Source organism: Flavobacterium sp. S87F.05.LMB.W.Kidney.N (assembly GCF_004366435.1).
Taxonomy (GTDB): Bacteria; Bacteroidota; Bacteroidia; order Flavobacteriales; family Flavobacteriaceae; genus Flavobacterium.
Window position 1 is genome coordinate 288,357 of sequence record NZ_SODX01000005.1, and the last position, 57,671, is coordinate 346,027.

A 57,671-nucleotide genomic window follows, 5' to 3' on the forward strand; every position below is an offset into this window, starting at 1 on the left:
CTAATTCAAATAAAAACTTCGGAAGTGCAAATGCTAATAACAATATTGCTGGCTGGAACTATTTTGCAAATTTAAATAATGGTTCACATCAAGTTACTGATGATAATACATTCAATGTAAATGCTTCATTAAATTATAAAGTAGCTGCAGTTAAAGGATTATCTTTTAAGGTAACTTATTCAAGAAATCAAAGTTCATCATATACAGAACAAATTCAATTGCCATATGATTTAGTTAGAATTAGAGATTATCAACTTCAAGACAGACACTTAGCAAGTGCAGCTAATCCTAGTTTTTATAATGGAACAACTAATCCAGCAGGTAGTTATATTCTGGAAACTAATCTAAGAAACTCAAGAGTTTATTATAATAATACAGACGGAAAAAGTACTCAGGGAGATTTCATGATTAACTATGACAGAACTTTTGGAGATCATCAGATTGGCGCAATGGTAGGAGGTGAAGCTTCAGAAGTATATAATACATTTACTCGTTTAGCTTATGAGAACACAGGAAAAGATTACTTAGGTGATTATCGTACTGCGGGAACATTAAGCACTTCTAATAGCCAGGCTACAAAAGTTGAAGGAGGAACTTTATCTTATTTTGGCCGTTTCAATTATAGTTTCAAACAAAAATATTTGTTCCAGTTTATTCTTCGTAGTGATGCATCCACAAAATTTGCACCAGAAAACTATTGGGGGACTTTCCCATCTGTTCAAGTGGGTTGGGTAATGTCTAAAGAAAGCTGGTTCGAAAAAAGTGTACCGTGGGTTGATTTCTTTAAAATTCGCTACTCTATTGGTAAAACAGGTAAAGATAATATTCAACCATGGAGATGGGAGCAGTATTACGACCTTATTGTAGATAAAGGTTTTCAATTCGGTCCTGGTACACCTACCAGTGGAGGTGGATATAATGGAAATGGTTTAACTCCTAGAGTAAATCCTAATAGAGATGTAACCTGGGACACAACTATAAAAAACAACATTGGAGTTGATATTAATTTGTTGAAAAATAGATTAAGCTTAACTTATGATTTCTACTACGATAAGAATAAAGATATGCTAACAGATATGAGCAGTGCTGTAGGTGTGCCAATTTCTGTAGGAGGAGCTTATGCTGAACAAAACTATGGTCAAATTGATGCATGGGGACATGAAGTTGCTATTAACTGGAGTGATAAAATAAAAAGTAATTTGAGTTACAATATTGGGATCAACTTTAGTTACAATAACAATGAAATCAAAAAATTCCCTGATCAAGGAAATGTGCTTCCGTCTAGTAATACTTCGCGAGTGGGATATTCATCATTTAATCCAGTATGGGGATTTGCAGTTTGGAAAGGAACATCAACAGGAGACGGTATTTTGCGTACAGATGAAGATATTGCAAATTATTGGGCTTACTTAACTGAGCGCGCTACTGCAGTTGGAGGAGTACCAAGATATTTTGATATCAATTCTGCTGCAGGAATGAGAAAAGGATCTTTGGCTTATCAAGATGTTGCAGGTCAGCTTAATCCTGATGGAACTTTAGCACCAGCAGATGGGCAAATTATGAAAGAGAATGATTATGTGAAATTAGCAAACAGCAGTAGAACTTATGGTTTTACAACAAACTTAGGTTTTAAATATGAAGGATTCTCTTTGAGAGCCCAAATTGCAACATCTTGGGGAGGAGCTACTTTTGTAGACTTAGTAAATCAAGGTACATCATCTGCAAACAATATGTGGTCTCGTGAGAGTTTCTGGAGAGATATGTATGGTGATGACAATCCAAATGGTAAATATCCGAATGTAGCACAATGGACGTATATGTCTAGTCCATCAGACTTCTGGCAGCTAAATACTTTCCGTTGTTTTGTTAGAAACTTAAGTGTTAATTACGATATACCAAAGAAGGTTTTTGCAGACACGAAAATTGCAGCTATAACATTGGGTATAACAGGTAATAATCTTTGGGATTTATACAATCCTTATCCAGATCATTATAGAAATATGTATGATAATTCTTCAGTAAATTATCCTACACTTAGAACTTGGTCGCTTAATTTTAACGTATCATTCTAATCAAAATTAAAAAGAAACTATGAAAACACCATTTAAATATATAACACTATCATTATTACTTGCTGCAAGTGCGGTTTCTTGTAGTGATGATTTTCTAAAAGATAAGAAAGGTTATGGCTTTTATGATGATACGTTCTACCAAACTCAAGAGCGTGCACAAGCCTATGTAGATAATCAATATTATGATTTTTACAATGCTTATAAATCACCAACTTCTACAATTATTGGTTCTTATACAGATGCCAACTCAAGATTGACAGAGGAACTAGGAGGTACACAAGATTTTATTAATCCTAATAAAACCCTTGTAAACTCCGCTGATGGAAGTGGCTATTACGGAGCAAAATTAACAACAAGCATTAATAACCATCCTTATAATAGAATTAGAGAATGCAACGCTTTTATAGAAGAAGTTGATGTAAAAGGTTCAAATTTGGATAAAACATTTCGTGATCAGGCAAAAGGACAAATGTACTATATGCGTGCGATGCAGTATTTTGATTTAATGCGCGTATATGGTGGTGTACCAATTGTTACGACTGTTCAGGAAGCAGCAGCTGATGATCCATCGATTCAGCTTCCGAGAGCAAAAGTTTCTGAAGTTGTAGCTCAAATCGTAAAAGATTTAGATATGGCAGCAAGTTTATTACCTGGGAATTGGGCATCAGGTGCTTATGGACGCTTTACAAGAGGAGCAGCTATGGCACAAAAAGCAAGAGTATTGTTAACATTTGCGAGTCCTCTGTTTAATAAAAATTGGGATGGTTCAAATGAGCGTTGGGAAGCAGCTTTAAAAGCTGGATTAGAAGCAGAAGCTCAATTGACTGCAGACGGTTACGGATTATACGGAAGTAATGCAAAACAATGGGAACAAATGTTTTTAATTGACAATGCTTTTTGCTCAGAAGCAATTACAGTGCAGCTTTGCGGAACTGGTAATCTTTCTCAAGCCATTAATAATTCATGGGAAAAAGGAATTCGTTTATTGAGTTTAGGCGGTACAGGAGGAGGAGTTGCTGCTCCAAAAGAAATGATAGATTTATTTCCGATGGCAGATGGTAGTAGGCCAACTGCAGCAAACGGTTATAACGATTTTACTTTCTTCCTGAACAGAGATCCAAGATTTTACAGAACTTTTGCTTTCTCTGGTTCAAAATGGGGAAGTAAAGAAACTCCTAACAGCGTTCTTTGGGCTTACCGTTGGGTAGATGGTTCAAATAAAGCAGGTTTTTCAGATGGAAACACTGCAATCTCTAGTCCAGCTTTCGTTAGAAAAATGACTAATATTAATGCTAGTAAAGAAACCAACTTCCAATATTCGGGAACGGATATTTTTGAATATCGTTATGCAGAGCTATTATTGAATATTGCAGAATGTTATGCAGCTTTAGGACAGACTAATAGTACTTTAACTTATTTAGGAAGAATTAGAAATCGTGTTGGTATTCCTTCTGCAAACAATTATGGTATTGGAACATTATCTGATAAGTATCAGGCAATTGAAGCTGTTTTATATGAAAGAAGAGTAGAATTGGCGTACGAAGGAAAACGTTTCTGGGATGTTCAAAGATGGATGTTATATGATAATGAAGCTCTGCCAGGAGTTACAGGAGGTACAGTGAGTAAATTAGGTTTGACTCCAATTAACGGAACTAAACGTACGGGTAACTTTTTGCAGTACAGAGTTGCAACAACTTCTGCAACTACAGATCCTTTAGCTGCTGCTCGTGCAAGTGTAGTAGCAGATCCAGATGCGGCAAATTTTGGAGCACAATTAACAACTTTAGCAGCATTTTACAATGCAAACTTTATCCGCACGCCACTAATTACGCCGATGGATAATTTTAATGGGGCAGCTGTTAATATTAAATTTAATCCAAATTATTATATTAATGGTCTTAATACAACAGCTCTAACTTCAAACCCTTGGTTGTTACAAACGATTGGTTGGAACGATAATTTTGGAGGACAAGGAACATATAATTACCAAGAATAAATTATAATATCAAAAAAGAATTATCATATAAAACTTTTCACCTGTATTCGTCAAAAGATACAGGTGATTTGTTTAAAAAGAATTACCACAACAAGAAATTAACATGAAAAATTCCGCATTATTTATCGCATCATCGCTGCTTTTTTTAGGAAGTGCAAAATGTTTTGCTCAATATCCGAAGATAAGTCCAGAAGTTCAGGCGCAGGAAAAAGCAATTAAAGAAGAAGCTCAAAGACTTTCTGATGAAGCTTGGGAAAAAGCTTTAGTTATTATTGAAGAAGAAGCAAAACATGGTAAACCGTATATTCCGTGGGCAGCAAGACCAACAGATTTACCTCAGGCAGAAATTCCTGCTTTCCCAGGTGCTGAGGGTGGTGGAATGTATACGTTTGGAGGACGTGGCGGAAATGTTTATACGGTAACAAGTTTAGAAGACCGCGGACCAGGAACTTTACGTGAAGCCTGCGAAAAAGGTGGAGCAAGAATAGTGGTATTTAATGTTGCCGGAATTATCAGACTTAAAAGTCCATTAATTATTCGTGCACCATACATTACAATTGCAGGGCAGACAGCTCCAGGAGATGGTATTTGTATCGCTGGAGAATCTACTTGGATTGATACGCATGATGTAATTATCAGACACGTACGTTTTCGTCGTGGAGAAACTTTTGTAGGCCGTCGTGATGATGCCATCGGAGGAAATCCTGTTGGAAACATCATGATTGACCACGTTTCTGCAACTTGGGGATTAGACGAAAATATGTCAATCTATAGACACATGTACAATCCAGGGCCAGGTTACCCAGACATTAAAGTTGGAACTGTAAATATTACGATCCAAAACAGTTTATTCGGAGAAGCATTAGATACTTACAATCATGCTTTCGGAAGTACTTTAGGTGGAGAAAACTGTTCTTTCATGAGAAATATGTGGGCTAACAACGCAGGAAGAAACCCTTCTATCGGTTGGAACGGAATTTTCAATTTTGTAAATAACGTAGTTTTCAACTGGTACAACAGATCTACAGATGGTGGAGATTATACAGCAAATTACAACATCATCAACAACTTCTACAAACCAGGTCCGGTTACCGATTTAACACAGCCAATCAGCTACAGAATCTTAAAACCAGAATCAGGAAGAAGTAAATTGCCTTATATGGTTTTTGGTAGAGCTTATGTAAACGGAAACGTGGTTAACAACAACGAAAAAGTAACTAAAGACAACTGGGATGGCGGAATTCAGTTGGAGAACAAAAAAGGTGAATTGATGACGTATGATGAATCAAAAGAATACTTCTCTAAAATGAAAGTTGACAAACCTTTTCCAATGCCTTGGTTCAATAAATTCATGACTGCAGAAGAGTCTTATGAATTCGTTCTTAAAAATGTTGGTGCAACTTTACCAATTAGAGATAAAGTAGACGAAAGAATCGTAAGAACTGTAAAAACTGGAGTTCCAGAATATGCAAAAGGATTAGAGAAAAAAGAATTCTATCAATTCGAACACAGACGTTTACCAATGGATTCTTATAAAAAAGGAATCATTACAGATATTTCTCAAGTTGGTGGATATCCAGAATACAAAGGAAAACCTTACGTAGATACTGATAAAGATGGTATGCCAGATGCATGGGAGAAAAAATACGGTTTAAATCCGAATGATCCATCTGATGCAAAAGGTGATTTAAACGGAGATGGATATTCTAATATCGAAGACTACATCAACGGAGTGAATCCAGCTATAAAAGTAAACTGGAAAGATCTGGCTAATAACAAAGAAACATTAGTTAGACCTTTATTAGATTTAAAATAAGGAATAATTTTTGAAAACATTCTTGTTTAGTAATGAGCAAGAATGTTTTTAAATAACTAAAAAATAAAATCATGGCACTAAATAAAATAAATGCTGGTTTATTATCGCTGGTTTTTGCCTTTTCAACTTTAAATGCACAACAGCATTTAGATCCTGAATACGTTAAAGTTACAAACGAAAGAGCTGCGAAAATTGTAACTAAATTAGATTTGAAAAACGAAGCAAAAGAAAAAGCAGTTTCAAACATCATTGCTCAGCAATTCAGAGATTTAACTGAAATTCAGGATGGAAGAGATGCTGAAATCAAAAAAGTAAAAGAAGATACAAGTTTAGCAAAAGAAAAACAAAATGAGAAAATTGATAAACTGAAATCAAAAGCAGATGAATCAATTGCAAAACTGCACAAATCGTACATCAAAAAATTAGGTAAAGAATTATCAGAAGACAAAATTACTGAAGTTAAAGACGGAATGACCTATGGCGTGCTTCCTATAACAGTTGCAGGTTACAATGACATGTTGCCAAATTTAACAGCAGAACAAAAAGATTATATCTACAAAGCTTTAGTTGAAGCCAGAGAACATGCAATGGACGCGGGTTCATCTAAGGAAAAACACGGATGGTTTGGTAAATATAAAGGAAGAATCAACAACTATTTATCAAAACAAGGTTACGATCTAAATAAAGAAAGTGCAGACTGGCACAAACGTATTGAAGAAAGAGAAAAGAATAAAGTAAAAGATTCGACTTCAAAAGAATAATTTTTTCTATCAAATTTTCTATCACAACTATTAACTACAACCACACACAATTCAATGTACACTATTTTTCCCAACCGTACTTTAAAAAGGACATTTATGGCGTTGTCATTTTGTTCGCTTGTTTCATCGGCATATGCCCAATATCCTGTAATTCCAAAACCTGTTCAGGAAAAAGCAGATGCTATTTTAGCTGACGAAGAAAAAAGACTGAGCGAAATCTGGAATGCTAATCTTCATATAATCAAAGAAGAAGCAAAACAAGGAAAACCGTATTTACCTTGGGCTTCATATCCTAAAGATTTTGTTTTTGCAGATATTCCTGCTTTTCCAGGTGCAGAAGGCGGGGGAGCATTTACACAAGGCGGACGTGGCGGAAAAATATTTGTAGTTACCAGTTTAGAAGACAGCGGAAAAGGAACTTTCCGTGAAGCTTGTGAAGCAGTTGGAGCAAGAACAATTGTTTTCAATGTTTCGGGAATTATTCAATTGAAAAAGAGAATCAGCATGCGTGCGCCTTACGTGACCATTGCTGGGCAGACTGCTCCTGGTGACGGAATTTGTATTGCGGGAGAAACTTTAGAAATTGATACTCATGACGTTATTGTCAGACACATGCGTTTTAGACGTGGTGCAACCGAAGTAACAAGAAGAGACGATGCATTGGGAGGAAATCCGATGGGAAATATTATCGTAGACCACTGCTCAGTGAGCTGGGGATTAGACGAAAATATTTCTCTTTACAGACATCAATTCGCAGCAAATGCAAAATCAAAACTGGAGAAATTACCAGCTTGTAATATTACGATTCAAAACACGATTTCATCAGAAGGTTTAGATACGTATAATCACGCTTTTGGAAGTACAATAGGCGGATTAAACAGTACGTTTATGCGCAATTTATGGGCAGATAACATTTCAAGAAATGCTTCTATAGGAATGTATGGCGATTTTAATTTTGTGAATAATGTAGTATTCAATTGGTGGAATCGCACCCTTGACGGAGGCGATTATCGTTCGATGCTGAATATCATCAATAACTATTTCAAACCAGGACCAATAACACCAGCAGATCAGCCAATTGCACATAGAATCGTAAAACCTGAATCTGGTTATATTGAACCAAAACAATACGGAAGAGCTTATGTTTCAGGTAATTTTATCGTAGGTTCTCCAGAAGTTACAGCAGATAACTGGAATGGCGGTGTACAATTAGAAGATCTTCCAGAAGCTCAAACAAAAGAGTTTTTAGCAGCAATCAAACAGCCAAAACCTTTCTCTATGCCAAAATTTAATATCATGTCGGCAGAAGAGGCTTATGATTTTGTTTTGACGAATGTGGGAGCAACCATTCCGAAAAGAGATGCAGTTGACGAAAGAATTATCAAACAAGTCCGCACTGGAAAAATCGAAGTAAAAGACGGTTTAGAAAACTCAATCGGAAAAGAATTTATTAAAAGAAGATTACCTGCAGATTCTTATAAAAAAGGAATTATAACACATCCTGACCAAGTTGGAGGTTATCCAACATACAAAGGAAAAGCATACAAAGATTCTGATAATGACGGAATTCCAGATGCATGGGAGAAAAAATTTGGGTTAAACCCGAACGATGCTTCAGATGCTAATAAAGATGCAAACGGAGACGGATATACCAACATCGAGAAATATTTCAACGGAATCGATCCAAACAATAAAATTGACTGGACAAAAACCGAAAATAACACGGATACATTGGCTAAATTAAAGGGATTATTACAATAAAGTCTTAAATTTAGTCACAAGAATTAAATTAAACCTATCAGGTTTAATTAACATAAAGATTAAACACAAAGTTTGTCATTTCGACGGAGGAGAAATCACACTAGAAAATCCACAAAGTATGTGATCAATCTTGGCTATATGCGAGTGCGATTTCTCCTTCGTCGAAATGACAAGATTGTGGAGAAAGACAAACCTAAAAATTATATGAGCTTATATTACTCATATGGTTTAATTTTAAAGTCTAAAAAAAATAATAAGGTGAATTTTATCCAGTTAAAAAATACAATCTCCCTTCAAAAAGATAAAATAATTTTATCGACTTTCGTGATGCTTTTCAGCATTAGCATTACAACAGCACAAACCAATTTCCCCGATATTATCAAAACCAAAGAAGGAAAACTTTCTTTCACAACAGATAATAAAGGAAATCAAATTCCTGATTTTTCTTATGCAGGATACATGGCATCAGAAAAAGCAATTCCGAATGTCGAGAATAAAATTTTTGTTCCAAAACAAGAAGAAGATGCGACTCAAAGAATTCAGGCTGCTATTGATTATGTAAGTAATTTAAAACCAAACAAATCAGGTTTTCGCGGAGCAGTTCTTTTAGACAAAGGGACTTTTAAAATAAACGGAAGTTTATTCATCAGAAAATCAGGTGTTATTTTACGCGGAAGCGGCAATAATGATAACGGAACTATTCTTTTAGGAACCGGATTAAAAAGAGAAGCTGTAATTAGGGTTTTAGGAATTGATGATAAAAAACTCGGTGAAACTTTTGAATTCAATACCAATTATACGCCGCTTGGAACCAAAACAATTCAATTAAAAAATGCTTCAAAATTAAAACCATCAGATGAAATTATCATTACAAAACCTTTAACCGATAATTGGATTAAAGAGTTAAAAATGGACGATTTTGGCGCAGAAACAGGCTGGGTGGGCTGGAAAAAAAATGACTGGGATATTACCTGGAACAGAGTCGTAACCAAAATCAACGGCAATGAAGTGACATTAAACGCTCCATTAACAATGGCTTTAGATGATGTTTACGGAACTGCAAAAGTAAACACGTATTCCTGGTCGGGAAGAATCGAGCAAATCGGAATTGAAAATATTTTATTGAAATCAGCTTACGATACTTCAAAACCAAAAAACGAAGAACACAGATGGTTTGGAATTAGCATTGAAAACACAAGAAATGCATGGGTAAAACACGTTAGTTTTAAACATTTTGCTGGTGGAGCCGTTTCGGTATTAAAATCGGCGCAACAAATTACAGTTGAAGACTGTATTGCTACCGAGCCCGTTTCTGAAATTGCAGGTTTTAGACGTCATACTTTTTATACAGAAGGACAGCAGACCTTATTTCAACGTTGTTATTCAGAGTACGGTTACCACGATTTTGCAGTTGGCGGATTTGGAACAACAGGACCAAATGTATTTATTCAATGCGAATCATTTTTACCATTCAATAACAGCGGTGCTATCGGAAGCTGGGCAACAGGCGTATTATTTGAGGTTTCTTATATAGACGGCCACGCTTTAAGTTACAATAACAGAGAACAAAACGGAAGAGGCGCAGGTTGGACTGCTGCCAATAGTGTGATTTGGGAAACATCAGCATCAAAAATCGAATGTTACAATCCGCCAACAGCGCAAAACTGGGCTTTTGGAACTTGGGGAGGTATTATGGCTGGAGACGGGCATTGGAAAGACGTAAACAACCATATTTCGCCAAGAAGTTTATTTTATGCACAACTAGAAAACAGACTGGAAAAACTTCCTGTAAATCCGCACATTTATGATTTAGGTTCAGAACCTTCTTCAAGTCCTACAATGGAAGTTGCCGCCGAATTAACTAAAAATTCTGTCGCTCCAAAACAAAGTTTAGTAGAATGGATTGCAGAAGTTTCAAAAGCAAATCCAATTAATACAAATAATTCAGGACTTAAAAATGCGAATGATTTAAAAATAAATGCAGCGCAAAATACAATTTCAGATAAAAAAATAACCACAAAAAATGGATGGCTTACTTATGACAATAAAGTAATCGCCGGAAACAGATTAAGCGTGCCGTGGTGGAGAGGAAGTCTGAGAGACAGTGATATTTCTAAGTCAGTTCCCGATGTTACAAGATTCGTTCCTGGAAGAACTGGAACCGGATTTACAGATAATATCAATGAAGTATCAGATTATTTGAGTACCAATAATATGGTTGCTCTAGAGCACAATTATGGTTTATGGTACGAAAGAAGAATGGACGATCACGAAAGAGTTCGCCGTTTTGACGCCGATGTTTGGCCGCCGTTTTACGAACAGCCATTTGCCAGAAGCGGTCAGGATTTGGCTTGGGATCAATTAAGCAAATACGATTTAACAAAATTCAATGATTGGTACTGGGATCGTTTATCGCTTTTTGCGAATGTCGCAGAAGCGAAAGGACAGTTGTTAGTTAATCAGCAATATTTTCAGCACAATATTATCGAAGCCGGAGCACATTGGTCAAGTTCACCGTGGCGTTCGGCAAACAATATAAACAGCACTGGTTTTCCAGAACCGCCGCCTTACGCAGGAGACAAACGTATTTTTATGGCAGAGCAGTTTTACGATGTTACGAATCCTGCAAGAAGAAAATTGCACCAAGGTTTCATCAGAAAATCGTTGGATAATTTTGCAGAAAACAGCAACGTAATTCAGTTAACAAGTGCCGAATATACAGGTCCGCTGCACTTTATGGAATTCTGGCTGGACGAAGTTCAAAAATGGAAAGACGAAACGGGTAAAAAAGCAATCATCGGTTTAAGTGCTACAAAAGATGTTCAGGATGCTATTTTAAATGATGCCAAAAGAGCCAAAACAGTAGATGCCATTGATATTCGTTATTGGTATTACAAAGAAGACGGATCGGCTTATGCACCAGAAGGCGGTAAAAATTTAGCACCAAGACAACACGCCAGAAAATTAAAAACTGGAAAAGAAACGGATAATCAGGTGTATCGTGCCGTGCGTGAAAACCGAGAAAAATATCCTGAAAAAGTAATTTTATATTCAACCGACGGTTCACCAAGATTTGGATGGCCGGCTTTAATGGCGGGCGCTTCATTGGCAAATATTCCGAAAATCGAGCTTCCAGAGTTTTATGCCGCTTTAAGCGAAATGAAATTAGTAGAAGGAAATACGTTTTCAGACAATCTATGGAAGCTCGAAAACAAAGGAAAAAGTTATCTTTTTTATCTGAAAACCGACCGGGATATTACAATCGATTTATCAAACGAAAAAGGAACTTTTGAAGTATACACAATAAACGCAGCAACAGGAACTTTCAACAAAAAAACCAATATAAGCGGAGGAAAACAAATAACAATTCCACAAGCTGAAATAAAAGAAAAAGTACTTTTTGTTTTTAAAAAGAATTAAAAATTAAAGATTAAAAATTAAAATGAAATCTGCTCAATCTGCAAAATCTGCGTGAAATAAAAACATAAGGCAGGTAAGATTAGAATAATTCGTGAATTCGTGGCAAACAAACCAAAAAACACACATTAAAAATACAATCAAAATGAATCTGAAAATTAAATATTTATACGCCCTAAGTGCAAGCTTTTTATTGACAGCACAAAGCGGATTTTCGCAGGCTGCCAAAAAAAAAGAAGCATTGCCAGAAATCAAAATTTCTAAAAATCAGCATTATTTTGTTACCGGAGATGAAAAACCATTTTTCTGGCTTGGCGACACAGGCTGGCTGGCATTCGGAAAATTAGACAGAGCAGGAGTAGACAAATATTTTAAAGACAGAAAAGACAAAGGATTCAACGTTGTTCAGGTGATGGTTTTGCACAACATCAATGCCGTTAACGTATATGGCGATGCAGCTTTAATCAACGAAGACGTATCAAAACCATTGCTTACAGCAGGGAATGATTTTAAAGATGCAAAACAATACGATTATTGGGATCACGTAGATTATACATTAGAAGTCGCTCGCAAAAACGGAATTTATTTAGCCATGGTTCCAGTTTGGGGCACCAACGTTTCAAAAGGAAATAAAGTAAGCAAAGAACAGGCAATAGAATATGCAGCGTTTTTGGCAAATCGATATAAAAACAAAACCAACGTAATTTGGTTAAACGGAGGAGACACGCACGGAAATGAATTTCAGGATATCTGGAACGCCATTGGGAATACTTTAAAAACAAATAATCCAAACCAATTAGTGACTTTTCACCCGTTTGGAAGAACAGATTCATCAGAGAATTTTCACAACGCAAAATGGCTGGATTTCAACATGTTTCAGTCAGGCCACAGAAGATACGATCAGGATTCCATAAAAACGAATTTCAAAGAGGACAACTACAAATTTGTGCTAAGAGATTTCGAATTAAAACCAACAAAACCTACGCTTGACGGAGAACCATCATATGAAGCAATTCCACACGGTTTACACGACACTTTACAGCCAAAATGGACAGCAAATGATGTTCGCCGTTACGGATATTGGTCAGTTCTATCAGGCGCAGCAGGTTATACGTACGGACACAACGCTGTAATGCAAATGTTCAGAAAAGGCGACAAACCAGCATACGGAAACAAAGAATTATGGACATCGGCCATTAATGCACCAGGAGCAAAACAGATGGTTTATATTAAAAAACTAATGGAAGAATTTCCATTTTTAGAAGGAACTCCAGATGTTTCATTAGTAGTTAACCAAGGAGAAAAATACGATTACATTCCTGCGATAAGAGGAGAAAAATACGCTTTGTTTTACACTTACAACGGAAGAATAATTGAAGCTAAACTAGGAAAAATTTCCGGGGATAAATTCGAAGCAACTTGGTACAATCCAAGAAATGGCAAGAAAACTAAAATCGGAACTTTTGATAATAAAGGAACTCAAAATTTTCAACCAGCAGGAAAAAAAGAAGACGGTAATGACTGGGTTTTGATTTTACGTTCTATTTAGTAATTAGTGAAAAGTAAAAAGTAATTAGTGAAATGCAATTCTTGAAATAAGTAATCACAGATTATCCACAATATTGTCATTCCGAGGAACGAGGGATCACACTCGAGAATCGACAACGATTGGCGAATTACTATATGGAATTTCTAGTGAGATTCCTCGTTCCTCGGAATGACAAACAGTTCGATTATCCAAAAACATAAACAATGAAAAACATACTAATAATTCTTTTCTTCATCACAGGACTTAACACCGCTTTCGCAAACGACGGTTGGTTAAACATCCTAAACGAAGGAGGAAACAACAAAGGAATAAAATGCACCCAAGCCATTCAAAACGCCATTGAAAAAGCATCTAAAAATGGCGGAGGAACGATCTTTTTCCCTGCTGGGGAATATCTTACTGGAGCATTAACTCTAAAAAGCAACATCACGATTCATTTAGATTCAGGCGCACTTTTAAAATTTTCAGAAAATTTTGATGATTATCTTCCTTATGTAGAAATGCGTTACGAAGGAATTGTAATGAAAAGTTTCCAGCCGTTATTTTATGCTAAAGATGTAGAGAACATCACCATAAAAGGAAGAGGCGTAATCGACGGACAAGGAAAAGCGTGGTGGAATGAAGTGTACCGAATCGAAACGGCCAAAGAACCGCTTCCTCCAACCAAATACCAAACGATGTGGGAAGAGCAAAACAAAGGCCTTTACACAGAACCATATTACAAAAGAACGGTTGATAAAAAATTCTTCAGACCATCTTTTTTTCAGGCTTACAACTGTAAAAATATTTTAATAGAAGGCGTTACGTTTCAAAATTCACCTTTTTGGACCATCAATCCTGAATTCTGTGATAATGTAACGGTAAATGGAATTTCGATTTTTAATCCGCATTCGCCAAATACAGACGGGATCAATCCTTCATCTTGCACCAATGTTCATATTTCAAATTGCCATATCAGCGTGGGAGACGACTGTATTACGATTAAATCTGGAAGAGACGGCGACGGACGTAAATATGGGAAAGCGACAGAAAATGTTACGATTACCAATTGTACAATGTTAAGCGGTCATGGCGGCGTTGTTATTGGAAGTGAAATGTCGGGCGGAATCAAGAAAATCACGATTTCAAACTGTGTTTTCGACGGAACCGATCGCGGAATCCGTATCAAAGCAGCACGCGGACGAGGCGGTGTTGTAGAAGATATTCGCGTCGATAATATCGTCATGAAAAACATCAAAGAAGAAGCAATTGTACTAAGCCTTTTCTACGATAAAGATACTAAAGTAGAACCTGTTACAGAGAAAACACCGATTTTCAGAAACATTCACATGAGCAATATTACAGCTTCAAACGTGAACAAAGCAGGACAAATTTTAGGAATTACCGAAATGCCAATTCAGAACATCACTTTCTCCAACATCAATATGGACGGAAAAGAAGGTTTTACAGTTAACACGGCGACAGATGTTGAATTTCACGATGTAAAAGTAAATGCAACGATTGGTTCTTCTTTCAAAATATCAGATTCAAAAAATGTTATTTTAGACAATGCCGGATCTTCAACACCAATTAAAAATGTTCCGGTTATCAAGTTAGATAATGTTTCTAATGTGTTGATTAATAATAATTTTCCATTCAATGCTACGGATGTTTTCATCGAAGCAAACGGAAAAGAAACAAAGAATGTTTTCCTAAAAAATAATGTTTTTAACAATGTAACAACATCGGTTAAAAAAGGAAAAGATTTAGATAAAAAAGCAATTACAGAATAGAAAAATCAAAATAGTATAACACAGATTTCACGGATTTACACCAATTTAATTCGTGTTAATTAGTGAAATTGGTGTTTAATTGGACAACATGAAAAAAATAGTCATCATAGTAACCTTTTTCCTTTTTGCGATTAGTTATTCGCAGAAAAAGAAAGACTTATACCTTTTTACGTCGTTTCGTGAACCAGCAACAGAAGGTTTATATCTGGCTTACAGCGAAGACGGTTACAACTGGAAAGGTTTGGAAGGTTCATTCTTAAAACCTGAAATCGGCGCAAGCAAAATCATGCGTGATCCGTCCATCACAAAAGGAGCAGATGGAACCTATCACATGGTTTGGACAACCGACTGGAAAGGCGGAAATGGTTTTGGATATGCAAGTTCTAAAGATTTAATTCATTGGTCAAAACAAGAATATATTCCGGTAATGAAAAACGAACCCGAAGTAGTAAACGTTTGGGCGCCGGAAATTTTTTACGATGATGTCAAAAAAGAATACATCATTATTTGGGCATCGACGATTCCGTTCCGATTTGAAAAAGGCGTGGAAGAAGAAAAAAACAATCACAGAATGTATTATGTAACAACAAAAGATTTCAAAACATTCTCTGATACAAAATTATATTACGAACCAGGTTTCAGTGTAATTGACTGTGTGATTGTAAAAAAAGGCAAAAAAGATTATGTTTTGGTTCTAAAAGACAACACCAGACCCATGCGAAACATAAAAGTAGCGTTCGGAAAATCGACTTTAGGGCCCTTCAGCAAAAGTTCAGAACCTTTGACAGAATATTTATCAGAAGGGCCAACGGTAGTGAAAGTGGGTAAAAACTGGCTGTTGTATTATGATAATTACGGTTCAAAAAATTATAAAGCCTTAAGTACTTCAGATTTTGTTCATTTTGAAGACGTTTCATCAAAAATAAGCCTTCCGGAAGGACACAAACACGGAACGATTACTACAATCTCTGAAGAAGTTTTAAAAGGATTAATTGAAAAGAAATAATTCGCAACGAGACCTAAAAGGTTTTTAAAACCTGTTAGGTCTGATCAGAATAAAAAATAAAACATAATGATTGCTTTCCAAAAAATAAAAACCAACCTCTTAACCACAGCCACAATTTTATTGATTGGTACAGCTGTAAATGCGCAGAATGACACATTGCGTTATGTTGGTAAAACACTTTCAAATGTTGATTATCATCACGGGCAGTTAAGTCCAGCAGTTGGAGTTCACGCTACGCAGATTATGCGTGCCAGCCGTGAACATCCTGAAAAAGCCGATGGTTTTGGCTGGACATACAATCATCAGCCTACAATGGCGTATTGGAACGATACTTTTTACCTTCAGTATTTAAGTGATCCTGCGGGCGAGCATATTCCGCCAAGCCAGACGCTGATTATGACTTCAAAAGACGGTGTAAGCTGGAAAATGCCAAAAGTAATTTTCCCGATTTATCATATTCCTGACGGATGGAAAAAAGAAGGCGTAGAAGGCGTTGCTAAAAATCTGGATGCGATCATGCACCAGAGAATGGGCTTTTACACTTCAAAAGACAAACGACTTTTTGCTTTGGCGTATTACGGAATTGCGATGGATGAAAAAGACGATCCAAACGACGGAAAAGGAATTGGACGTGTAATTCGCGAAATCAAAAAAGACGGCAGTTTCGGCGAAATTTATTTCATCAGATACAATAAATCCTGGGATAAATCGAAATCGGCTTTTCCATTTTATACGCAGGCAAAAGACAAAGGTTTGAAAAAAGCCTGTGAAGAAATTTTATCTGATCCGTTGGTTTTACAACAATGGGTGGAAGAAGCCGATCGTGACGACGAATTGATTCCGCTAAAGAAACCTTATAAAGCTTTAAGTTCGTATCATTTACCAAACGGCGATGTTGTAGGTTTATGGAAGCACGCTTTGACTTCGATTAGTAAAGACGGCGGAAAAACATGGGAATATACTCCCGTTCGTGCTCCCGGTTTTGTAAACAGCAATGCTAAAATCTGGGGACAAAAAACGTCTGATAATCGTTATGCGACCGTTTACAATCCATCAGAATACCGCTGGCCTTTGGCAATTTCAACAAGTGATGACGGATTGAATTATAAAGATTTACTATTGGTTCACGGCGAAATTAGTCCGATGCGTTATGGCGGCAACTACAAATCAGCAGGGCCTCAATACGTTCGTGGTATCTCAGAAGGCGACGGAACTCCGCCTGACGGGAAACTTTGGGTAAGCTACAGCGTAAACAAAGAAGATATTTGGGTAGCATCGATTCCGGTTCCGGTTACTTCGGTTGTGACAGAAAACGCAAATGATGTTTTCAGTAATCTTCCTGACGGACAAGAATTAAAGTTATGGAATACATACGATTTATCATGGGCTTCAACCAAAATAGAAAAGAAAGACGGCAAAAAATGGCTGACTTTAAGAGATCAGGATTATTTTGATTATGCGCGTGCAGAACGTGTTGTTCCGTTTGCAGAAAAAATGGAAGTCACTTTTACGGTTAAACCAGAACAGAATAATCACGGTTTATTACAAATTGAATTTCAGAATAAACAAGGATTGCCAGCCGTAAGATTAACTTTTGATTCGGATGGGCAGTTGAAAACAAAAACGGGAGCGCGTTTCAATACGATTGCCAAATACGAAGCTGGAAAAGAATATAAAGTAAATGTAAAACTGAATGTTAAAACGCGTTCGTACACTGTAAAAGTAAACGACGAAAAAGAATCAACGAGAATTTTTTATGCTCCGGTAGATGGTTTTGAGCGAATTATGTTCCGCACAGGCGAACAAAGATATACGCCAAATCCAGACACAGCGCCAGATACAGATGATTACGATGATCTGCCTCAAACAGGAAAATTAATTCCGGAAGCGGTATTCAATATTGAATCGTTGATAACGAAAAGAAATTAAATATAGCCGCGAATTACACGAATTGTCACGAATTATTTTTGATTATAGATTTAAAAATTAGTGAAAATTTGTGTAATTAGTGGCAAAAAAAAGAACACGGATGACACGGATTTACTTCGTAAAAACATGGATTAAAACGGATTTTTTATTATTTAATAGCTAGAATATAAAATCCGCGTCAATCAGCGTCTTCGCGATAGCGAATCAATTTCATCCGCGTTCAAAATCTCAACAATACGAAATGAAGAATTTCAAAAACATAGTATTAGTAATTTGTCTTTTAGTAACCCTAGTTTCTAAAGGACAAATTTTACCTGTACATTTAACAACAGAAATGGCTGACAATCCATTAGCAGTGGTTCAGAATCAACCAAGGCTGAGCTGGAAGCTGGTTTCAAAAGAATATGATGCATCACAAATTGCTTATTTGATTTTGGTTGCTTCTTCGGAAGAAAAATTAAATAATGATGATGGAGATATCTGGAATTCTGGAAGAGTAAATACAGATAAAAACCTGCATATTATTTATAACGGAAAACCATTAAAAAACGAAACCAAATATTTCTGGAAAGTGAAAGTTTGGAATCAATCAGGAAAAATTTCTAAATGGAGTAAAACAGCTTCTTTTAGAACCGCTTCGTTAGAATCAGAATTGAATCCGATTTGGATTGGGGCGATTACCAAAGCCGAAAGTCATCTGCCGGAAGGCCGAAATTACCATACAGCCACTTTCAACAGAGAAAAAAAGAATTCGTTTATCAATGCTTCAGATTCGCTTTCACGCAGGAGTATCATGCTTCGTAAACCTTTCGAAGTAAAAAAAGAAATCAAGGAAGCCGTTGTTTATATTTCAGGTTTAGGACATTATGAATTGACTATCAATGGTAAAAAAGTTGGAAACAGTCAATTTGCACCTTTATGGACAGATTACGATAAAACGGTTAATTACAATATTTACGAGTTAAACGCTAAACAATTAGAAAAAGGCGAAAATGTAATTGGCGTTTTATTAGGAAATGGAATGTACAATACGCTTGCTGAAAGATATACCAAATTCTTCGTGAGTTTTGGCCCGCCGACTTTATTCTTCAAAATGAAAATCAAGTATAATGATGGTTCAGAAGAAATTATAAAATCAGATGAAACCTGGAAATACAGTAAAAGTCCGATTACGTACAACAGTATTTTTGGAGGAGAAGATTATAACGCCAATTTAGAACAAAAAGGCTGGAACAGAAAAGCTTTCAAAGATGCTGACTGGAAAAAAGTTGTAATTCAGGAAGCGCCAAAAGGAGTTTTAAGACCGCAGACTGCACCGCCCGTTACAATTCAGAAGCAATACGAAGTAAAAACCGTAAAAGAGTTAAAACCGAATTTCTATGTTTTTGATATGGGACAAAATCTTTCGGGATTTCCAACTATCAAAGTCAAGGGAAAAAAAGGCCAGACGATTCGTGTTTGGGTAGCTGAAGGTTTAAATGAAGAAGGAACAATTGCCCAGGGAAGATCTGGAAAACCATACTATTACGATTACACTTTAAAGGGAAAAGACGTCGAAGAATGGACACCAAAATTCAGTTTCTACGGCTATCAATATGTTCAGATTGAAAATATTAATTATAAAGAAGATAAGAATAAGGAACTTCCAACTTTGGTTGATTTAAAATCGAATTTCATTTACAATTCGGCAGGAGAATCGGGAAGTTTTGTCTGTTCGAATGAAATCTTCAATAAAACACACGAACTGATTAATAATTCGATAAAAAGTAATTTCCAAAGTGTTTTTACCGATTGTCCGCAACGTGAAAAATTAGGCTGGCTGGAAGAAATTCATTTGAACGGCCCAGGTTTAATGTTCAATTATAATTTACAGACTTTTATTCCTGCAACGATGCAGAATATTTCTGATTCACAACGCGATAACGGATTAATTCCGACCATTGTTCCAGAATATGTAATTTTTGGCGGTGACTTTACCGATTCCCCAGAATGGGGTGTAACAGGAGTGATTCTGCCTTGGATGTATTATGAATATTACGGCGATGCTTCTTTACTTGAAAAATATTTTCCTGTAATGAAAAAGTATGTAGACTATTTAGGTACAAAAGCTGAAAATCATATTGTATCGCACGGACTAGGAGACTGGTACGATTACGGAACGCATGCAGCAGGCTATTCAAAAAACAGTCCAATTGCACTTTCGGCTACTTCGCATTATTATTATGGCGCTTACTTAGTGGCAAAAGCAGCTAAAATGTTGGGAAAAACGGAAGATATCGAGAAATACGAAACTTTGGCTTCTGAAATCAAAACGGCTTTTAACGCAAAATTTTTCAATCCAGAAACGAAGCAATATGGAACAAACAGTCAATTTAGCAATGCTGTTCCGATTTTTATGAATATCGTTGAGCCTCAATATAAAGAGGCTGTAATGCAGAATTTATTGGCTGACATCAAAGAAAAAGGCGATCGTTTAACAACTGGAGATGTTGGAAATCGTTATTTATTCCAAACTTTGGCAAGAAATGGCGAGAACGAAACCATGTACAAAATGCACAATCATTACGATGCGCCGGGTTATGGTTTTCAGATTAAATTTGGTTTAACGACTTTAACAGAACAATGGGATCCGAGAAAAGGAAATTCATGGAATCATTTTATGCTAGGGCAGATTGAAGAATGGTTTTACCAAATTTTAGCCGGAATTATGGCCGATCCAGAAAAACCGGGCTTCAAACATTTTTTTATTCAGCCGGAAGTAGTGGGCGATATGACTTTCGCGAAAGCGGACTATCAATCGGTTTACGGAAAAATTGTTTCGTCTTGGGAAAAGAAAGACGGCAAGTTTATTCTGAATGTTGAAATTCCAGTGAATACTACGGCAACAATAAAATTACCCGTTTCTAAAAATTCGGAAATAAAGATTGATAATAAGAAAGTTAGGGCAGGTTTTGATGGAACGAAACCAACTTTAGAATTAGGTTCAGGAAAATATACAATCGAATGCAAATTATAGAACGCATATAGAACACGGATGACACGGGTTCGCTATCGCGAAGACACGGATTTACGCGGATTTTTTTTTATGAATAGCCTCCAGTTTTAACTGGAGGTTTCAAATAAGATAAGTTATAGGGCTTTAGCCAAATGAATAAGTTAGGCTAAAGCCAATGAAAGAATCAAAATATTTTCCTCCAGCTAAAGCAGGAGGCAATTAAACAAAAAAAATCCGCGTCAATCCGTGTCTTTACGAAGTAAATCCGTTTCATCAGTGTCTAAAATCTCAACAATATAAAATGAAGAATATCAAATACATAATTACAATTGCAGTTTCAATCTTTGCTTTGACATTTGCCAATGCGCAAAGCACTTCTGATACTAATTTTAGAAAACCAGTTTCAGAAACTTTAAAGAAAATAGAAACCGTTTTTAATGTCACTATTAACGACGACCGAGGGTTACTGAAAGGAAAAGAACTGGATTATGCCGACTGGAGAATTGAACCCGGAAATTTGGCTATTTCGCTGACTAACATTCTGGCTCCGTTTGAATTGATGTATTTCAAACAGCCGGATGGAACCTACATTATTCGTAAATATGAAAACCATAAAGTTTCAGTTGATAAAGGAAAAGAACGCTTGTTTTATTTAGAAAGCCTTTATTCGACAAAAGAACAATGGGAAAAACGTAAAACGGAGTTAAAAGCTTGTATGATAACCTCATTTGGATTAGAAAAGGCTCCCCCAATGCCAAAGTCTAAACCACTTTTAACTCCAAAGAGAATTTATAAAGATTACAGCGTAGAAAATATCGCTTTGGAAATCTTGCCAGGTGTTTATGCAACGGGATCGATTTACAAACCGTATCCGTTAAATAAAAAAGCAGCAGTTATTTTAACTCCTGACGGACATTTCGGCGACGGAAGATATAGAAAAGACGAGCAGTACCGTTGCGCGATTATGGCTAAAATGGGCGCTATTGTTGTGTCTTATGATTTATTTGCATGGGGAGAATCATTATTGCAGTTTCCTGAAGAAACGCACAGAAATAGTATTGCATCGACAGTTCAGGTTTTAACCGGAATACGTTTTCTCGATTATTTGGCAACGGTAAAAAATGCTGATATGTCTAGAGTTGGTGTTACAGGTGGTTCTGGCGGAGGTTCGCATACCATGTTTTTAGCAGCAATTGATGACAGGGTAAAAGTTTCAGCCCCAGTTGTGATGGTTTCATCTCATTTCTCAGGCGGTTGTCCGTGTGAAAGCGGTCGTGGGATTCATCTTTGCGGAAATGGAACAAACAATGCGGAGATCTCAGCAATGATGGCGCCAAAACCGCAATTGATTGTTTCAGATGGAAAAGACTGGACCTTGGCAGTTCCGGAACTGGAATTTCCTTTTATCCAGAGAACGTATGAATTGTACGGAAAGAAAGATTTGGTCGAAAATGCTCATTTTGCAAAAGAAGGACATGATTTCGGAGTTTCAAAACGTATGGCTTTGTATCCGTTTATGGCGAAATATTTAAATTTAGATTTGAATAAAGTGAAAAATGATAAAGGCGAAATCGACGAATCGACTTGTGTGATTGAAACTTACGATAAGTTATATGTCTTTGGAAACAAAGCAGAAAATCTGCCTAAAAATGCGTTGAAAGACATCAACAAATTATATGAAATGTTCGGAGAAAAAAATCTGAAAGTTTACGATGTTAAGAAATAATATTTGGGCGTGACCCGATTTGAAAAAGGGGGCAATCTAAAAACCGCTCAATTCGCCCCCTTTTCCAAATCGGGTCGGGCTATCCGCGCTACTTCGGTAGCTAGCTTCTATCCCTCACGCACACTTGTAATTCGAGAACAATTGTCTTTTGATTAAAAATTTAAGAAATAAAAAATATGAATTTAATAATTGATCTGTTGAAATCTAAAGTTATACTCTGATGAGAATAACCAACAACAATCAACGATTAACCATCAACCATATACTATGAAGTTAAAAAGTAAAATTACGGTGATTTGTTTTGGAATTTTTTCGCTTACAGCAACAGCACAAAGCGATCTCAAATTATGGTACGATAAACCAGCTGCAATCTGGAACGAAGCTTTGCCATTAGGTAACGGACGTTTGGGGGCAATGGTTTTTGGTGATCCGGCGGTGGAGCGTTTGCAATTAAATGAAGAAACCATTTGGGCAGGTTCTCCAAACAGCAATGCACATTCCAAATCAATTGAAGCTTTGCCAAAAGTAAGACAGCTTATTTTTGATGGGAAATTTGATGAAGCGCAGGATTTGGCAACAAGAGATATCATGTCGCAAACCAATGACGGAATGCCGTATCAAACTTTTGGAAGCGTTTATATTTCCTTCGCAGGACATCAAAAATATAGCGATTATTACCGTGATTTAGATATCAGCAACGCAACCGCAAAAGTAAAATACAAGGTAAATGGAGTCGAATTTACAAGAGAAATTCTAACCGCATTTTCAGATCAGGTTATTGTGGTAAAACTTTCGGCGAGTCAGCCGGGACAGATTACGTGCAATGTTTTCATGAACAGTCCGATTGATAAAACGGTGGCTTCAACAGAAGGAAACCAAATTATACTTTCGGGTTTAGGGACTAATTTTGAAGGCGTAAAAGGAAAAGTAAAATTTCAGGGAAGATTAACCGCTAAAAATAAAGGTGGCGAAATTAACGCCAGCAACGGAATCTTAAGCATTAACAAAGCCGATGAAGTAACTTTGTATATTTCGATTGCAACTAATTTTAAAAATTATCAGGATATATCTGGCGATGAAATTGCCAAAAGCAAAGACTATTTGGCCAAAGCCGAAGCAAAAGATTTTGAAACTATAAAGAAAGCCCACGTTGATTATTACCAAAAATTCTTCAATAGAGTTTCTTTAAATTTAGGTTCGAATGATTTAGTGAAGCAGCCAACAAACGAAAGAATACGTGATTTCTCTAAACAATTTGATCCGCAATTGGCAGCATTGTATTTTCAGTTTGGACGTTATCTTTTAATTTCGAGTTCACAGCCGGGCGGACAGCCAGCAAATTTGCAGGGAATTTGGAATGATATGGTGACGCCGCCGTGGGACAGTAAATACACGACAAACATCAATGCCGAAATGAATTACTGGCCTGCACAGGTAACCAATCTTCAGGAAATGCACGAACCTTTTGTTCAAATGGCAAAAGAATTAAGTGTTACAGGCGCAGAAACTGCGAAGATGATGTACAATGCCAGCGGTTGGGTTTTGCACCACAATACCGATATCTGGCGTGTAACGGCTCCTGTTGATTCTGCTGCTTCGGGAATGTGGCCGACAGGCGGTGCATGGGTTTGTCAGGATTTATGGGAAAGATATTTATACACTGGTGATAAAAAATATCTGAAAGAAATTTATCCAATTATGAAAGGTGCTGCAGATTTCTTTCTTGATTTTATGGTGATCGATCCGAATACGAAATATTTGGTGGTTGTTCCTTCAAGTTCGCCTGAAAACACACATGCAGGCGGAACAGGAAAAGCGACAATTGCTTCTGGAACTACAATGGACAATCAATTGATTTTTGATTTGTTTACGCATGTTATTGAGGCTTCGGCTTTGGTTTCTCCAGATGCAGTTTATGTGAAAAAAGTAAGTGATGCTTTAGCTAAAATGCCTCCAATGAAAATTGGAAAACACAGTCAGTTACAAGAATGGCAGGATGATTGGGATAATCCAAAAGACAATCACCGACACGTTTCGCATTTATACGGATTGTATCCGAGTAATCAGATTTCGGCGATTAAAACGCCTGAGTTATTTGAAGCGGCCAAGCAATCTTTGATTTACAGAACAGACGAATCTACAGGCTGGTCGATGGGATGGAAAGTAAATTTGTGGGCCAGACTTTTAGACGGAAATCACGCTTACAAATTAATTCAGGATCAATTGCATTTGGTAACAGCCGACCAAAGAAAAGGCGGTGGAACGTATCCGAATATGTTAGATGCGCATCAGCCGTTTCAAATTGATGGTAACTTTGGATGCACAGCCGGTTTTGCTGAAATGTTAATGCAGAGTCAGGAAGATGCAATACATTTATTACCGGCATTACCAAGCGTTTGGAAAGACGGAAGCATAAAAGGTCTGGTGGCCAGAGGAGGATTTGTAATTGATATGACGTGGAAAAACAATAAAGTTTCTGAATTAAAAATCTACTCCAAAATAGGAGGAAACTGTAGATTGAAAGTTGAAAATACTTTAAAAGGAAATTCGCTTAAAAAAGCAAAAGGCAAAAATCCAAATCCGCTCTTTTATGATGTGGAAGTAAAGAAACCGATTATTTCTGATCAGGCGAAATTGGAAAAAGTAAAACTGCCAAATTACAATATTTACGATGTGAATGTGAAAGCTGGGCAGACGTATACTTTTACTGGGAATTAAGGATCGACTTATCCTAACAGGTTTTTAAAACCTGTTAGGTATAATTATTATACAACTAGTTTGTCATTTCGACGAAGGAGAAATCTCCACAAGTAACTCCGTAAAGTAAGTTACCAATCTTTGTCGAGCTTCTAACGGAGATTTCTACTTCGTCGAAATGACAAAAATGAGGAAAATTGAATTATCAGAAATACCTACAAGGTCTTGGAAACCTTGCAGGAGAGGGAATACGCAAAGTTCTCTCGCGTGAGGGATGGAAGTGGAGCTCTCCCGATTTTTCATCGGGAAGCGGGAACGGACAGCCCGGCCCGGAGGGACACGCCCAAATAATGAATTTTATAATTAGATTTTAAATATGTTACATCATTTTAAATACAAAATAATCGCTTTACTAATCTTGGTTTCAACATTAAACATAAGCTGTAAATCGGGTGCGGGGCATTCTCAAAAAGGAAAAGCAGTTATTTTAAAAGAGGAAAACTTCAAACATTATGTTGATTATTTCAACACGATGGAAGATGAAAATTTGAAATTTGCGATTCCGAATGACAGCGCGTGGATTTGGATGGAAAAGAATATTCCGTTGTTTGAATGTCCGCAGCAGAATTTTGAGGAGATTTATTATTTCCGTTGGTGGAGTGCGAGAAAGCATATTAAAAAAACACCACAGGGATTTGCGATTACTGAGTTTTTAGTAGATCGTTCGTATGCAGATAAATACAACATGATCAGCTGTGCTTTGGGGCATCACATTAATGAATTCAGATGGGTTCATGATCCGCAGTATATTGAGCAGGATGTAAAAATTTGGTACCGAGGAAATGATGGAAAACCGATGAACAAATTGTATAAATTCAGCAGTTGGACAGCTGATGCTTTGTACAACCGTTATTTGGTAAATAAGGATGAAAAATTCTTATTGGATCTCTATCCAGATATGGTTACAGATTATGCCGTTTGGGAAAAAGACCGTCAGCGCAAGGATGGTTTGTTTTGGCAGCACGATGTAAAAGATGGAATGGAAGAGTCTTTAAGCGGAGGGCGTAAAGTGCAAAATGCAAGACCAACGATTAACAGTTATATGTTTGGGAACGCTATGGCGATTTCTAAAATGGCTGCTATGAAAGACGATAAGGAAGCGGAAGCAAAATTCAAAGCGAAAGCGGATGTTTTACAGCAATTAGTTGAAACCAAATTATGGAATACTAAAAGCGAGTTTTTTGAAACTTTAACAGAAAAGGATACATTAGCGCAGGTTAGAGAAGCGATCGGATTTATTCCGTGGTATTTTAATCTTCCAGAAAAAGGAAAAGGTTTTGAAAAAGCGTGGGAACAAATTAAGGATGAAAAAGGGTTTTCGGCACCGTTTGGTTTGACAACAGCCGAAAGAAGAAGTCCGCGTTTTAGAACTCACGGAACTGGAACCTGCGAGTGGGACGGAGCGATATGGCCATTTGCAAGTTCGCAGACTTTGACGGCTTTAGCGAATGTTCTGAACAATTATGATCAAAATTTTGTGGCTAAGACAGATTATTTCAAACAAATGGATTTGTACGTACAGTCACAATATTACAGAGGCAAACCTTATCTTGGCGAATATTTGGATGAAACAACAGGATATTGGTTAATGGGCGATAGAGAAAGAAGCCGTTACTATAATCACTCGACTTTTAACGATTTGATGATTACAGGATTGGTTGGTTTGCGTCCGAGAGCAGATGAAAAGATAGAAGTGAATCCGTTGATTCCGCAGGAAAAATGGAATTGGTTTTGTCTGGATAATGTTTTGTATCACGGCAATATTATTACGATTCTTTGGGATAAAACTGGAGAAAAATATAAAAAAGGAAAAGGTTTCAGGATCTTTAAAAACGGAAAAGAAATTGCTTTTTCTGAGAGATTAGAAAAGTTGGTTTCTGAGTAAATATTAGCCACAGATTTCAAGGATTAAACGGATTTACTCAGAGTTTTATTTCTCATTTTTGTCATTTCCATCCCGAGGCTTCGGGAGAGAAATCTTCGCAAGTAACTCCGCAACAATAATCCAATCTTTGTCGAGCTCCTCGTGGAGATTTCTCCTCCGTCGAAATGACAATACTTTGTCTATTAAAAATATAAAATACCTAACAGGTTTTTAAAACCTGTTAGGAGAAAAAATAAAATCATGAAAAAGTTTTTTTTACATCTAACCATAATCATCTCACTTTTCACACTTTCGGCGAAAGCCCAGAATAAAATCAGTGTTGTGGATTTAAAATGCGAAATGCTGACCAATCCGGAAGGAATTGATGTTTTACAGCCAAGATTGAGCTGGAAAATAAAAGCAAACGTAAATGATGTCAAACAAACCCATTATCAAATTTTAGCTGCTTCAACTTTAGAAAAGCTAAACGCAGGAAACGGTGATTTATGGGATAGTGGAAAAGTACAAAGCGATGAATCTGTAAACGTAATTTATAACGGAAAAAAGCTAAAAGACAGACAAGATGTTTACTGGAAAGTAATTATTTCTACCAATATAGGTGAAGTAAAATCAGTAGAACCGGCTCATTTCAGCATCGGGATTTTGACTTATGCCGACTGGAAATCGACACGTTGGATAGGGTATGAAAAAACTTCTCCAGGCGATAGTATTTCGCAGTATTCTCGATTATCAGCCCGATATTTAAGAAAAGAAATTGACTTGAAAAAGAAAGTCAAAAATGCCAAAGTTTATATCATGGGAATGGGCTTGTACGAGCTGTACATTAACGGAAATAAAATTGGCGATCAGGTTTTGGCTCCCGTTCCTACGGATTACACGAAGAATGTAAAATACAATGTTTTTGATGTGACTTCGCAATTGAAAGAAGGCAAAAATGCATTGGGGACAATTTTAGGAAACGGACGTTTTTTTACCATGCGTCAGGATTATAAACCTTATAAAATCAAAACTTTTGGATATCCGAAAATGGCTTTGCAGTTATTTGTAGAATATACAGATGGAAGCAAAGACGTTATTCGTACAGACGACACTTGGAAAATAACAACCGACGGGCCAATCTTGTCGAACAACGAATACGACGGAGAAGAATACGATGCTCGTAAAGAAATGAAAGGCTGGAACGTCATTAATTTTGATGATAAAAAATGGTTTTTGGCAGAATATGTTCAGGAACCAGGCGGATTTTATGAAGGACAAATGTCGGCGAATATGAAAATTAAACGCGAAGTAAAACCTATTTCGATTAAACAGACACCAAAAGGAACTTATATCTTAGATATGGGACAGAACATGGTAGGCTGGTTGCAATTGAAAGTGAAAGGAAATGCGGGCGAGAAAATCACGATGAAGTTTGCAGAATCTTTACAGCCGGATGGTTCGTTGTATATTGCCAATCTTCGCGATGCCAAAACAACGGATATTTACACTTTAAAAGGCCAAGGAGAAGAAGTTTGGGAACCTCGTTTTATTTTTCACGGTTTTAGATTTGTTGAAATTTCGGGCTTCAAAACAAAACCTACTTTGGAAAATTTTGTTGGAAAAGTCGTTTATGATGATATCGCTACAACAGGAACTTTTGATTCTTCCAACCCAATAATGAATCAGATTTTTAAGAATGCTTGGTGGGGAATCAGCGGAAATTATAAAGGAATGCCAATCGATTGTCCGCAACGAAACGAGCGTCAGCCTTGGTTGGGAGACAGAACAACCGGAGCTTACGGAGAAAGTTTCTTATTTGATAATCAGACTTTGTATGCAAAATGGCTCGACGATATTAAAAACGCACAGACTATCGACGGCGGAATTCCGGATGTTGCGCCTGCATTTTGGCGTTATTACGGGGATAATGTAACTTGGCCGGGAACGTATATTACGGTGGCAGATATGCTATATAATCAGTTTGGAGACAAAAAAGTAATCGAAAAACAATATCCGTCTATGAAAAAATGGATGGATTATATGGAAGAAAATTATTTGGTTGATGACATCATGACCAAAGATAAATACGGTGATTGGTGCGTTCCGCCAGAATCTTTGGAGTTAATTCGTTCTAAAGATCCTGCTCGTTTAACAGATGGAGAATTGATCTCAAGTGCCTTTTTCTATCAGCTTTTAAATACGATGAAAAAGTTTGCGGTAATTGCTAATGCTGAAAAAGACATTGCACATTATGAGGATCTGGCTTCAAAAATTAAAAAAGCATTCAATGCGAAATATTTTAATACATCAAAAAACAATTACGCCAACAATACTGTAACAGCCAATTTACTGCCGTTGACTTTCGGAATGGTTCCAGAAGAATTACAGCAAAAAGTTTTCGAAAATCTGGTGCACGAGGTTGAAGTAACTAAAAATGGTCATGTAAGTACAGGAGTTATCGGAACGCAATTTTTAATGCGAACATTAACTAACTTCGGGCGAGGTGATTTGGCTTTCAAATTAGCATCAAACAAAACCTATCCAGGCTGGGGTTATATGGTTGAAAACGGTGCAACCACCATTTGGGAACTTTGGAACGGAAACACTGCCGATCCAGCTATGAATTCGCAAAATCACGTAATGCTTTTGGGCGATTTATTGATTTGGTATTACGAAAATATGGCGGGAATCAAAAGTAATCCTGAAACTCCAGGTTTCAAACAAATTCTTATGAAACCAGATTTTGATGCTGGATTGACTTATTTAAATGCTTCTTACGAATCGATTTACGGTTTAATTAAAAGTAACTGGAAAAAAGATAAAAAGGCTTTAGTTTGGAACGTTACCATTCCCGAAAATACTTCGGCTATTGTGTATCTTCCAACAACAGACATTTCGGCTGTTTCCATCAACAAACAGAAGCTGGATAAGAGTTCTCATGCTTTTTCAGTAGAAAAAAATCAAATAATTGTCACACTTTCGTCAGGAAATTTTGCGATAAACGTTAAATAATCTGCATTTTTAATAATTCGGGACAGTACAGGATACATTGTTAATTTTTTGGTGTTATTTTTACACTTATTAAATATTTTTACCTAAAAAAATGTTAGGTATGTATTTATAGTCAAAAAAAATAATTCATAATTTAATTAAGAATGAAGATAACAAAATTAGCATTTGTCTTGTTTGGACTTTTCCTTTTAGGAAGCTGTAAATCGGCTTTAGAGAAAAAGACTTGGAAAGAAGGAATTTTAGTAGATCAGTTTATTTACGATAAAGCGCCTTATCCGTCTTGCCACGCTGTTACAATTGTCGAAGCTACAAATGGTGATTTAGTTGCTTCTTGGTTCGGAGGAACTCACGAAAGACATCCTGATGTTTGTATTTATGTCGCTATTAAACCTAAAGGAAGCGATACTTGGAATGAAGGCGTAAAAGTTGCCGATGGTGTCATGAAAGAAGGGCCGAGATTACCAACATGGAATCCGGTTTTATATCAAATTCCGGGTGGCGATTTAATGCTTTTCTACAAAATCGGACCAAAACCATCAGAATGGTGGGGCGTAATCAGAACTTCATCTGACGGCGGAAAAACATGGTCTGAGGCGAAAAAAATGCCTGATGGTTTCTTAGGGCCAATCAAAAATAAACCTGTTTTATTAAGCAACGGAACATTATTATGTCCGTCAAGTATCGAAGGCGATGGTTGGAGACTTCGTATGGAATCGACTCCTGATTTCGGAAAAACTTGGGTAATGGGCGATACGCTTCCAAGAGGAAAACAAAAAATAAATGCGATTCAGCCCAGTATTTTATTCCACAAAGACGGAAGTATCCAAGCTATCGGAAGAACCAGAAACAGAGCTATTTTCAGCACTTTCTCAAAAGACAATGGAAAAACCTGGTCTGATATTGAGTTAATCGGACTTCCAAATAATAACTCAGGAACAGACGCCGTAACTCTTAAAAACGGCAAACATTTATTAGTTTACAATCATGTTTTACCTCCAGGGAAAGAAGCAAAAGGTCCAAGAACACCATTGAATGTTTCGGTTTCGGATGACGGAATTAACTGGAAAGCCGCTTTGGTTTTAGAAGATTCAAAAATCAGCCAGTATTCGTATCCATCTATGATTCAGAGTTCTGACGGAATGGTGCATATCGTTTACACTTGGAGAAGAGAAAAACTGAAATACGTAAAAATCGATCCAACTAAGTTAAAAGCACTTCCAATCAAAAACGGAATCTGGCCGGGCGAAGAAGGAAAAGTGGTAACAGCTGTTAAGGCTGAAGAGGAGTAAGATTTAAAAAATTTAACCATTAAGATATTAAGTTTCATTAAGCTTAACTTTCTTAGATTTAAAATTAAGTTTATTAAGTATTACAGGGCTTAACTTCCTTAATATCTTAATGGTAAAAACTAATAATATGAAATCAATTTATTTTAAAAGAAATATTCTTGTTTTATTTCTGGCTGTTTTATCGAGTACATTCAACAGTTGTGCAACAGCTCAGTCTTCCAATAAAAAACAAAAATACAAAGTAGCAGTTTGCGACTGGATGATTTTAAAGAGACAAAAACTAGGCGCTTTTGGTTTGGCGGCTGAAATAAAAGCAGACGGAATCGAACTAGACATGGGAGGTTTAGGAAATCGACCAACTTTTGACAGCAAATTAGGCGATCCAGTTGAGAGACAAAAATTCTTAGATAAATCCAAAGAAACCGGTGTTGGAATCAGTTCTATTGCAATGTCAGGGTTTTATGCGCAGTCATTTGCCACAAGAGAAATCACGCCAATGATTACGGATTGTATTCAAGCCATGAAAAATATGAAAGTTAAAGTGGCCTATCTTCCGTTAGGAACTCAAACCGATTTGGTTAAGAATCCAGAATTACGTCCAGAAGTGATCAAAAGATTGCAGTGGGCAGGAAAAGAAGTAGGGAAAATTGGTGGAGTTATCGCTATTGAAACTTCTTTGAGTGCTACAGAAGAGAAAAAACTTTTAGAAGAAGTCGGTTCAAAATATATTAAAAGCTCTTTCAATTTTGCCAATGCAGTTGACAATGGCAGAGATATTTCATTAGAATTAAAAATCTTAGGAAAGAAATACTTAGCGCAGATTCATGCATCAAACACCGATCAGTTTTGGTTAGAAAACGACAAAGCGATCGATATGCCAAAAATCAAACAGACATTAGACGAAATGAAATGGAGCGGATGGTTAATTGTAGAGCGTTCTCGTGACGTGACACAAGTGCACAATGTAAAAGCCAATTACGGAGCCAACGTAGCTTATTTGAAAAAGATTTTCCAGAATTAAACAATAAACAGTGATCAATATGTAATCGTTAAACAAGACAATTTATCACTATAAATCTGCCGAATCTGCTAAATCTGCGAGAGATATTTTTCACGCAGATCGGGCAGATTTAGCAGATTATTTTTAAAAAGAATATCCAAAAACAGCATACCATGAAATATTTACAATTACTTTTTTTATGTTTTTATGTCTCTTTCGCGACAGCGCAGAACATCACAGTCGTGAGTGATCCGAGCTCGCCGAGAGCAAAATTTGGCGCAGAGAAATTATCTGAAATACTTACAGCAAAAGGTTTCAGCGTAACTTCTTCTGATAAATTCAAAAAATCAAAAAATAAAGTAATTGTTATTGGTGAAAAAGGAACTGATTTCTGGAAAAAAAATGCGAAAAGCGCTAAAATCGATGATAGTAAACTGACTAAAAAAGAAGGCTTTCAGATTCGTACTCAAAATAATATTATTTATGTACAAGGAACAGATGCCTCTGGAGCATTGTATGGCGCTTTAGAATTAGCAGACCGTATTAAAAGTTCAGGAAAACTTCCGTCAGAAATAAATTTGGATGACAGTCCGGAAATGGTTTTAAGAGGAGCTTGCATCGGAATGCAGAAACCCGTTTATCTTCCTGGGCGTGATGTTTACGAATATCCGTATACACCGGAAACTTTTCCTTGGTTTTACGATAAAGCTTTATGGATAAAATATCTGGATATGCTGGTTGAAAACCGCATGAATTCTTTGTATTTATGGAACGGACATCCGTTTGCTTCCTTAGTGAAATTAAAAGAATATCCGTTTGCTGTCGAAGTAAGCGATGAAGATTTCAAAAAGAACGAAGAAATCTATAAATTCTTAACGGTAGAAGCCAATAAAAGAGGAATTTGGGTAATTCAGATGTTCTATAATATTATTGTTTCTAAGCCTTTTGCAGAACATTATAACATTAAAACACAAGATCGTTCGCGTCCAATTACGCCATTACTTTCAGATTATACCAGAAAATCGATTGCCGCTTTTATCGAAAAATATCCAAATGTTGGATTAATGGTTTGTTTGGGAGAAGCAATTAATACGGTTGATGACGATGTGGAATGGTTTACCAAAACGATTATTCCAGGCGTTCGCGATGGTTTACAAGCATTAGGAAAAACAGAGGAACCGCCAATTATTTTACGTTCTCACGATACAGATGGGCCTTTGGTAATGGAAAAATCACTTCCATTATACAAAAACTTATATACAGAAAGTAAATATACAGGAGAATCTTTAACGACCTATACGCCGGGCGGACCTTGGGGCGAAACGCATAAACAGTTAAGCGCTTTAAAATCAATTCATATTGAGAACGTTCATATTTTGGCCAACTTAGAACCTTTCAGATACGGTTCGCCAGATTTTATACAGAAAACAGTAAAAGCGATGCACAGCGTTCACGGTGCCAATGCATTACACTTGTATCCGCAGGCATCGTATTGGGATTGGCCTTATTCGGCAGATAAAACTAAATCAGGCGAACGTTTACTAGAAATGGATCGTGACTGGATTTGGTACAAAGCATGGGCTAGATATGCTTGGGACAGCAAAAGAGACCGAAATGAAGAGGTGAAATTCTGGGATAATGATTTAGCTGCTAAATTTGGAACTAGTCAGGAAGCTGCCAATAACATCTTAAAAGCTTACGAAGAAACAGGAGAAATCGCTCCAAAAACATTAAGACGTTTCGGAATTACCGAAGGAAACCGTCAAACCTTATTATTAGGAATGTTCGAAAGCCAATTGGTAAATCCGTCGAAATGGCGTGTGTATCCGGGATTCCACGAATCTTGTGGACCAGCAGGCGAATTGCTTTTGGAATATGCTAAAAAAGAGTGGAATAAAGAACCGCATTCAGGCGAACTTCCAACACAGATTATTGCTGAAATTACAGAACACGGAAGATTGGCTGTTGAAGCCATCGACAAAGCCGAAGCGAGCGTAACTAAAGACAAAGAAGAATTTGCACGTCTAAAAAACGATATGCATGCCTATAAAGCTTTCGCAGATTTCTTTTCAGAAAAAGTAAAAGCAGCCTTATTGGTTTTAAGATACAGTTATTCAAATGATATTGCCGATTTAGACAAAGCAATGCCTCATTTGGAGAAAAGTATCGAGTATTACGAATTATTGGCGAACCTTACGAAAGATACGTATTACTATGCCAACAGTATGCAGACAGCACAGCGCCGAATTCCGATTGGAGGCGATGACGGAAATAACAAAACTTGGGCTGAATTATTGCCGCATTACGAGCGTGAATTGGCTAATTTCAAAAGAAATCTAGAAAAGTTAAAAGCTTCAAAAGACGGCAAAATTGAAACCAAAGAAGGAAAACCTTGGAAAACGGCTGAAGTTACTTTCATCGACGAAAAACCGGGAACGTATTTAGTGAAAACAGGAACAAAAGTTTACGGAACCGATATTTCTGAATTAACGAAAATTGCTCCTGAACTTCAAAACCTAAAAGGATTTACGTTTGCAGAAAACGACCAGAACGAAAAAGGAACGCATTTGAAGTTTAGAAACACAAAAGCGGTTAAATTAGTGGTTGGTTATTTCAATTCAGATCAAAAGAGATTTTTGTTACCGCCAAGTTTGGAAACCGATGCTGCAGGAAATGCGCACGGTCAGGCGGAAGTTACTTTGGCAAGCGCCATGAATTTAAAAGATTTGCCACGTGTAAACATTCATACCTATACTTTCCAGCCGGGCGAAAATAAATTAGATTTAGGAAAAGGAAAAGTATTGATTTTAGGCTTTATAGATGCAGATCAAACCATAACACCACGTGATGTTGGATATATTGATGCAGGAGAAAAAGCTGCTATTGACTGGTTGTTTTATTAATAAGATTTTGGGCGTGTCCCTCCGGGTCGGGCTTTCGGCTATATCTTTTATTCCGCTCCGCTGCATAAAAGGATACCGCCTCAATCCCTCACGCAAACCAACATTACATTAGACCTGACGGGTTTTTAAAAACGCGTCAGTTTAATTAAGAATATAAACACAATCTTGTCATCCCGAGGAACGAGGAATCACACTAGAAGCTACGCAAGGTAAAGCCAATCTTTGTCGATTTGCGAGTGTGATTTCTCCCTTCGGTCGAAATGACAAAACGAGCGAATATAATTATCGATGTTAAATCTGACGGGTTTTTAAAAACCGTCAGGTTTACGTTGAGAATATAACACAATCTTGTCATCCCGAGGAACGAGGGATCACACTAGAAGCTACGCAAAGTAAAACCAATCTTTGTCGAATCCGAGTGTGATTTCTCGTTCCTCGGAATGGAAATGACAAAAAGCAGTATATCAAACTTAAATAGCCTTATATAACTTATATGGTTTAAAAATATGAAAAGAATAGTTTTTTTTATTTTTTGTTTTTTTTCAAGTCTTTGCTTTGTTTGGAGTCAGAGCAAAGGTTCAGGGAAGCTTCGTAAAGAAATTTCGCTGAATTCATCTTGGGAAACCGTAATACTGGATAATCTTCCGCTGAAAGAAGAAGATTTTGTAGAAAATCCAAAAACTGATTCCAATTGGCAAAAGGTTAGTGTGCCTCACAATTGGGATCAGTATTATGGTTTCAGAAGAACAAAACATGGAAATTTACATGGTACTGCTTGGTACAAGAAATCTTTAAAACTGGATAAAAAAGACGTTTCTAAAAAGCTTTTCCTCTATTTTGAAGGCGTTAGTTCGTATGCAACCGTTTGGGTAAACGGCAAAAAAGTGGGCGAACATAAAGGTGGTAGAACCACTTTTACATTAGACATAACAAAAGCCGTTTCTTTCGATAAAGAAAACCAGATTTTGGTTAAAGCAGCACATCCATCTTTTATTGCCGATCTTCCTTGGGTTTGCGGAGGATGCTCTGGAGAATGGGGGTTCTCTGAAGGCTCTCAGCCAATGGGAATTTTTAGACCTGTTACGTTAGTCATAACAAACGATGTTAGAATTCAGCCTTTTGGAGTTCATATCTGGAATGACAAATCGGTTTCCAAACAAAAAGCCATTCTTCATACGACTACAGAAATCAAGAACTACGGGACGTCAAACCGAAATTTGACTGTAGAAAATGTTCTCGTTGATGCTTCAGGAAAGAAAGTTGCCATTACAAAAAGCGACAACAAAATTAATTCAGGAGAAACAAAAGAAATAACACAAACACTTCCAGAGATTGTAAATCCGAAATTATGGTCGCCGTCCAATCCGTATTTGTACAAGTTGGTGACTTCTATTTATGAAAACGGAAAAATAATTGATCAGTTAACAACGCCTTACGGAATCCGTTGGGTGAGTTGGCCCGTTAGCCGTGACGGAAAAGACAATCGTTTTTTTATCAATGGCGAACCTTTATTTATCAACGGAACCTGCGAATATGAGCATTTAATTGGAAACAGTCATTCGTTTTCAGACGAAATGATTCATTCCAGAATCGAACAAATCAAAGCGGGCGGATTTAACGCTTTTAGAGAAGCGCATCAGCCTCATAATTTATTGTATCAAAAAGAATTAGACGAAAACGGAATTTTATTTTGGAGTCAGTTTTCGGCACATATTTGGTACGATACACCTGAGTTTAAGGAAAACTTTAAAACCTTATTAAGAGAATGGATTAAGGAACGCAGAAACAGTCCGTCGGTGGTAATGTGGGGCTTGCAGAATGAAAGCACTATTCCGAAAGAATTTGCTGAAGAATGCACTCGGATTATCCGCGAAATGGATCCGTTATCAGCTTCTCAAAGAATCGTGACGACTTGTAATGGAGGAGAAGGAACAGACTGGAATGTGGTGCAGAACTGGTCAGGAACGTATGGCGGAGATCCGTTAAAATATAATTTGGAAATGAGCACGCAGTTGTTAAACGGTGAATACGGCGCTTGGCGTTCGGCCGATTTACATACCGAAGGCGAGTTTGACCAAAAAGGAACTTTGAGCGAAAACAGATTCTCTCAATTAATGGAAATTAAAGTTCGCGAAGCCGAATCGGTTAAAGATAAAATTGCGGGACAGTTCAACTGGCTTTTTGCTTCGCACGAAAATCCGGGAAGAGTACAAAACGGAGAAGGATTTCGAGATATTGACAAAGTCGGGCCAGTAAATTACAAAGGACTTTTCACGATTTGGGGCGAACCTTTGGATGCGTTTTATATGTACAGAGCCAATTACGTTTCGAACAAAACCAATCCGATGGTGTATATCGTTTCGCACACTTGGCCAAGCCGTTGGGATAAACCGGGTATAAAAAACGGAATCGATATTTATTCGAATTGTGATGAAGTAGAATTGTTTAATGACGTCAATAAATCTTCTTTAGGGAAATTAAAAAATCCAGGAATCGGACAGCATTTTCAGTTTAATAATGTCAATATTCAATACAATGTTTTGTACGCTGTTGGATACGTAAACGGAAAAGCGGTTGCTAAAGATTATGTTGTTTTGAATACACTGCCGAAAGCGCCAAATTTAGCCGATTTAACTCCTGAAAAAACAGATTTATTAAAAGATAAAAAAGGCTATAATTATATCTACAGAGTAAATTGCGGTGGATCTGAATTTACTGATAGTTCAGGAAACACTTGGTTTACAGATACGCACAAAAGCGGAAAATATACATGGGGTTCGTCATCATGGACAGATAGCTTTGAAAAACTTCCGGATTTCTTTGCGAGTCAGAGAACGACTTTTGACCCAATAAATGGTACAAAAGATTCCGAATTATTCCAGAGTTTTAGATATGGTGTTGACAAATTGCGTTATGAATTTCCTGTTCCCGACGGAGAATATTTAGTAGAATTATATTTTACAGAACCGTGGTACGGAACTGGAGGAGGAATGGAATGCAAAGGCTGGCGTTTGTTTGATGTTGCCATCAATGAAAATGTCGTTTTAAAAGATTTTGATATTTGGGTAGAAGCGGGACACGATCAGGCGCTGAAAAAAACTTTTACAGTAAAAAGCAAAGACGGAAAAATTGTGATTTCCTTTCCGAATGTAAAAGCAGGGCAGGCTATTATTTCGGCAATTGCTATCGGAACTAAAGATCGAAAACTGAGACCTGCAGATGCTTCGCCAAAAAATATTGAGAATTTGGTTCTGGATTCTTATGATAAAAACAACAGAATAGCTTCGTGGATGGATATCAATTCAAAACAATTTTCAGATTCTGATGTTGTTTTTACAGAATTGCCTTCTGAATTATTTGGTGCCTATTATTTACAGTTTTCAGTTACTTCTAAAAATAAAGGTTCGTTTACTGCCAAAGAAGATTCGAATATTTATGTTTTAGTTGATAGTAAAATCAAGGAATCGGTTTCGTTTTCTGATTATAAAAAAATAGAGGAAAAAGCGAAAAACAGCAATGGAGCTTCATTTACGATCTTCAACAAAAAAGTAAAAAAAGGAGAAAAAATTCTTTTTGATAATGCTGAATCGATAAGTACAATCGCTGTTGTTCCAGTTTACGATATGGGCGAAAAAGACGATTCAAGACCTGTGGTAATCATTGAAGCTGAAAATGCGAAATCAACAGGAACAGGAATCGAAAAAGGAAATTTCAAAAAAGCCGATTATATTGAGTTTACCAAAAAAACAGCAAACAGCATTCAGTTTGAAGTAAAACCTGGCGTTGCGGGAATTTATTTAATGCGTTTTAAATTCATGAACAGAAATGAAACGCCTTTGAAAGTCAAATTTAAAATGGAAGATGCATACGGAATTTTAATGCGAAACGATACCATTGAGTTTTTTCCGTCAACAGAAAAATGGAAGATTTTAAATACGACTTCCGGTGGTTATATTAATGCAGGAACGTATAAAATTACATTAGAAGGCGATGATTTGAAAGGATTGATGCTGGATAATTTCGAATTTCAATAGGTTTTTTTTGAGGTTCAAAGGGGCAGAGGTTCAGAAGGACAAAGGTTTTCATCGTAGAGACGCACTGCAGTGCGTCTACGTTCCAATTGTCAGGCTGAGCGGAGTCGAAGCCCACGCAAATAAACAGAATCAATATTATACGTCCAGTTTGTCATTTCGACGAAGGAGAAATCTTCGCAAGAAGCTCGACAAAGATTTGTAATTAACGTTGTGGAGTTACTTGCGAAGATTTCTCCTTAGTCGAAATGACAAGATTGGAGAAAATGCTAATTTTTAAAAATGATTATTTAAATATATTATGATTTTAAAAAAGATAATAATTGCTTTAACAATACTGTTTTCAGTATCCATTTTTGCACAAAAACAAGCCAGAATTGTCGAAGATTTCAATAAAAACTGGAACTTCAAATTAGGAGATCATCCAGATGCAATTCAAGCAAATTTAGATGTGAAAGATTGGAGAACGCTTCAATTACCGCATGACTGGAGTATTGAAGGCGCTTTTGATAAAGATGCTAAAACCAAACAAGCGCAAGGATTTTTGCCTGCTGGAAAAGGCTGGTATCGCAAAGTGTTCGCTATTCCTGCGAACTGGAAAAACAAAACAGTTTCAATAGAATTTGACGGTGTTTTTAAGAACAGCGAAGTTTTCATAAATGGCAAATCATTGGGAGTGCGTCCAAACGGTTATATTTCATTTGGGTATGATTTATCTCAATATGTCAACTTTGGAAAAGAGAATGTAATCGCGGTAAAAGTCGATAACGATGCACAGCCCAATTCAAGGTGGTACACAGGTTCTGGAATTTATAGAAATGTGCGTTTGGTTGCCAGCGAAAAATTGCATGTAGGAAAGTGGGGCACTTTTGTAACTACGCCTGAAGTTTCTGTAGCAAAATCTAAGATTCATTTAGAAGTTACGATTGATAATGACAATGGGACTCCGAAAGAATTTAAACTCGTTACTTCAGTTTTAAATGCGGACAATAAAGAAGTAGCTAATTTCACTTCAACAGAAAAAATATCGGCTAAAACTTCAGAGAAAAAGATTCACGATTTGGTTTTAAATCAGCCAAAATTGTGGGATACTGAAAACCCGTATTTGTATAAAGTGGTTACTAAAATTTATGAGAAATCGAAATTAGTTGACAATTACGAAACGCCTCTTGGTTTCCGTTTCTTTAGTTTTGATTCAGAGAAAGGATTTTCTTTAAACGGAAAACCAACGAAGATTTTGGGAGTCTGCCTTCATCATGATAACGGCGCTTTGGGTGCTGTCGAAAATATTCATGCAGTAAGAAGAAAACTGACTTTGATGAAAGAAATGGGCGCAAACGCTATTAGAATGTCTCATAATCCTCATTCTTTGGAAATGATGCAATTGTGCGATGAGATGGGTTTCATCGTTCAGGACGAAGCTTTTGACGTTTGGAAAAAGAAAAAAGTGACCAACGATTACCACAAAGACTGGGATGCGTGGCACAAACAGGATTTAGAAGATTTCATTAAAAGAGACCGAAATCATCCATCAGTTATGATGTGGAGTATTGGTAACGAAATTAGAGAACAGTTTGATTCTACAGGAATTTCCATTACTAAAGAATTGGCTAAAATTGTAAAATCTTTAGATACAACGCGACCTGTAACTTCGGCTTTGACGGAAAATGTTATTGAGAAGAATTTTATTTATCAGTCGGGTGCTTTAGATCTTTTAGGATTTAATTATAAACACGAAGATTATAAAGATTTTCCAATTCGTTTTAAAGGGCAGAAAATATTAGCTTCAGAAAGCGTTTCGGCTTTAGAAACGCGTGGACATTATGATTTTCCAGACGGAATTAAAGCGTGGCCAACCAAACACGGTGCTCCGTTTGACGGGAATGCAGACTGGACGGTTTCGGCTTACGATCAGGTGAAATCGTATTGGGGAGCAACGCACGAAGAGAACTGGAAAACGATTAAAAAACAGGATTTCATGGCGGGAACTTTTATCTGGACAGGTTTTGATTATATCGGAGAACCAGATCCATATCCGTATCCGGCAAGAAGTTCTTATTTCGGAATTGTGGATTTGGCCGGACTTCCAAAAGATGTGTATTATATGTACCAGAGTGAATGGTCGACCAAAACAATGCTGCATATCTTTCCGCATTGGAATTGGAAAAAAGATCAGGAAGTGGAAGTTTGGGCGTATTACAACAATGCCGATGAAGTTGAATTATTCTTAAACGGAAAATCTCTCGGAACAAAATCAAAACAAAATGATGATCTGCATATTTCATGGAAAGTGAAATTTGAACCAGGAACATTAAAAGCTGTTTCAAGAAAGAACGGAAAATTAGTTTTAGAAAAAGAAATTCGCACAGCGGGAGAAGCTTCAAAAATAGATCTAAAAGCAGATAAAACGACAATTAAAAACGATACTTACGATTTGGTTTATGTCACGGTTTCTATGATAGATAAAGATGGAAACTTATTGCCAAATGCTATGGATTTAATCAATTTTGAAGTGACTGGCGGAGGAAAATTAGTTGGTGTTGATAATGGTTATCAGGCCAATTTGGAGTCGTTTAAAGCGAATTCCTGTAAGTTGTTTAATGGTAAATGTATTGCGATTATTCAATCAAACGGAAAAAAAGAAAATATTCAGTTGAAGGCGACGACAGGAAATGGAATTCCAGTTTCGTCGATTGATATAAAGGTTAATTGATCGTTGAATTTATATTTCGCCCCGCTGGGGCTTTTTTCGTGATTTTTACCGTTTTCTATAAATATTTCGCTCCGCTGGAGCTTGTTCTAAAGAATTAAATAGTTTTCAGCTCTGGAAGAGCGAAATATTTATAGAAAAGAATTTTCGAATTTATAAGAGCTCCATGGGAGCGAAATATTTGAATCTAAAATTAAAATTTAGAAATTCTATAAATTAAGCTCCTATTGTGTTTGTTATGCAATTAAATAGTTTTTCAGCTCTGTAAGAGCGAAATATTTATAGAAAAGAATTAACAAGATTATCACAAGCTTCATGGGAGCGAAATATTTAGATCTAAATTTAAAAAATCAGTAAACTCCATTAGAAATAATGGAGTTTTTTTATGAAGTTACAAAGTTGATTTTGTCTTATATTAGCATCTTTGATAAGAAATAAAATACTATGATATTAGCATTTGATACTTACTATTTTGACGGAAAAGCCAAGACAGTTTGTTTGGAATTTGAAGAATGGAATGAAAGTAAAAACTTTAAAATTCACACCGAAATAATAGAAAATGTAGAAGAATATATTCCTGGTGAGTTTTACAGAAGAGAACTTCCCTGTATTTTGAGTTTATTAAATCAAATAGATTTAGCAAAAGTTGATGTTATAATAGTGGATAGTTTTGTTTATTTAGATGATGATAAAAAATATGGTTTAGGCGGGCATTTATACGAAAGTCTTAATAAAGAAATTCCGATTATTGGCGTTGCCAAAACAAATTTTGCATCGATTGAAAAAGATAAAGTCGGGATATTAAGAGGTGACAGCCAGAAACCCCTATACGTTACGGCAATTGGTATTGAACTGGATGATGCAGTGCAAAAAGTAAAAAGTATGTCAGGAGAATTTAGAATTCCAACCTTGTTGAAAGAGTTGGATCGATTGACAAAAGAGAATTTATAGACCAAAACTCCATTAGAAATAATGGAGTTTTTTAGTATCCGTCATTTTGGCTAATACATCTTCCAAAACGGCTACAAACAGCTTTATACTTCGGCTGATCTTTGCATTATAATTTTAAAACAATTAAAAATGCAAAAGACAATTTTTATTACAGGAGCTTCAACAGGATTAGGAAAATCTACAGCAAAATTATTTCAAAGCAAAGGCTGGCAGGTAATTGCGACCATGCGTAATCCAGAAAAGGAAACAGAATTAAATCAATTAGAAAATGTGATTGTACTTCCGTTAGACGTGACAAATTCAGAGCAAATTGATTCTACGATTAAAAGTATTACAGAAAATTATTCTATAGATGTGGTTTTAAATAATGCTGGTTACGGTTTAATTGGCGCTTTAGAATCTTTAGAAAATCATCAAATCGAACGTCAGATCGTGACTAATTTATTTGGGGTTATTCGGGTTTCAAAAGCTTTTGTATCTCACTTCCGCGAGAAAAAAAGCGGTACTTTTATTAATATTACTTCTACTTTCGGTTTAATGGGTTTTCCTACTTGTTCGATTTATAGCGCGACAAAATTTGCTGTTGACGGATTTTCAGAAAGTTTGGCATCAGAATTAGTCCAATTCGGAATACAAGTAAAAGTTGTGGCTCCAGGCGGCATGAAAACAGATTTTGCCATACGCTCTCTGGAAGTTGCACAACACGAAGCATATGAAAAACTAACTTTTGAAGTGAGTAAAGGGTATAGCGCAGAACAATTAGAAAATTATACAAAAGCCGAAGATGTTGCTCAAATTATCTACGAAGCTGCGACAGACAACAAGAATCAATTACGATATATTGCCGGAAATGATGCCAACGCATTATACAATGAGCGCTTAAGTTTGGGAGCTGAAAATCAGGTAAAAAATATCAAAACCATGTTTACTTTTTAATTTTAGATCAGATGAATAATCAAGCTATAGAATTGACTACCTTTAAACTGAGAGGTTTCACAACCAAACAATTTATTGAAGCTAATGCTGCAATTGATGCATTTTTGAAACGCCAAAAAGGATTTCGTTCCCGAACTATTTTCGAATTAAAGAAAGATGTCGTTTATGATATGTTGGTTTGGGACAGCGAGGAAGATGGTACAAATGCAATGCATAAATTAATGACTGAATTGAGTGATTCGCCCGTACATGATATGATCGATCAAAGTACTGTGAGCTGGAACATTGCGCCAGTCGAACATTTTGTAAATTTGTAAAATATTCAGCATTTTAAGCTGTACATTCATCCATGAAAATGAAAAACCAACCCAGATTATTCAATACCATTTCGGAATTGCATAAAGCAATGGGACAAGCGAAACCATTGCATCCGCTAATTAGCATTTTGAATTATGGCGAAGCTGTATTTGATCCCAAAGATTTTGAAAATGGAATTGTTTTGGATTTTTATAAAATATCTTTCAAAACAAATTTTACAGGAAAACTGCGTTACGGACATGGTTTTTACGATTTTGAAGAAGGCGGAATGTCGTTTGTTTCTCCAGGGCAAGTTTTGAAAATGCAGGAAGAAGAAGCCGATTACAGCGGAATGTCGCTAAATATTCATCTTGATTTTTTTCGTCCTTATTCCTTAAATGAAAACATTAAAAAATATGGATTTTTCTCTTATTCGGCTGCCGAAGCTTTATATCTTTCTGAGAAAGAAAAAGAGACCATTTTAGGCGTTTTTACAAACATTCAGAATGAACTTAACGAACGAATCGATCATTTTAGTCAGGATGTTATTATCTCGCAAATAGAGCTTTTACTGAATTACAGCAATCGATTTTACAATCGACAATTTATAACCCGAAAAGCGGTTAATAATGATGTGCTTTCTAAACTTGAAAATTTATTAGAAGATTATTTTAATAGCGAAAAATCACAAGAAAATGGTTTGCCAACGGTTCAATATGTTGCAGACGAATTGCAGTTGTCCTCCAGATATTTGAGCGATTTATTACGAAGTATTTCTGGGCAAAATACCCAGCAGTTTATTCATGAAAAATTAATCGAAAAAGCTAAAGAATATATTGTAAAAGGAACTTTTTCCGTTTCTGAAATTGCTTATAAATTAGGTTTTGAACATGCGCAGTCGTTTAGTAAGCTCTTCAAGAAAAAGACAAATACAAGTCCGATCGAATTTAAAGAATTATTTAATAAAAATTAAAATATTGCATTAGTAATTTTGAACCATATATGTTATTTTAAGTTTCCTCTTAATTAAGATAACATATATGGTTTTATTCTTTAAATTAACTTAGCGCCTCTGCTTCAGATAGCTATCGGGATTGTGTGATTCTTTGTACATTTATAAAAAAAAATAATGACACCAACTTTCTTCGCAAATCAATCCGAATTTAGAAAATGGCTAGAGAAAAATCACCAAAAAGAGAAAGAACTTTTGGTCGGTTTTTACAAAGTTAACAGCAAAAAGCCATCTATGAGCTGGTCAGAATCTGTAGATCAGGCGCTTTGTTTTGGGTGGATCGATGGCGTTCGGAAATCTATAGATCAAGATAGTTATACCATCCGTTTTACTCCCAGAAAGCCTTCCAGCATTTGGAGCGCGATTAATATTCAAAAGATGGAAGATTTAACCAAAGTAGGACTTATGACAGATGCCGGATTAAAAGCATTTAGTTTTAGAACGGAAAGTAAATCTAAAATCTATTTACACGAAAAAGAACCCGTTCCGCTGGATGAAGCTTATGAGAAAGAGTTTAAAAGTAATAAAATAGCTTGGGAATTTTTTGAGAAACAAGCGCCTTCATACAAAAAAGTAATGATCCATTGGATTATGAGTGCCAAGCAGGAAAAAACGAGACAATCACGTCTTGAAAAAACGATTATAGAAAGCCAAAATCAAAAGAGAATATTGTAAAAAATTATTGTGCTTTGGCCTTTTAACCAATGGTACATATACGTTTTTTTTCATATCCATTTATAGATGCCACAAAGTTAGGTTTTTCAATTACAATGATAAACAGATTGTTTGTTTTGCTTGCGTTTGTTGTTTCCGCTATTTTGATTTTTATTTTGAGATGGAAGATTAAACTCTTTCAAGTCAAATCATATTTTAAATATACATTCAAAACCAAAACACTTTTAAATTTGTTGTTGGTCGAAATTCTGTAGATGAGAAAATCAATTTATACTACATTTATGCTTTATAGACCATTTTAAAGCAGATCAGCAATGAAAAAAATATTCCTTTCCTTATGTCTTTTGGGTGTAATTTCTAATGTTTCGAGTCAGGAATTGGCCAATGCTCCAAAGCCTTTTGGACCGCTTCCGACGCAAAAACAAATTGACTGGCAGGAAATGGAATTTTATGCTTTTATACACTTTTCATTAAACACTTTTACCAATAAAGAATGGGGTTACGGAGACGAATCGCCAGAACTTTTTAATCCGTCGCAATTGGATGTTCGCCAGTGGGCACGCGTGGTAAAAGAAGCCGGAATGAAAGGAATTATTCTGGTTGCCAAACATCACGACGGTTTTTGTTTATGGCCATCAGCGTATACAGAACGGTCGGTTAAGAATTCTCCTTGGGAAAACGGAAAAGGAGATTTGGTAAAAGAATTGGCTGCAGCCTGTAAAGAATACGATTTAAAATTAGGACTATATCTTTCGCCATGGGACAGAAATCATCCGCAATACGGAAAACCTGAATATATAACGTATTTCAGAAATCAATTAAAAGAATTATTGACGAACTACGGAGATGTTTTCGAAATGTGGTTTGACGGTGCAAATGGCGGTGACGGTTATTACGGAGGAGCAAATGAAACCAGAAAAATCAATTCGCTTACCTACTATAATTGGGATGAAACTTATAAAATGATTTACGATATCGCTCCAAAAACTTTGGTTTGGGGAGTTGGACCATCAGAAGCGAGATGGATTGGGAATGAAGAAGGGCGTGCAGGAAAAACCAATTGGTCTTTATTGCGTCAGAAAGATGAGTTGGCTGGAAAAGTACACTACAGCGAATTCATGTCTGGACACGAAGACGGCGAAAAATGGGTTCCAGGTGAAGCCGATGTTTCAATCAGACCAGGATGGTTTTATCATGCAGTTGAAGACGATAAAGTACGTTCGCTTGACGAAATGGTTGATATTTATTACGAATCGATTGGTCGAAATGCGACTTTGTTATTGAATCTTCCAGTTGACAGACGCGGTTTGGTTCATGAAAATGATGAATCCAGATTAAAGGAATTGGTTGCGACAATCAAAGCCGATTTCAAAACAGAATTATTGGCTGGTTCTAAAGTTCAAGCTTCAAACACAAGAGGAACCGATTCTAATTTCGGACCTCAAAATGTTATTGATGGAAATAAAAACACTTATTGGGCAACAGACGATAAAGTCAAACAGGCTTCGATTGAATTTACGTTTAAAAAGCCAACAGCAATCAATAGACTTTTACTTCAGGAATATATAAAATTAGGACAGCGCGTAAAAGCATTTTCTGTTGAAGTTAATGTAAACGGACAATGGAAAACAATTGCCAATGAAACCACAATTGGTTACAAAAGAATTTTACGTTTAGACCGTGTTACAACTTCGGCTCTTAGAATTAATATTTTAGATGCAAAAGCTGGTTTTGTAATTAATACTATTGAAGCTTACAATGCTCCAACTTTTGTAAAAGAACCGCAGATTCTTCGTGATAAAAATGGCTTGGTGACGATTAAATCGGAAGATGGAAATACGGTTTACTATACTTTAGACGGAAAAATGCCTTCTGAAAAAAGCACTTTATACAAAACTCCTTTTACTTATAATAAAGCAGCAACAATTAAAGCCATCTCAAGAAACACTAAAGAAAAAATCAATAGTGCTGTAAAAACGGCTAAATACGGAGTTTCTAAAGAAAAATGGAAAGTGATTTCGGTTTCAAGCGGTGACACTAAAACTGTTGAAAAAATTATTGACGGCGATGCCAATACTGACTGGGGTTTTGGAAATGACGAAAATAAACTGCCTCAATCTGTAATTATCGACATGGGTCAATTAATGGAAATAAAAGGCTTTACGTATATACCACAGCAGGTTGGAAATAATTTGAATTTAATTTCGAATTATGAATTTTATACCAGCGAAGACAATATTACCTGGACTAAACAATCGGAAGGAGAATTTTCAAATATCAAACACAACCCAATTGAACAATTTAAGAGTTTTGCTGCAGTTAAAGCAAGATTTTTAAGATTTGTTGCAACAGCTGGCATAGGAAAAGGGCAAAGTGTTTCGATTGCTGAAATCAGCATCATCGAATAAAGGCTTTTTCTGCTCCTTAAAAACTACTTGAAGTTTGCTATTTTGTTTTCTGCCGAACGATAGTCGTTATTAGTCGAAATTTTAGTTCTAACGGACTATTTAATTCTACTTTTATCTTACATTAATTAAATGAGCGACAGCGATATGATTAAAGAAGATATTGGTTTTACGGAAGCAGGAAAATTTGAAGAAACTCGTTTTGAGAAAATTCATAATGTTATTTTCGAATCGTCGCAGGAAGCTTCTTTATTGGTCGCGCAGGAAATTGCCAATTTAATTCAGAGAAAAAATGAGCTGAACGAACCTTGTGTTTTAGGTTTAGCTACAGGATCTTCTCCAATAAAAGTTTACGAAGAACTTGTAAGAAAACATAAAGAAGAAGGACTGAGTTTTGCAAACGTAGTGACCTTCAATTTAGATGAATATTATCCGATGGATAAAAATGATATTCAGAGTTATTATCATTTTATGCACGAGCATTTGTTTCACCACGTTAATATTCTTCCAGAAAATATAAACATTCCAGACGGACAGGTTAGTGCCGAGGAATTACAGCAATATTGTATAGATTATGAGATGAAAATTAAATCGTACGGCGGATTGGATTTTCAGCTTTTAGGAATCGGCAGAACAGGACATATTGGTTTTAATGAACCAGGTTCGCATGTAAACTCTGGAACCCGAAGTATTACTTTGGATCATTTGACACGTGTCGATGCTGCTTCTTCTTTTTTAGGAATTGACAATGTTCCTAGAAAAGCCATTACAATGGGAATTGGAACCGTTAGAAATGCAAAAAGAATCGTTTTACTAGGATGGGGAATTAGTAAAGCAGGAATTATAAAAAATACAATTGAAGGCGAGGTTTCTTCGCAAGTGCCGGCTACGTATTTACAAGAGCATAACAACACAACATTTGTTCTAGATACAGAAGCTTCATCTGAACTTACAAGAGTAAAAACGCCTTGGCTGGTTAAGTCTTGTGTTTGGACAGATGAATTAAAATTAAAAGCGGTGGCTTGGTTAAGTGAGTTGACGAAGAAACCTTTCCTAAAACTAACAGATAAAGATTATAACGACAACGGTATGTCGAGTCTTTTGACGGAAGAAGGAACTGCATACGATTTGAACATTAAGATGTTTAATAAAATGCAGCAAACCATTACAGGATGGCCGGGAGGAAAACCAAATGCAGATGATACCTATAGACCAGAACGTTCAACTCCTGAAAAGAAAAGAGTAATTATTTTCAGTCCGCATCCAGATGATGATGTGATTTCGATGGGAGGAACATTTGACCGTTTGGTAGAGCAGGGGCATGAAGTTCATATTGCGTATCAGACTTCTGGAAATATCGCGGTTTCGAATGAAGAAGCTTTAAAATTTGCAGAAATTTCAAAAGCATTAAATCCAAATTCTACTGTTTCAGATGAAATTATTGATTTCCTTCAAAATAGAACTGGAAATGAAATTGATTCTCCTGAGGTTAGAAAATTAAAAGGATTAATTAGAAGAAGTGAATCTTTTGGGGCAACTCGTTATATCGGTTTGCCAGATTCAAATGTTAACTTTTTAGATCTTCCGTTTTACGAAACAGGAACCGTTAAAAAGAATAATCTTTCGGATGCAGATATCGACATTATGTGTGATATTATTGAAAGAATAAAACCGCATCAAATTTACGCCGCCGGAGATTTAGCAGATCCGCACGGAACTCATAAAGTTTGTTTAGACAGTTTGTTTGAAGCTTTAAAAAGATTAAAACACAAAAGTTTTATGGATGACTGCTGGGTTTGGCTTTACAGAGGCGCGTGGCATGAATGGGAATCGTACCAAATTGACATGGCAGTACCAATGAGTCCTGACCAGGTTTTAAAGAAACGACATGCAATTTTTTATCACCAATCTCAAAAAGACGGGGTTATGTTTCAAGGTGATGACAGCAGGGAGTTTTGGGTGCGGGTTGAAGACAGAAATAGATTGACTGCAGAAAAATATCACAACTTAGGATTAGCAGATTATTCGGCTATCGAAGCGTTTAAACGTTATCATTTCTAAGGATTTTTCCAGCAATAAAGATAATAGACTATTTCATGGTTTATTTTGGTTAGTTACCTATAATTGAGAGAAAATGCGGTCGTGGTTGGCCGCATTTTCGTTTTTTATTGTTTTGTGAAATGTTAATTGTAAAAGGTAAAATGTTAATTGTAAAAGGTGAAATGTTATTTGAGAAATGAAAAAAAGTCAGACATTTTACATCTAACTTTTTACTTTTCACTAATCACTAAATCGAAGAATTCAAAATTTTCTGTTTGACTTCGTCAATATAAGATCTTCCTATAACGTATCTAAGTCCTTCAATTTCAATACTATTTCCTTCTACAGCATCAATTTTATCAATTGCGATCGTGTAAGATCTGTGGATTCTGATGAAATCTCTTTCAGGTAATAAACTCGTAAAATCTGATAAAGTGCTGTGAATGATGAATTTGCCAGAAGTGGTACTTATTTTTAAATAATCTTTTAAGCTTTCGATGACCAAAATTTCGTTCAAGAAAATCTTCTTCATTTTTTTCTTGTCGATTTTAACGAAGATGAAAGGGTTTTCTTTACTATTTTCCTGAGGAATTTTACTGGTATTATTAAGTCGTTTGTTGATTTTGTTTACGGCTTTCATTAATCTAGGAAACTCAATTGGTTTTACCAGATAATCTAAAACATCCAGCTCGTAAGTTTCAATTGCAAATTGATCGTAAGCGCTCGTGATAATAAGCAGAGGCGGGTTTTCTAAACTTTTGATAAAATTTATACCGTCTAACACAGGCATATTAATGTCAAGAAAAATTACATCAATAGTATTGTTTTTCAAGAAATTTAACCCTTCAATAGAATTACTAAAGGTATTAATGAGTTCTAAATCTTCAATCTGTTCAATATAACTTTTAATAACGTTTATTGCCAATGGCTCATCATCGATAATTAAACACTTTATTTTCATTTGTAAATATTATTTTAGGCCGATATGGTTTTTTTGTAGGTATAGTTTTCGAAATAGCTAAAAGCGAGGCTACGTGACTTTTATGACTAGTTTAACGACAAAAATATTCTTTTTATTTTTAAATGAAAGCTTATAGTCACTTTTATTATATCCTAATTCAAGTCTTTTTTTGACGTTTTCAATACCTATACCACTTGCCTTGTTAAAATTATCTTTATGTACGGTAATTTCGGGCATTGGGTTTGAAATACTGAAGTATAAGAAATCGCCTTTTACCTTAAAATTAATATCGATAACAACATTTCCGGTATTTTTATTAACGCCATGTTTAAAAGCATTTTCAACAAAAGTCAATAATAGAACGGGTGAAATTTCTTTATCATGTATATCTCCCGAAATGTACATATTAACTTCTAGTCTTTCTCCGTTTCTAATTCTCTCTAAATCAAGATAATTTTGAATACATAGAATTTCGTTCTCTAATGACTGTTTTTTTTCTTTTGTTTCATAAAGCATATAACGCATTAATTCAGAGAGCTTTAAAACTATTTTAGGCGTTTTGTTTGATTTTTCTACAGAAAGCGAATAAATATTATTCAAGGTATTAAAGAAAAAGTGAGGTGAAATCTGAGATTTTAAAAATAATAATTCTGTTTCCAGCTGCGATTTTTCCAGATCGGTGACACGTTTTTGTTCTTGTAAAAGATCAAGCGTGATTTTAATAGCTGTTACAAAAGTCATCACATATAATTCACCCATCATCATATCTATCGTATAATTTAGCGTAAGTGTATTGATGGTTTGCGGACCTTCTGGCCAAACGTCATGCGTAATCAGCAAATAAGTCAAATTAAATTTTAGAACAACCATGACAAAAATTGCCGAAAGCACTGTTATAATATATAGGACATATTTTTTACGATAGACCAAATGAGGCATCAAAACCAAAATGTTCAGATAACATAATGTCATGTGAATAGGAAAACCAAGTAAAGTAGTTTTTAAAGAATATACGTAATCGTTAAAATAGCTTCCCCAGCGCAAAGTATTGAACAAAAAATACGTGAGCCAAAAGTAAACATGGTAGCGTATAGGTAAAGTGTAAAGCTTGCTTGAGTTGAAAATCATAGTGGTAATTTAAAATGTCGTTTGTTGCTTTTTTTTGATGTTTAGGGCTGTTTAAATGTCGTCCGTCTAAATTTATTTTGGTAAAAGTTGAATTTATCTAAATTTAAAGTTAAATTAATATTGTTTTGATATGAGGAAAATTACTCTGCTTTCTCTGACGGTAATTTTTATTGCAAGTTGCAAAATAAATGTAGATAAAAATAAACATCAGCAAAGTTTTGCAACAAATTATGTAGATCCTTTTATAGGTACAGGAGGGCACGGACATACATATCCGGGCGCAACAGTTCCGTTTGGGATGCTGCAAGTGAGTCCAGATAATGGAATTTCAAGCTGGGACTGGTGCTCAGGTTATCATTATTCTGACTCAATAGTTTCTGGATTTAGTCACTTACACTTAAGCGGAACAGGAATCGGTGATTTGGCAGATATTTTATTTATGCCGACAAACAAAAAGTTAGACTTAACCGCCAAAGCCGCTTCACGCGATTTCCTTCCGTATAAATCAAAATATAATCATGTTAACGAAAAAGCAGTACCGGGTTATTACCAAGTTTTTCTTGAAGATCCTAAAATCAATGTAGAATTAACATCTACGCAAAGAACCGCATACCATAAATATACTTTTAATGATACCAATACACAATCAGTTATTGTAGATCTTGGTTTCGCTATTAATTGGGACAAAGCGGTAAAAACTTCTATTACTATTGAAGATGCCAATACCATCAGCGGTTTCCGTTATAGTACAGGCTGGGCAAAAAATCAGAAAGTATTTTTTGTGGCTAAATTTTCAAAACCAATCACAGAATCTATTATTACTGCTGATAAAAAAGTTGTTAATGCTAAAAATGCAGAAGGTGAAAATACAGCTTTGCAATTATTCTTCGATCCTAAAAATTCTAAAAAATTAGGTGTAAAAGTGGCACTTTCTTCAGTTAGTATTGCAAATGCGAAAGACAATTTAGATAAAGATCAGGAATTTGAAAAGGTAAAAACAGATGCTTCTGCAGTTTGGAATAAAGCTTTAAGCAAAATTTCTGTGGAAACTCCGGTTGATTCTTTAAAAACTATTTTCTACACCGCTTTGTATCACGCTCAAGTTGCGCCAGTTACGTACAGCGACAAAAATGGACAGTTTAGAACAGAAGACGACAAAATTGTTACTTCAAAAAATTATACCGCTTATTCTACTTTATCGCTTTGGGATACCTTTAGAGCAGAGAATCCGTTACTTACAATATTAGATCCAAACAGAGTTTCAGATATGGTTAACTCAATGTTAGCGTATTACGAAACCAAAAAAATATTGCCAGTTTGGACTTTATATGCTAATGAAACCAATACGATGACAGGATATCACTCGATTCCGGTTATTGCAGATGCTTATATGAAAGGTATTAAAGGTTTTGATGCTGAAAAAGCTTTTGAAGCCATGAAAGCCACAATGATGCAGGATGAACGCGGTTTAAACTTCTACAAAAAATACGGTTATATTCCTTATAATTTATTAGACGAATCGGTTACCATCACTTTAGAATATGCTTATGATGATTGGTGTGTAGCGCAAATGGCGAAAGCTTTAGGAAAAACAACTGATTATGAGTTTTTCTCTAAACGTGCAAAAGCTTACGAATATTTATTTGATGCGAAATCTGGTTTCATGAGAGGAAAATCGGAAGATGGAAAATCTTGGAACGAGCCTTTCGACCCAAAACACTCTAACCACAGGGAACATACAGATTATACAGAAGGGAATGCTTGGCAGCACAGCTGGTTTGTACCTCACAATGTTGACGAATTTATTAAGCTTCACGGAGGAAATTCAAAATTTACAACACGTTTAGAGCAATTATTTACAGAGAGTTCTGAGATTACTGGAAACAATGTTTCTGCTGATATTTCTGGTTTGATCGGACAATATGCGCACGGAAACGAGCCAAGCCACCACATCGCTTATATGTTTAATCACGCAGGTCAGCCTTGGAGAACGCAATATTGGGTGCGTCATATTTTGGACACACAATATAATACGACTGCAAATGGTCTAAGCGGAAACGAGGACTGCGGACAAATGTCGGCTTGGTATGTATTTAGCTCAATGGGATTATACCCAATGAATCCAGCTTCGGGTGAATACGAAATTGGAAGTCCGATTTTCGAGAAATCAACTTTAAATCTTCCAAACGGAAAAACTTTTGTAATTGAAGCAGAGAATGTTGCAAACAAAAATTTCTATATCCAATCTGCTACTTTAAACGGAAAAGCATTTAATAAAACAGCGATCTCTCACCAAGAAATGCTGCAAGGCGGTGTGCTTCATTTTACAATGGGAGCGCAGCCAAACAAAAACTGGGGTCTGAACTAACTAATTCAAAATAAATATTTAATGAACATTATAGACGTATCAATCATTTTAATCTATATCGTAATGTCGGTCGGTATAGGAATCTGGATTTCAAGAAAAGCATCAAAAGGGCTTGACGATTATTTCCTTGGCGGGAAATCTATCAAATGGTATTTTTTAGGATTGAGCAATGGCTCAGGAATGTTTGATGTTTCAGGAACTTCCTGGATGATTGGAGTTTTATTTTTATATGGCGTAAAAAGTTTCATGTTTATGTGGCTTTGGCCGATTTGGAATCAGATTTTCGTCATGATGTTCCTCGCAGTCTGGATTAGAAGATCAAAAGTAATGACGGGTTCTGAATGGATTTTAACTCGTTTTGGAAGCGACAAAGCAGGAAAAGCTTCTCATATTATTGTGGCCATTTTTGCTATTATTTCTACGATTGGTTTCATCGCTTATTTCTTCGTTGGAATTGGAAAATTTGTAACCATTATTCTTCCTTGGGATTTAACAGTTCACATGAACGGTGGTGTTTTCTTAACATCAGAACAGGCTTATGCTTTGTTAATCATTTTTTTAACTACCATTTATACCGTAAAAGGTGGAATGTTTTCAGTAGTAGCAACAGAAGTCGTGCAATATATTATTATGATTGTTGCCGGAGTTCTAATCGCTGGTTACGCATTCATTAATTATACTGATATTCAGATCAATTCTGTAATTACTCCAGAATGGAAAAATGTCTTCTTCGGATGGGAATTTGAAACACAATGGAGCGATAAATTTGAAACTTTCAATAGATTAATTGATACAGAAGGTTATAAAATGTTTGGTGCATTTATAGGAATGACACTTTTCAAAGGATTTTTTGCAAGTGTGGCAGGTCCAACACCAAGTTATGATTTACAGCGTGTTCTTTCTACAAAATCAGTAAAAGAAGCCGCTTACATGAGTGGTTTTACCAACTTGATTTTATTCATTCCGAGATATTTATTAATCACTGGAATTGTGGTTATTGCATTGGTAAATCTTGCGCCAGAATTAAATGCAAACGTTAATCTTACAGGAGCAGATTTAGAATTATTAATGCCAAAAGTGGTGAATCTTTATATTCCAGTTGGAATTAAAGGAATTCTTTTAGCAGGTTTATTAGCTGCTTTTATGTCTGGATTTTCAGCTTTTGTAAATGCTGGTCCTGCATATATCGTAAATGATATTTATAAAAAATACTTCAAACCAGTAGCTTCAAATCAGCACTATATTAAAGTAAGTCAGATTTCTTCTTTCTTAGTTGTTGGACTTGGAGTTTTCATGGGATTCTTTGCAGATTCTATCAACTCTTTAACGCTGTGGATTACAAGTGCTTTGTACGGAGGTTACGTTGCAGCCAACTTCTTAAAATGGATTTGGTGGCGTTTCAACGGATGGGGTTATTTCTGGGGAATGGTCGGCGGATTAATCGCAGCTTCTCTACAATTCGTTTTAGATCAAAACAAAGGAAATTTAACAGCGGGAACATTCTTGCATGATCTTTCGCAAGTGCCATCCATTTATTTATTCCCATTAATTTTCGGAATTTCAATTTTAGGCTGTCTTTTAGGAACTTACTTAAGCAAACCAACAGATATGGAAGTGCTGAAATCGTTCTACAGTAATGTTAGACCTTGGGGATTCTGGAATCCAGTTTACAAACAATTAAAAGCAGAAGATCAATCTTTCCAAAAAAATAATGATTTCTATCTAGATATGATGAATTGTGTAATCGGGATTGTATGGCAGTCAAGCATGATTCTGCTTCCGATTTATTTCATCATCAGAGATTATCCAAAAGCTTGTGTTGCTTTAGTTGTCTTTTTAGTAACGACTACGGTATTGAAGTTTACTTGGCTGGATCGAGTTAGGAAGATAGAAGAGTAAATTAAGTGTTGCTACTTTGTCAAAGTTCAAAACTTTGACAAAGTTTTGCGATGCAGTTTGTCATTTCGAGGAACGAGAAATCTCCACGAGTAACTCTACAAAGATTGGTAACTTACGAGATGGAGCTTCTTGCGGAGATTTCTCCTTCGTCGAAATGACAAAACCGAACGTTATAGTTGCAAAAAAAAAAGTCAGAGACAAAAGAATAAAAAAAACTAATAAATAAAAAAAACAAAAAAATGAGTACTATTCCTTGGCAAGACAGACCCGAAAACAGTAAAGATGTAATGTGGAGATATTCTGAGAATCCAATTATCGACAGATATTCGATTCCTTCTTCAAACAGTATATTCAATAGTGCAGTTGTTCCTTTTGGAGACGGATATGCTGGGGTTTTTAGATGTGATAATAAAGCGGTTCAGATGAATATTTTTGCTGGTTTCAGTAAAGACGGTATTAATTGGGACATTAACCACGAACCAATTGAGATGAAATCTGGTAATACAGAAATGATCGAATCTGCTTATAAATACGATCCTCGTGTGGTTTGGATCGAAGACCGATACTGGATTACTTGGTGTAATGGTTATAACGGACCAACAATTGGTATTGGTTATACTTTCGATTTTAAAG

General features: G+C 36.0%; 32 protein-coding genes (2 of these 32 cut by a window edge). 30 read left to right on the plus strand and 2 right to left on the minus strand.

The window, feature by feature from the left end; translation table 11 throughout:
- The 27 genes from EDB96_RS16700 to nagB form a co-directional block, all read left to right on the plus strand.
- A protein-coding gene (locus EDB96_RS16700) for a SusC/RagA family TonB-linked outer membrane protein (RefSeq protein WP_134142074.1) crosses the window boundary here: on the plus strand, nucleotides 1–2,072 show its 3' portion. The gene continues 1,324 nt to the left of window position 1, outside the view; the window shows 2,072 of its 3,396 coding nt (coding positions 1,325–3,396); its start codon lies beyond the left edge, outside the window; it ends in the stop codon at nucleotides 2,070–2,072.
- Between the two features lie 19 nt (nucleotides 2,073–2,091).
- A complete protein-coding gene (locus EDB96_RS16705) occupies nucleotides 2,092–4,068 on the plus strand; it encodes a RagB/SusD family nutrient uptake outer membrane protein (RefSeq protein WP_057116089.1) in 1,977 nt (658 codons plus the stop codon).
- A 103-nt stretch (nucleotides 4,069–4,171) separates the two neighbouring features.
- Nucleotides 4,172–5,884: a polysaccharide lyase gene (locus tag EDB96_RS16710; protein ID WP_134142076.1), complete on the plus strand. Its 1,713-nt coding sequence runs from the start codon at nucleotides 4,172–4,174 to the stop codon at nucleotides 5,882–5,884.
- A 71-nt stretch (nucleotides 5,885–5,955) separates the two neighbouring features.
- Nucleotides 5,956–6,645, plus strand: coding sequence for a DUF3826 domain-containing protein (locus EDB96_RS16715; RefSeq protein ID WP_134142077.1), 690 nt, complete (start codon nucleotides 5,956–5,958; stop codon nucleotides 6,643–6,645).
- A gap of 54 nt (nucleotides 6,646–6,699) precedes the next feature.
- Nucleotides 6,700–8,406 carry a polysaccharide lyase gene (locus EDB96_RS16720; RefSeq protein ID WP_134142079.1) on the plus strand — a complete coding sequence of 569 codons (1,707 nt, stop codon included), beginning with the start codon at nucleotides 6,700–6,702 and terminating at the stop codon, nucleotides 8,404–8,406.
- Nucleotides 8,407–8,610: 204 nt separating this feature from the next.
- Complete coding sequence (locus EDB96_RS16725) at nucleotides 8,611–11,826, plus strand: DUF6298 domain-containing protein (RefSeq protein ID WP_243839370.1); 3,216 nt, start codon at nucleotides 8,611–8,613, stop codon at nucleotides 11,824–11,826.
- Nucleotides 11,827–11,968: 142 nt separating this feature from the next.
- Nucleotides 11,969–13,372 carry a glycoside hydrolase family 140 protein gene (locus EDB96_RS16730; protein ID WP_134142080.1) on the plus strand — a complete coding sequence of 468 codons (1,404 nt, stop codon included), beginning with the start codon at nucleotides 11,969–11,971 and terminating at the stop codon, nucleotides 13,370–13,372.
- 203 nt (nucleotides 13,373–13,575) lie between these two features.
- Complete coding sequence (locus tag EDB96_RS16735) at nucleotides 13,576–15,144, plus strand: glycoside hydrolase family 28 protein (RefSeq protein ID WP_134142082.1); 1,569 nt, start codon at nucleotides 13,576–13,578, stop codon at nucleotides 15,142–15,144.
- Between the two features lie 88 nt (nucleotides 15,145–15,232).
- The gene (locus tag EDB96_RS16740) at nucleotides 15,233–16,150 is read left to right on the plus strand and encodes a glycoside hydrolase family 43 protein (RefSeq protein WP_134142083.1); all 918 of its coding nucleotides are present in this window, start codon (nucleotides 15,233–15,235) and stop codon (nucleotides 16,148–16,150) included.
- A gap of 66 nt (nucleotides 16,151–16,216) precedes the next feature.
- Nucleotides 16,217–18,079, plus strand: a complete 1,863-nt coding sequence (locus EDB96_RS16745) for an exo-alpha-sialidase (RefSeq protein WP_134142084.1) — start codon at nucleotides 16,217–16,219, stop codon at nucleotides 18,077–18,079.
- Nucleotides 18,080–18,320: 241 nt separating this feature from the next.
- Nucleotides 18,321–21,095, plus strand: a complete 2,775-nt coding sequence (locus EDB96_RS16750) for a glycoside hydrolase family 78 protein (RefSeq protein ID WP_134142086.1) — start codon at nucleotides 18,321–18,323, stop codon at nucleotides 21,093–21,095.
- Between the two features lie 280 nt (nucleotides 21,096–21,375).
- Nucleotides 21,376–22,800 (plus strand): acetylxylan esterase, encoded by a 1,425-nt coding sequence (locus EDB96_RS16755; protein ID WP_134142087.1) that lies wholly within the window; start codon nucleotides 21,376–21,378, stop codon nucleotides 22,798–22,800.
- Between the two features lie 267 nt (nucleotides 22,801–23,067).
- Nucleotides 23,068–25,518 (plus strand): glycosyl hydrolase family 95 catalytic domain-containing protein, encoded by a 2,451-nt coding sequence (locus EDB96_RS16760; protein ID WP_134142088.1) that lies wholly within the window; start codon nucleotides 23,068–23,070, stop codon nucleotides 25,516–25,518.
- Nucleotides 25,519–25,873: 355 nt separating this feature from the next.
- Nucleotides 25,874–27,442, plus strand: coding sequence for an MGH1-like glycoside hydrolase domain-containing protein (locus EDB96_RS16765; protein ID WP_134142090.1), 1,569 nt, complete (start codon nucleotides 25,874–25,876; stop codon nucleotides 27,440–27,442).
- A gap of 240 nt (nucleotides 27,443–27,682) precedes the next feature.
- Nucleotides 27,683–30,433, plus strand: coding sequence for a glycoside hydrolase family 78 protein (locus EDB96_RS16770; RefSeq protein WP_134142091.1), 2,751 nt, complete (start codon nucleotides 27,683–27,685; stop codon nucleotides 30,431–30,433).
- A gap of 143 nt (nucleotides 30,434–30,576) precedes the next feature.
- Nucleotides 30,577–31,722 carry a sialidase family protein gene (locus EDB96_RS16775; protein WP_134142092.1) on the plus strand — a complete coding sequence of 382 codons (1,146 nt, stop codon included), beginning with the start codon at nucleotides 30,577–30,579 and terminating at the stop codon, nucleotides 31,720–31,722.
- A 127-nt stretch (nucleotides 31,723–31,849) separates the two neighbouring features.
- Nucleotides 31,850–32,743 (plus strand): sugar phosphate isomerase/epimerase family protein, encoded by an 894-nt coding sequence (locus tag EDB96_RS16780; RefSeq protein WP_166669317.1) that lies wholly within the window; start codon nucleotides 31,850–31,852, stop codon nucleotides 32,741–32,743.
- A 152-nt stretch (nucleotides 32,744–32,895) separates the two neighbouring features.
- The gene (locus EDB96_RS16785; protein WP_134142094.1) at nucleotides 32,896–35,625 is read left to right on the plus strand and encodes a glycoside hydrolase family 20 zincin-like fold domain-containing protein; all 2,730 of its coding nucleotides are present in this window, start codon (nucleotides 32,896–32,898) and stop codon (nucleotides 35,623–35,625) included.
- A 506-nt stretch (nucleotides 35,626–36,131) separates the two neighbouring features.
- Nucleotides 36,132–39,659 carry a malectin domain-containing carbohydrate-binding protein gene (locus EDB96_RS16790; RefSeq protein WP_134142096.1) on the plus strand — a complete coding sequence of 1,176 codons (3,528 nt, stop codon included), beginning with the start codon at nucleotides 36,132–36,134 and terminating at the stop codon, nucleotides 39,657–39,659.
- Between the two features lie 298 nt (nucleotides 39,660–39,957).
- A complete protein-coding gene (locus EDB96_RS16795) occupies nucleotides 39,958–42,369 on the plus strand; it encodes a sugar-binding domain-containing protein (RefSeq protein ID WP_134142097.1) in 2,412 nt (803 codons plus the stop codon).
- Between the two features lie 441 nt (nucleotides 42,370–42,810).
- Nucleotides 42,811–43,317, plus strand: a complete 507-nt coding sequence (locus EDB96_RS16800; RefSeq protein WP_134142098.1) for an endonuclease V — start codon at nucleotides 42,811–42,813, stop codon at nucleotides 43,315–43,317.
- A 129-nt stretch (nucleotides 43,318–43,446) separates the two neighbouring features.
- Complete coding sequence (locus EDB96_RS16805; RefSeq protein WP_134142099.1) at nucleotides 43,447–44,253, plus strand: SDR family oxidoreductase; 807 nt, start codon at nucleotides 43,447–43,449, stop codon at nucleotides 44,251–44,253.
- Between the two features lie 11 nt (nucleotides 44,254–44,264).
- Nucleotides 44,265–44,570 (plus strand): hypothetical protein, encoded by a 306-nt coding sequence (locus EDB96_RS16810; RefSeq protein ID WP_134142100.1) that lies wholly within the window; start codon nucleotides 44,265–44,267, stop codon nucleotides 44,568–44,570.
- A 38-nt stretch (nucleotides 44,571–44,608) separates the two neighbouring features.
- Complete coding sequence (locus tag EDB96_RS16815; RefSeq protein WP_134142102.1) at nucleotides 44,609–45,523, plus strand: helix-turn-helix domain-containing protein; 915 nt, start codon at nucleotides 44,609–44,611, stop codon at nucleotides 45,521–45,523.
- Between the two features lie 156 nt (nucleotides 45,524–45,679).
- On the plus strand, nucleotides 45,680–46,237 hold the full coding sequence (locus EDB96_RS16820) for a YdeI/OmpD-associated family protein (RefSeq protein WP_134142103.1): 558 nt from the start codon (nucleotides 45,680–45,682) through the stop codon (nucleotides 46,235–46,237).
- Nucleotides 46,238–46,551: 314 nt separating this feature from the next.
- On the plus strand, nucleotides 46,552–48,645 hold the full coding sequence (locus tag EDB96_RS16825) for an alpha-L-fucosidase (RefSeq protein ID WP_134142104.1): 2,094 nt from the start codon (nucleotides 46,552–46,554) through the stop codon (nucleotides 48,643–48,645).
- A gap of 129 nt (nucleotides 48,646–48,774) precedes the next feature.
- Nucleotides 48,775–50,703 (plus strand): glucosamine-6-phosphate deaminase, encoded by a 1,929-nt coding sequence (nagB, locus tag EDB96_RS16830; RefSeq protein ID WP_243839371.1) that lies wholly within the window; start codon nucleotides 48,775–48,777, stop codon nucleotides 50,701–50,703.
- 226 nt (nucleotides 50,704–50,929) lie between these two features.
- Here nagB and EDB96_RS16835 read toward each other — a convergent pair whose 3' ends face one another.
- Both EDB96_RS16835 and EDB96_RS16840 read right to left on the minus strand, forming a co-directional pair.
- Nucleotides 50,930–51,643, minus strand: a complete 714-nt coding sequence (locus tag EDB96_RS16835) for a LytR/AlgR family response regulator transcription factor (protein WP_057116064.1) — start codon at nucleotides 51,641–51,643, stop codon at nucleotides 50,930–50,932.
- A 69-nt stretch (nucleotides 51,644–51,712) separates the two neighbouring features.
- Nucleotides 51,713–52,771, minus strand: coding sequence for a sensor histidine kinase (locus tag EDB96_RS16840; RefSeq protein WP_134142105.1), 1,059 nt, complete (start codon nucleotides 52,769–52,771; stop codon nucleotides 51,713–51,715).
- Between the two features lie 130 nt (nucleotides 52,772–52,901).
- Between EDB96_RS16840 and EDB96_RS16845 the strand changes: the two genes are divergently transcribed.
- The 3 genes from EDB96_RS16845 to EDB96_RS16855 all read left to right on the plus strand — a co-directional run.
- Nucleotides 52,902–55,139, plus strand: a complete 2,238-nt coding sequence (locus tag EDB96_RS16845; protein WP_134142107.1) for a GH92 family glycosyl hydrolase — start codon at nucleotides 52,902–52,904, stop codon at nucleotides 55,137–55,139.
- 21 nt (nucleotides 55,140–55,160) lie between these two features.
- Nucleotides 55,161–57,038 (plus strand): sodium:solute symporter family protein, encoded by a 1,878-nt coding sequence (locus EDB96_RS16850; protein ID WP_134142108.1) that lies wholly within the window; start codon nucleotides 55,161–55,163, stop codon nucleotides 57,036–57,038.
- Between the two features lie 239 nt (nucleotides 57,039–57,277).
- Nucleotides 57,278–57,671 carry the start of a glycoside hydrolase family 130 protein gene (locus tag EDB96_RS16855; RefSeq protein ID WP_057116060.1) on the plus strand. It continues 572 nt past the right edge of the window, so 394 of the gene's 966 nt are visible here — the first part of the coding sequence; the start codon lies at nucleotides 57,278–57,280; its stop codon lies off the right edge, out of view.

Bases quoted from the DNA above. Each gene is read 5' to 3' on its own strand.
- EDB96_RS16705 (WP_057116089.1), top strand. From the start codon at position 2,092: ATGAAAACACCATTTAAATATATAACACTATCATTATTACTTGCTGCA.
- EDB96_RS16710 (WP_134142076.1), top strand. From the start codon at position 4,172: ATGAAAAATTCCGCATTATTTATCGCATCATCGCTGCTTTTTTTAGGA.
- EDB96_RS16715 (WP_134142077.1), top strand. From the start codon at position 5,956: ATGGCACTAAATAAAATAAATGCTGGTTTATTATCGCTGGTTTTTGCC.
- EDB96_RS16720 (WP_134142079.1), top strand. From the start codon at position 6,700: ATGTACACTATTTTTCCCAACCGTACTTTAAAAAGGACATTTATGGCG.
- EDB96_RS16725 (WP_243839370.1), top strand. From the start codon at position 8,611: ATGAGCTTATATTACTCATATGGTTTAATTTTAAAGTCTAAAAAAAAT.
- EDB96_RS16730 (WP_134142080.1), top strand. From the start codon at position 11,969: ATGAATCTGAAAATTAAATATTTATACGCCCTAAGTGCAAGCTTTTTA.
- EDB96_RS16735 (WP_134142082.1), top strand. From the start codon at position 13,576: ATGAAAAACATACTAATAATTCTTTTCTTCATCACAGGACTTAACACC.
- EDB96_RS16740 (WP_134142083.1), top strand. From the start codon at position 15,233: ATGAAAAAAATAGTCATCATAGTAACCTTTTTCCTTTTTGCGATTAGT.
- EDB96_RS16745 (WP_134142084.1), top strand. From the start codon at position 16,217: ATGATTGCTTTCCAAAAAATAAAAACCAACCTCTTAACCACAGCCACA.
- EDB96_RS16750 (WP_134142086.1), top strand. From the start codon at position 18,321: ATGAAGAATTTCAAAAACATAGTATTAGTAATTTGTCTTTTAGTAACC.
- EDB96_RS16755 (WP_134142087.1), top strand. From the start codon at position 21,376: ATGAAGAATATCAAATACATAATTACAATTGCAGTTTCAATCTTTGCT.
- EDB96_RS16760 (WP_134142088.1), top strand. From the start codon at position 23,068: ATGAAGTTAAAAAGTAAAATTACGGTGATTTGTTTTGGAATTTTTTCG.
- EDB96_RS16765 (WP_134142090.1), top strand. From the start codon at position 25,874: ATGTTACATCATTTTAAATACAAAATAATCGCTTTACTAATCTTGGTT.
- EDB96_RS16770 (WP_134142091.1), top strand. From the start codon at position 27,683: ATGAAAAAGTTTTTTTTACATCTAACCATAATCATCTCACTTTTCACA.
- EDB96_RS16775 (WP_134142092.1), top strand. From the start codon at position 30,577: ATGAAGATAACAAAATTAGCATTTGTCTTGTTTGGACTTTTCCTTTTA.
- EDB96_RS16780 (WP_166669317.1), top strand. From the start codon at position 31,850: ATGAAATCAATTTATTTTAAAAGAAATATTCTTGTTTTATTTCTGGCT.
- EDB96_RS16785 (WP_134142094.1), top strand. From the start codon at position 32,896: ATGAAATATTTACAATTACTTTTTTTATGTTTTTATGTCTCTTTCGCG.
- EDB96_RS16790 (WP_134142096.1), top strand. From the start codon at position 36,132: ATGAAAAGAATAGTTTTTTTTATTTTTTGTTTTTTTTCAAGTCTTTGC.
- EDB96_RS16795 (WP_134142097.1), top strand. From the start codon at position 39,958: ATGATTTTAAAAAAGATAATAATTGCTTTAACAATACTGTTTTCAGTA.
- EDB96_RS16800 (WP_134142098.1), top strand. From the start codon at position 42,811: ATGATATTAGCATTTGATACTTACTATTTTGACGGAAAAGCCAAGACA.
- EDB96_RS16805 (WP_134142099.1), top strand. From the start codon at position 43,447: ATGCAAAAGACAATTTTTATTACAGGAGCTTCAACAGGATTAGGAAAA.
- EDB96_RS16810 (WP_134142100.1), top strand. From the start codon at position 44,265: ATGAATAATCAAGCTATAGAATTGACTACCTTTAAACTGAGAGGTTTC.
- EDB96_RS16815 (WP_134142102.1), top strand. From the start codon at position 44,609: ATGAAAAACCAACCCAGATTATTCAATACCATTTCGGAATTGCATAAA.
- EDB96_RS16820 (WP_134142103.1), top strand. From the start codon at position 45,680: ATGACACCAACTTTCTTCGCAAATCAATCCGAATTTAGAAAATGGCTA.
- EDB96_RS16825 (WP_134142104.1), top strand. From the start codon at position 46,552: ATGAAAAAAATATTCCTTTCCTTATGTCTTTTGGGTGTAATTTCTAAT.
- nagB (WP_243839371.1), top strand. From the start codon at position 48,775: ATGAGCGACAGCGATATGATTAAAGAAGATATTGGTTTTACGGAAGCA.
- EDB96_RS16835 (WP_057116064.1), bottom strand. From the start codon at position 51,643: ATGAAAATAAAGTGTTTAATTATCGATGATGAGCCATTGGCAATAAAC.
- EDB96_RS16840 (WP_134142105.1), bottom strand. From the start codon at position 52,771: ATGATTTTCAACTCAAGCAAGCTTTACACTTTACCTATACGCTACCAT.
- EDB96_RS16845 (WP_134142107.1), top strand. From the start codon at position 52,902: ATGAGGAAAATTACTCTGCTTTCTCTGACGGTAATTTTTATTGCAAGT.
- EDB96_RS16850 (WP_134142108.1), top strand. From the start codon at position 55,161: ATGAACATTATAGACGTATCAATCATTTTAATCTATATCGTAATGTCG.